Origin of the sequence: Clostridium manihotivorum (assembly GCF_004015185.1) — a bacterium.
In the GTDB taxonomy this organism is placed as follows: domain Bacteria; phylum Bacillota; class Clostridia; order Clostridiales; family Clostridiaceae; genus Clostridium_AR; species Clostridium_AR manihotivorum.
In genome coordinates this window covers 57,672-115,342 of the sequence record NZ_CP025746.1, presented here as the reverse complement: position 1 = coordinate 115,342, position 57,671 = coordinate 57,672, and the positions used below count along the sequence as shown (strand labels likewise).

53 protein-coding genes, 1 tRNA gene and 1 other RNA gene (2 of these 55 cut by a window edge) are annotated in these 57,671 nt (G+C 31.5%); 43 read left to right on the top strand and 12 right to left on the bottom strand.

All coding sequences use genetic code 11. The features are described from left to right. Window positions 1-1,832, bottom strand: partial view of a M4 family metallopeptidase gene (locus C1I91_RS00520; RefSeq protein ID WP_164880396.1) — the 5' portion only. 208 nt of this gene lie to the left of the window's left edge; 1,832 of the gene's 2,040 nt are visible here — the first part of the coding sequence; its start codon is at window positions 1,830-1,832; its stop codon lies beyond the left edge, outside the window. A gap of 547 nt (window positions 1,833-2,379) precedes the next feature. Between C1I91_RS00520 and C1I91_RS00515 the strand changes: the two genes are divergently transcribed. From C1I91_RS00515 to ffs, 8 genes are all read left to right on the top strand, one after another. Further along, the gene (locus C1I91_RS00515; RefSeq protein ID WP_164880395.1) at window positions 2,380-3,354 is read left to right on the top strand and encodes a GTP-binding protein; all 975 of its coding nucleotides are present in this window, start codon (window positions 2,380-2,382) and stop codon (window positions 3,352-3,354) included. Window positions 3,355-3,379: 25 nt separating this feature from the next. Further along, complete coding sequence (locus C1I91_RS00510) at window positions 3,380-3,979, top strand: GTP-binding protein (protein WP_128210741.1); 600 nt, start codon at window positions 3,380-3,382, stop codon at window positions 3,977-3,979. Window positions 3,980-3,990: 11 nt separating this feature from the next. Further along, entirely contained in the window at window positions 3,991-4,893 is a 903-nt protein-coding gene (locus tag C1I91_RS00505; RefSeq protein WP_238475901.1) for a permease, read from the top strand. A 12-nt stretch (window positions 4,894-4,905) separates the two neighbouring features. Continuing rightward, entirely contained in the window at window positions 4,906-5,649 is a 744-nt protein-coding gene (locus tag C1I91_RS00500; protein ID WP_128210740.1) for a TIGR03943 family putative permease subunit, read from the top strand. Between the two features lie 223 nt (window positions 5,650-5,872). After that, entirely contained in the window at window positions 5,873-6,346 is a 474-nt protein-coding gene (locus tag C1I91_RS00495) for a hypothetical protein (protein WP_128210739.1), read from the top strand. Between the two features lie 150 nt (window positions 6,347-6,496). Continuing rightward, window positions 6,497-7,276 (top strand): prolipoprotein diacylglyceryl transferase, encoded by a 780-nt coding sequence (lgt, locus tag C1I91_RS00490; RefSeq protein ID WP_128210738.1) that lies wholly within the window; start codon window positions 6,497-6,499, stop codon window positions 7,274-7,276. Window positions 7,277-7,439: 163 nt separating this feature from the next. Next, window positions 7,440-7,529: transfer RNA gene (locus C1I91_RS00485), tRNA-Ser, on the top strand. 3 nt (window positions 7,530-7,532) lie between these two features. After that, an RNA gene (gene ffs, locus C1I91_RS00480) (signal recognition particle sRNA large type) lies at window positions 7,533-7,796 on the top strand. A 50-nt stretch (window positions 7,797-7,846) separates the two neighbouring features. On the opposite strand, the gene C1I91_RS00475 is transcribed toward ffs, so the two are convergent. The 4 genes from C1I91_RS00475 to C1I91_RS00460 are packed head-to-tail and all read right to left on the bottom strand — an operon-like array spanning window position 7,847 to window position 11,132. Beyond that, on the bottom strand, window positions 7,847-8,956 hold the full coding sequence (locus C1I91_RS00475) for an ABC transporter permease (RefSeq protein WP_338032590.1): 1,110 nt from the start codon (window positions 8,954-8,956) through the stop codon (window positions 7,847-7,849). Between the two features lie 20 nt (window positions 8,957-8,976). Further along, window positions 8,977-9,762: an ABC transporter ATP-binding protein gene (locus C1I91_RS00470; RefSeq protein WP_128210736.1), complete on the bottom strand. Its 786-nt coding sequence runs from the start codon at window positions 9,760-9,762 to the stop codon at window positions 8,977-8,979. An 11-nt stretch (window positions 9,763-9,773) separates the two neighbouring features. Beyond that, window positions 9,774-10,514 (bottom strand): HlyD family secretion protein, encoded by a 741-nt coding sequence (locus C1I91_RS00465; RefSeq protein ID WP_128210735.1) that lies wholly within the window; start codon window positions 10,512-10,514, stop codon window positions 9,774-9,776. 12 nt (window positions 10,515-10,526) lie between these two features. Further along, a complete protein-coding gene (locus C1I91_RS00460; RefSeq protein WP_128210734.1) occupies window positions 10,527-11,132 on the bottom strand; it encodes a TetR/AcrR family transcriptional regulator in 606 nt (201 codons plus the stop codon). Window positions 11,133-11,344: 212 nt separating this feature from the next. Here C1I91_RS00460 and C1I91_RS00455 point away from each other — a divergent pair, with 212 nt between their 5' ends. The 3 genes from C1I91_RS00455 to C1I91_RS00445 all read left to right on the top strand — a co-directional run bounded on the left by C1I91_RS00455 (window position 11,345) and on the right by C1I91_RS00445 (window position 14,056). After that, the gene (locus C1I91_RS00455; protein WP_128210733.1) at window positions 11,345-11,968 is read left to right on the top strand and encodes a DedA family protein; all 624 of its coding nucleotides are present in this window, start codon (window positions 11,345-11,347) and stop codon (window positions 11,966-11,968) included. 43 nt (window positions 11,969-12,011) lie between these two features. After that, window positions 12,012-13,286, top strand: a complete 1,275-nt coding sequence (locus tag C1I91_RS00450; protein ID WP_128210732.1) for a helix-turn-helix domain-containing protein — start codon at window positions 12,012-12,014, stop codon at window positions 13,284-13,286. A gap of 83 nt (window positions 13,287-13,369) precedes the next feature. After that, window positions 13,370-14,056: a superoxide dismutase gene (locus C1I91_RS00445; protein WP_128210731.1), complete on the top strand. Its 687-nt coding sequence runs from the start codon at window positions 13,370-13,372 to the stop codon at window positions 14,054-14,056. Between the two features lie 114 nt (window positions 14,057-14,170). Here C1I91_RS00445 and C1I91_RS00440 read toward each other — a convergent pair whose 3' ends face one another. Both C1I91_RS00440 and C1I91_RS00435 read right to left on the bottom strand, forming a co-directional pair. Beyond that, window positions 14,171-14,662, bottom strand: a complete 492-nt coding sequence (locus C1I91_RS00440) for a dihydrofolate reductase (protein WP_128210730.1) — start codon at window positions 14,660-14,662, stop codon at window positions 14,171-14,173. After that, a complete protein-coding gene (locus C1I91_RS00435; protein ID WP_128210729.1) occupies window positions 14,662-15,453 on the bottom strand; it encodes a thymidylate synthase in 792 nt (263 codons plus the stop codon). Before C1I91_RS00435 ends, C1I91_RS00440 begins: the two co-directional genes overlap by 1 nt. Before the next feature lie 394 nt (window positions 15,454-15,847). On the opposite strand from C1I91_RS00435, the gene C1I91_RS00430 reads away from it, so the two are divergent. The 25 genes from C1I91_RS00430 to C1I91_RS00310 all read left to right on the top strand — a co-directional run bounded on the left by C1I91_RS00430 (window position 15,848) and on the right by C1I91_RS00310 (window position 44,430). Further along, window positions 15,848-16,798 carry a helix-turn-helix transcriptional regulator gene (locus C1I91_RS00430; RefSeq protein WP_128210728.1) on the top strand — a complete coding sequence of 317 codons (951 nt, stop codon included), beginning with the start codon at window positions 15,848-15,850 and terminating at the stop codon, window positions 16,796-16,798. Between the two features lie 171 nt (window positions 16,799-16,969). Further along, a complete protein-coding gene (locus C1I91_RS00425) occupies window positions 16,970-17,221 on the top strand; it encodes a zinc ribbon domain-containing protein (protein ID WP_128210727.1) in 252 nt (83 codons plus the stop codon). 317 nt (window positions 17,222-17,538) lie between these two features. Next, the gene (gene dnaX / locus C1I91_RS00420) at window positions 17,539-19,179 is read left to right on the top strand and encodes a DNA polymerase III subunit gamma/tau (RefSeq protein ID WP_128210726.1); all 1,641 of its coding nucleotides are present in this window, start codon (window positions 17,539-17,541) and stop codon (window positions 19,177-19,179) included. Between the two features lie 106 nt (window positions 19,180-19,285). Beyond that, window positions 19,286-19,630, top strand: coding sequence for a YbaB/EbfC family nucleoid-associated protein (locus C1I91_RS00415; protein ID WP_128210725.1), 345 nt, complete (start codon window positions 19,286-19,288; stop codon window positions 19,628-19,630). Between the two features lie 95 nt (window positions 19,631-19,725). Beyond that, a complete protein-coding gene (recR, locus tag C1I91_RS00410; RefSeq protein ID WP_128210724.1) occupies window positions 19,726-20,322 on the top strand; it encodes a recombination mediator RecR in 597 nt (198 codons plus the stop codon). A 108-nt stretch (window positions 20,323-20,430) separates the two neighbouring features. Continuing rightward, complete coding sequence (locus C1I91_RS00405; protein WP_128210723.1) at window positions 20,431-20,697, top strand: DUF2508 family protein; 267 nt, start codon at window positions 20,431-20,433, stop codon at window positions 20,695-20,697. A 58-nt stretch (window positions 20,698-20,755) separates the two neighbouring features. Beyond that, window positions 20,756-21,013 (top strand): pro-sigmaK processing inhibitor BofA family protein, encoded by a 258-nt coding sequence (locus tag C1I91_RS00400; RefSeq protein WP_128210722.1) that lies wholly within the window; start codon window positions 20,756-20,758, stop codon window positions 21,011-21,013. 575 nt (window positions 21,014-21,588) lie between these two features. Then, window positions 21,589-22,464 carry a hypothetical protein gene (locus C1I91_RS00395; RefSeq protein WP_128210721.1) on the top strand — a complete coding sequence of 292 codons (876 nt, stop codon included), beginning with the start codon at window positions 21,589-21,591 and terminating at the stop codon, window positions 22,462-22,464. Between the two features lie 381 nt (window positions 22,465-22,845). Further along, window positions 22,846-23,757: an ABC transporter ATP-binding protein gene (locus C1I91_RS00390; RefSeq protein ID WP_128210720.1), complete on the top strand. Its 912-nt coding sequence runs from the start codon at window positions 22,846-22,848 to the stop codon at window positions 23,755-23,757. Window position 23,758: 1 nt separating this feature from the next. Next, window positions 23,759-24,988, top strand: coding sequence for an ABC transporter permease subunit (locus tag C1I91_RS00385; RefSeq protein WP_128210719.1), 1,230 nt, complete (start codon window positions 23,759-23,761; stop codon window positions 24,986-24,988). 296 nt (window positions 24,989-25,284) lie between these two features. Beyond that, the gene (locus C1I91_RS00380; RefSeq protein ID WP_128210718.1) at window positions 25,285-25,503 is read left to right on the top strand and encodes a hypothetical protein; all 219 of its coding nucleotides are present in this window, start codon (window positions 25,285-25,287) and stop codon (window positions 25,501-25,503) included. Window positions 25,504-25,534: 31 nt separating this feature from the next. Further along, entirely contained in the window at window positions 25,535-27,040 is a 1,506-nt protein-coding gene (locus C1I91_RS00375) for a carboxypeptidase M32 (RefSeq protein WP_128210717.1), read from the top strand. Between the two features lie 277 nt (window positions 27,041-27,317). Beyond that, window positions 27,318-28,526, top strand: coding sequence for a response regulator (locus C1I91_RS00370; RefSeq protein WP_128210716.1), 1,209 nt, complete (start codon window positions 27,318-27,320; stop codon window positions 28,524-28,526). Continuing rightward, window positions 28,523-30,379 (top strand): substrate-binding domain-containing protein, encoded by a 1,857-nt coding sequence (locus tag C1I91_RS00365; RefSeq protein ID WP_128210715.1) that lies wholly within the window; start codon window positions 28,523-28,525, stop codon window positions 30,377-30,379. The genes C1I91_RS00370 and C1I91_RS00365 overlap by 4 nt, the downstream gene beginning before the upstream one ends. A 324-nt stretch (window positions 30,380-30,703) precedes the next feature. After that, window positions 30,704-31,702, top strand: a complete 999-nt coding sequence (locus C1I91_RS00360; protein ID WP_128210714.1) for an ABC transporter substrate-binding protein — start codon at window positions 30,704-30,706, stop codon at window positions 31,700-31,702. Window positions 31,703-32,632: 930 nt separating this feature from the next. Further along, window positions 32,633-34,132, top strand: coding sequence for a sugar ABC transporter ATP-binding protein (locus C1I91_RS00355; protein ID WP_420808459.1), 1,500 nt, complete (start codon window positions 32,633-32,635; stop codon window positions 34,130-34,132). Continuing rightward, a complete protein-coding gene (locus C1I91_RS00350; protein WP_128210712.1) occupies window positions 34,129-35,169 on the top strand; it encodes an ABC transporter permease in 1,041 nt (346 codons plus the stop codon). Before C1I91_RS00355 ends, C1I91_RS00350 begins: the two co-directional genes overlap by 4 nt. Next, a complete protein-coding gene (gene yjfF / locus C1I91_RS00345; RefSeq protein WP_128210711.1) occupies window positions 35,166-36,170 on the top strand; it encodes a galactofuranose ABC transporter, permease protein YjfF in 1,005 nt (334 codons plus the stop codon). Before C1I91_RS00350 ends, yjfF begins: the two co-directional genes overlap by 4 nt. A 136-nt stretch (window positions 36,171-36,306) precedes the next feature. Next, window positions 36,307-38,082: a sensor histidine kinase gene (locus C1I91_RS00340; RefSeq protein ID WP_128210710.1), complete on the top strand. Its 1,776-nt coding sequence runs from the start codon at window positions 36,307-36,309 to the stop codon at window positions 38,080-38,082. A gap of 224 nt (window positions 38,083-38,306) precedes the next feature. After that, window positions 38,307-39,125, top strand: coding sequence for a CsxC family protein (locus tag C1I91_RS00335; protein ID WP_128210709.1), 819 nt, complete (start codon window positions 38,307-38,309; stop codon window positions 39,123-39,125). A 185-nt stretch (window positions 39,126-39,310) separates the two neighbouring features. After that, the gene (locus C1I91_RS00330) at window positions 39,311-40,270 is read left to right on the top strand and encodes a hypothetical protein (protein WP_128210708.1); all 960 of its coding nucleotides are present in this window, start codon (window positions 39,311-39,313) and stop codon (window positions 40,268-40,270) included. Window positions 40,271-40,438: 168 nt separating this feature from the next. Continuing rightward, window positions 40,439-40,624 (top strand): hypothetical protein, encoded by a 186-nt coding sequence (locus C1I91_RS00325; protein WP_128210707.1) that lies wholly within the window; start codon window positions 40,439-40,441, stop codon window positions 40,622-40,624. Between the two features lie 277 nt (window positions 40,625-40,901). After that, window positions 40,902-41,978, top strand: a complete 1,077-nt coding sequence (locus C1I91_RS00320; protein ID WP_128210706.1) for a pyridoxal-phosphate-dependent aminotransferase family protein — start codon at window positions 40,902-40,904, stop codon at window positions 41,976-41,978. A gap of 48 nt (window positions 41,979-42,026) precedes the next feature. Continuing rightward, window positions 42,027-42,941, top strand: coding sequence for a D-2-hydroxyacid dehydrogenase (locus C1I91_RS00315; RefSeq protein ID WP_128210705.1), 915 nt, complete (start codon window positions 42,027-42,029; stop codon window positions 42,939-42,941). A gap of 244 nt (window positions 42,942-43,185) precedes the next feature. Next, window positions 43,186-44,430 carry a DUF1015 domain-containing protein gene (locus tag C1I91_RS00310; protein ID WP_128210704.1) on the top strand — a complete coding sequence of 415 codons (1,245 nt, stop codon included), beginning with the start codon at window positions 43,186-43,188 and terminating at the stop codon, window positions 44,428-44,430. Window positions 44,431-44,596: 166 nt separating this feature from the next. Here the strand turns inward: C1I91_RS00310 and C1I91_RS00305 are convergent, their stop codons facing one another. Further along, window positions 44,597-45,088 carry a DUF6803 family protein gene (locus tag C1I91_RS00305; RefSeq protein ID WP_128210703.1) on the bottom strand — a complete coding sequence of 164 codons (492 nt, stop codon included), beginning with the start codon at window positions 45,086-45,088 and terminating at the stop codon, window positions 44,597-44,599. A gap of 214 nt (window positions 45,089-45,302) precedes the next feature. Here C1I91_RS00305 and C1I91_RS00300 point away from each other — a divergent pair, with 214 nt between their 5' ends. Further along, the gene (locus C1I91_RS00300) at window positions 45,303-45,875 is read left to right on the top strand and encodes an RNA polymerase sigma factor (RefSeq protein WP_128210702.1); all 573 of its coding nucleotides are present in this window, start codon (window positions 45,303-45,305) and stop codon (window positions 45,873-45,875) included. After that, entirely contained in the window at window positions 45,856-47,412 is a 1,557-nt protein-coding gene (locus C1I91_RS00295) for an anti-sigma factor (protein WP_128210701.1), read from the top strand. Before C1I91_RS00300 ends, C1I91_RS00295 begins: the two co-directional genes overlap by 20 nt. Before the next feature lie 57 nt (window positions 47,413-47,469). Here the strand turns inward: C1I91_RS00295 and C1I91_RS00290 are convergent, their stop codons facing one another. Both C1I91_RS00290 and C1I91_RS00285 read right to left on the bottom strand, forming a co-directional pair. Next, on the bottom strand, window positions 47,470-48,162 hold the full coding sequence (locus C1I91_RS00290; RefSeq protein ID WP_128210700.1) for a 5'-methylthioadenosine/adenosylhomocysteine nucleosidase: 693 nt from the start codon (window positions 48,160-48,162) through the stop codon (window positions 47,470-47,472). Window positions 48,163-48,269: 107 nt separating this feature from the next. Next, window positions 48,270-49,196 (bottom strand): CPBP family intramembrane glutamic endopeptidase, encoded by a 927-nt coding sequence (locus C1I91_RS00285; RefSeq protein WP_128210699.1) that lies wholly within the window; start codon window positions 49,194-49,196, stop codon window positions 48,270-48,272. Window positions 49,197-49,439: 243 nt separating this feature from the next. Between C1I91_RS00285 and C1I91_RS00280 the strand changes: the two genes are divergently transcribed. Further along, a complete protein-coding gene (locus C1I91_RS00280) occupies window positions 49,440-50,201 on the top strand; it encodes a tRNA threonylcarbamoyladenosine dehydratase (RefSeq protein ID WP_128210698.1) in 762 nt (253 codons plus the stop codon). 18 nt (window positions 50,202-50,219) lie between these two features. On the opposite strand, the gene C1I91_RS00275 is transcribed toward C1I91_RS00280, so the two are convergent. Further along, window positions 50,220-50,879, bottom strand: coding sequence for a DUF4230 domain-containing protein (locus C1I91_RS00275; RefSeq protein WP_128210697.1), 660 nt, complete (start codon window positions 50,877-50,879; stop codon window positions 50,220-50,222). A gap of 391 nt (window positions 50,880-51,270) precedes the next feature. Here C1I91_RS00275 and C1I91_RS00270 point away from each other — a divergent pair, with 391 nt between their 5' ends. Continuing rightward, a complete protein-coding gene (locus C1I91_RS00270; protein ID WP_128210696.1) occupies window positions 51,271-52,881 on the top strand; it encodes an IS1182 family transposase in 1,611 nt (536 codons plus the stop codon). 182 nt (window positions 52,882-53,063) lie between these two features. Here C1I91_RS00270 and C1I91_RS00265 read toward each other — a convergent pair whose 3' ends face one another. Further along, window positions 53,064-54,263: a class I SAM-dependent methyltransferase gene (locus tag C1I91_RS00265; protein ID WP_128210695.1), complete on the bottom strand. Its 1,200-nt coding sequence runs from the start codon at window positions 54,261-54,263 to the stop codon at window positions 53,064-53,066. A gap of 389 nt (window positions 54,264-54,652) precedes the next feature. Here C1I91_RS00265 and C1I91_RS00260 point away from each other — a divergent pair, with 389 nt between their 5' ends. From C1I91_RS00260 to C1I91_RS00250, 3 genes are all read left to right on the top strand, one after another. Next, window positions 54,653-55,588 carry a GNAT family N-acetyltransferase gene (locus C1I91_RS00260; protein WP_128210694.1) on the top strand — a complete coding sequence of 312 codons (936 nt, stop codon included), beginning with the start codon at window positions 54,653-54,655 and terminating at the stop codon, window positions 55,586-55,588. Between the two features lie 113 nt (window positions 55,589-55,701). Beyond that, a complete protein-coding gene (locus C1I91_RS00255; protein WP_128215869.1) occupies window positions 55,702-56,316 on the top strand; it encodes a deoxynucleoside kinase in 615 nt (204 codons plus the stop codon). A gap of 208 nt (window positions 56,317-56,524) precedes the next feature. Then, on the top strand, window positions 56,525-57,671 hold the 5' portion of the coding sequence (locus C1I91_RS00250; protein WP_128210693.1) for a hypothetical protein. Its footprint extends 119 nt past the window's final position; only the first 1,147 of its 1,266 coding nucleotides appear in the window; its start codon is at window positions 56,525-56,527; its stop codon lies beyond the right edge, outside the window.

Here is a 57,671-nt window from a genome sequence, read left to right as displayed (position 1 = left end):
CTTATGGTTTTCCCGCTTGTTGCACTTAATTTGTAATAATCTTTATCAGTAGAAGTAGCTATATATGAGCTGTAAGCTGTTCCTGAAGTTATTGCATAAGCTTGAGCTGTAGTATCGTTAGGTTCATATGGATCAGTAGTTGGTGTAGTTGATGAACCTATTCCTACCCCGCTAAATGCATTGTTAACTGCAGTCACTTCAGCACTTGAAGCGCCATATAAATCTGTAGCAGCTTTTACTATAGCATTTCTAGCAGCTAAGAAGTCTGTAGAAGAACTCATATAAGTTGTAAGAGCTCTATAGTATATCTTTGCGGTTTTTTCACAGCCTAAGGATTGAGCAACTAAGTAAGCTGCTTTGTTAGGGATACCACTGTTTGTATGAACCCCTCCATTATCATCACTAGTACTAACATAGTTGCTGTAATTGTCAGGTTGATCATATAGAGTCGGATTAGCCAGACTTCTTAATGCGTCACCAGGAGTTCCAGGAGTGTATATCTTATCACCAACAACCCAGTCAGTAGAACTAAACTGCCAAGTGCCACCACCTCTAACATTATACTTATCATAGCTATCTATCAATACGCCCATTACATCTGACATTGATTCATTTAGAGCACCTGGCTCATCTTGATAGTCTAGGTTAGCAGTGTATTGAGTTACACCATGGGTAAGCTCATGTCCTACTACATCTAGATCACCACTGAAATAAGTGAAGGTGGTTCCGTCTCCATCACCATAAACCATTTGGTTACCATCCCAGTAAGCATTATTATAAGCACTACCATAGTGAGCAGTTGAGATTATTGACATTCCATTGTTATCTATACTGTTTCTTCCAAGAAGATTCTTATAGAAATCATAAACTACTCCTGCATAGTAGTGGGCGCTTACTGGTGCCTTGAAGCTTGTTGTATTAAAGGTTGAAGATGAATTGGCAACTAAGGTTCCTGGTTCTGTTTCTCTGTTAGCAGCAGTATAAGTTTTTATTTGACCAGTCATCGCCTTAGTCTTGTCTAGCATTTGATATGAAGAACCTGATTGATATAGATTTAAGGACTTAGTAGTTCCATCTACTAAGGTACCACTTCCTGTAACATTTCCATCAAATCTTATCTTGCTCTTCTTATCAATAACATTTCCTGAGTTAGTGTCTATAAATACGTCCCAGTTAGCTATCTCTGGATCTTGATAGTAGATATTAACTTTATAAGTGTCATAAGCTTTACCATCTAAAACAATTATCTGTTTTTCAACAGTAGGATCTTTTGCTAATGAATTGAACTTAAATTGCTTTTTTGCTGTATCTATAGCTTGTTTTTCAGTTACAGTGTTAGCAATTATTGATTTTGGAGAATCAACGCCACTAGCTAGTGATCCGGATACATTAGATACAACCCCTGTCTTATCAAATTGAACTATGATTTCAGCTCCTCTTACCGGTGTTCCATTTATAAGCTGAGCAGCCTTTACATTAGTAAAGCCTAACTCGTCCTTATTTATAGATAGGATTTTAAAGTTATTTGATGGTTCCTTTACACCAAACAAGTCCTTGTTGTCTTCAAGGAAAGTTAGTGCTGACTTTTCATCTATAGCTTGCTTGTCTGAAAGTTTACCAGAGATGAAGACTTGCAGTTTACCATCCTTTTCTTTACTCTTGTGAAGATCAGATTTTAACTTTCCTTCACTTAGCTTGGTTAACTTTTCAACAATCTGAGCCTTTTTCTCCTCAGCATTGTTAGTTGATGCTGAGGCTGATGACTTAGCTTGCACTACGCAAGTAGTTACAACAGATACAGCAATCAAGGATGAAATAATTTTCTTGTTCATTTTGTTGCCCCCTTTTATTTAATTAGATTATTAACTCTATAAACTTATCCCTTAAACCAGAATTATTGCCCCAAAATTCTTGGTAAAAGAATATATAAACCAAAGTATTCTCTGGTTTAAGTTAAAAAATTAAAGAGTTTAATTTATATTATATGGGTTTTGATACATATATAAAGTCTTAAAAAAGTTACAAAATGGTTAAATTTTCAAAATATCTTCGGTAAAGTCCTTAAATCTCCTTATTACATTAATTTACATAAAATAAATTAATTTGTTAAGAAGTTTTAAAATTGAAAAAATGTAAATGCACAAAAGAAACTGTTGGGTTACATAATATTATTATGTGAACACTTTATATAGATGGCTTTGTGTATTTACCTTTACAAAATCGTAAAATTTATAATCTATTAAATTAGTATAAATATTTGTGTAGTATGAATATAATTACTAAGGCAACAAATTAAAAGTAATGCATAACATATAAATTGGTGTAAATATGAATTGTAGTGTTCTATTTCCTAAGAAATATTTAAGGGGGATATCATATATGAAGATTGACATAATTTCAGGCTTCTTGGGAGCAGGTAAAACTACTTTGATTAAAAAATTAATAAAAGAGCAATTGTATAGAGAAAGAATAGTAATTATTGAAAATGAATATGGTGAAGTTGGTATAGATGGTGAGTTGCTAGGTGGAAGTAATATATGTATTAAAGAGATAGTTTCAGGATGCATATGTTGCTCAATAAGTGAGGATTTTGTTAAGGCTGTTGATGTAATGGCAAGAGAATATAATCCAGACAGATTAATTATTGAACCTTCTGGAGTAGCCAAGTTATCAAGAGTGGTGTCTTTTATAAAAGCCTTAGACTCGTTGGGTAATATTAAGATAAATATACAAGCTGTAGTGGTTGATATAAACAACTTTGATCTGTATATAACTAATTTTGGAGAATTTTATACGAATCAAATTGTAAATGCTAGAACCGTAATATTAAGCAGAACTCAAAGTTCCAATGATCAAGAAATTACTCATGTGGTGATGGCCATAAGGAAAATAAACCCCAGATGTTCTATAATAACAACTCCTTGGGATAGGTTGCCTTCCCAGAGAATAATAAGTGTTTGTGAACAAAGGATTGATGATTTAATGAGGGACTCTAATCAAGCGAGAAAGTCCCTAAATATTACTCATGTTATAAGAAATTCTAAGACAGTAACTAATAGTTTAGCTAAAGATGTTTTTGATGTTTGGGCTAAAGAGATTTATTCTAGATTTAGTATTGATGAAGTTAACTTGATACTAGAAAGTCTCAAAGATGATAAAAGGGTAGGATTTGTCATAAGGGCTAAAGGAATAATTGAATTATTAGATGGAAAGTGGATTAAGTTTGATTATATTCCGAACTATATAGAGATTAAGGAGATTAACTCTAGAAGTCATAGGAGAGTTTCTGTTATAGGAAGTAAATTGGATAAGGTTGCAATAGAAGAACTTTTTTTTAAAAAGCATATCGGATAATAGAACTATAAATAGGAGGTTATAAATGTTAGGGAAAACTGACATAGAATTAGTGACAGGTTTCTTGGGGGCGGGAAAGACATCATTCCTTCAGGCGTTCATAGATATATCAGGGAAAGCTGATGAAGGGCTGCTTGTACTACAATGTGAAAACGGTAGAACCCAGCTATCTGATGAATTAATAAAAAGAAAGAACGTAACACTAAGAAAGTACAAAAAGAATGAACAATTAGATATAAAAAACTTTATGAGGATTATCAATTTTTATGCACCTAAAAGAATAATAATAGAGTGTAATGGAGTAAGCAATTTAGATGACTTCTTGACATTCTTAAATTTAAAAGAGTTAAAAAGAAAAGTTAAGGTTACTGGAATTGTTACAGTGGTGGACAGTTTAACTTTAAATATGTTTATTAAGAATATGGGGTCATTAATTATTCCTAACTTAAGATCAGCAGATCTTATAGTTATGAATAGTTGTGATTCCATTAGTGAAGAGAAGAAGCGGCAATTGGAAGATATGTTGAAGGCTATAAATCTTCACGCCCATATTTTACAATGCAGGAGCTCTACAAGTCTATATGAAGATGTAAAAAACTGTAGCATAATTAAAAAGTTTGTTTAAAGAGGATTGATATGAATAATATTATTGGAATAGTTCAGTATTTTTCAATTATTTTTGCTAGTATCTTCTTAGAAGCGCTGCCCTTTATAATAATAGGCGCTTTAGTATCAGCGTTTATACAAACATTCTTGGATGAGAAGCTTATTAAGAGGATAATTCCTAAAAACAAGATTTTAGGTGGACTAATGGCATCTCTCATTGGGATGATTTTCCCTGTGTGTGAATGCGCTACGGTACCAATAGGAAGAGGGCTCTTAAAAAAGGGGGTCCCACTAAATGTAGCGGTAACCTATATGCTTGCAACGCCTATAATAAATCCTGTTGTACTAATGTCTACCTACTATGCTTTTAATGGTAGTATTAAGGTACTGTTATATAGAGCTGTTTTTGGTTTATCAATATCAATAATAGTAGGATATATAGTTGATGTATTAAATGGTAGATTTGATGTTCTTTCCGAGAGAGGTTTTTATATAGAAGATAAATGTACATGCGGTTGTAGTGGGTATCAAAACAGTAAGTCAAGGTTTTTAACCATTTTGGATCATTCATCTAAAGAACTTTATGATATAGGAAAGTATTTTATAATCGGTGCTGCTTTAGCGGCCTTATGTCAGGTACTTATACCGAGGGACAAGCTGGCTTTATTAGGTCACAATGTACCTTTTTCAATATTAATAATGATGGGCTTTGCGTTTTTGTCATCGCTATGTTCTGAGGCAGATGCTTTTGTTGCAAGCACATTCTTGGATAGTTTTGGATTAGGAGCTGTTATGTCATTTTTGCTTCTTGGGCCAATGATAGATTTGAAAAATACGGTTATGCTATTTTCTTCATTTAAGAAAAGTTTCGTGTTAAAACTGCTATTTTGCATTTTTTCATTATGCTTTATAGCTGGTTGTATAATATATTAGGAGGAAGAAACTATGAAAAAATTTAACTTCAATGAACTTTTATGGTTTTTGACTCTGGTTTTAAGTTCTATACTATTAATTTATCTGTTAAAAACCTCAAGTATTTCAAATTTTGTTCACCCAAAGATGGATAAATATTTAGTATTTGCTATAGTGGCTCTTTTAGTGATAGCTGTTATACAATTTTTTAAGATATTTACTGTGCCTGATAGAGGCGGAGTGAAAAAGGATTACCTAATATTTTTAGTGGCAATCTTCATAATTGTACTAGCTACTAATAAGGATATTGGCACTGAAGGAATAAGTCTTAAAGGAATAAAACTTTCAACAAGAAGTTATTGGGATGCTACTGGAGACCATCATCATCATTATGATAGGATACCTGGTGGAACCATAGAGTTATTAGGGGAGAATTACTACTGTTATCTAGAAGATATAGAAAAGAACATAGATCAATATAAGGGAAGGCAAGTTATTACTGAAGGTATGGTCTATAAAAATCAAGATATGGATAAAAGTGACTTTATAATTGCTAGAACTGTCATGAGCTGTTGTGCAGCAGATTCTCAAATAATAGGTATAAAAGTTATTGATAAGGCTGCTTACCCTAAAAGTGGACAATGGGTAGAGATACGAGGCACTCTTGGAAGTGCTAAAGTCTATGAGGGAAACAAACTTGTTGAAGTACCTACTATTATTTCAGACAATTTAACTGTTAAGCCTAAGCCTTTCAATCAGTATATTTATCAAAACTGATATCATGTAAGTTGTATAATTATATAAAATTTAGGATTTTAACTAAATTAAGGTGAAGTTTATACGATATTAGATTTATGAATTTATTAGTTGATACTGAAATAAATATAAAGCACTGGAATTATAAATCTATTTGAAGTAACTTTTGCATTATTAACACAATCCCTAAAGATGTAGATTGCATAATGGAGTGATTTATGTGTTAAGTTTTCTTGAGGTGAAGATGAGAAAGATAAAGCGCATATGGGCAATTTTATGCCTGTTTATAATAATATTAATAGTGATAAGCATTTATCCTCCAATACCAAGACCAGATATTATAATAGTGCATAATGGGAATATTTCTATAACAATATCAAAAGAAAATAAAGAATATGAAAACATAGTTAACTTAACTAGCAAGAGATTTACACTAAGAAGTGTGCAGACAAGAATAGACCATACAGAAAAAGAAAATATGATAAGAGACAATACTAAATCAATAGAATTCATATATGATAAAGAGCAATCCTTTAGATCTAAAAAGAATTTTTTAGATTCAGTACTTTATCGTAGATTGCTATTTCCTATAGAATCTTCTGATAAAGGTAAAGATGGATTCATGATTTTTGGATCTGAAAAAGAATATTATGATCTATCTGTAAAGAATCTGATACAATCAAGCAAGCTTGATAAAGCCTTAAGGGATTTAAATTAGATTAAAAAACATTAAACTTGGACTTATTGACTAATTTTGTTTGTGGATTTTTGTGGGAGATAAAATATATGGATAATATCTAACAGTTTTTATACTTTTATGGTACAATAAAATATAAACTTTTGCTGTTTAGAAAGGGAGGAGTCATTAATGAATCCAGTTGCATTTAGTGTATTTGGACTTGATATCAGATGGTATGGTCTTTTAATCTCATTTGGAGTACTTGCTGCTCTAGCATTGGCATACTTTACATGTAAGCTGAAAGGTACTAGTTTTGACAAGCTTATGGATATTTTTATTTTAGCGTTCCCGATGGCTATAATAGGAGCTAGGCTTTATTATGTTGTATTTGAATTTGATTATTATAAGAATAATCTTGGCCAAATTATAAACATAAGACAAGGTGGTCTTGCTATTCATGGAGGCGTAATTTTTGCTCTAGTTACAGCTTTGATATATACAAAAATTAAAAAACTTAATTTTTTTGAGTTTGCAGATATTGCAGCACCTTCAATAATACTGGCTCAAGCCATAGGAAGGTGGGGCAATTTCTTTAACGGTGAAGCTCATGGGGGAGTTGTTAGTCAAGAGTTTATAAGCAAGTTCCCTAAGTTTATACAAAGTGGAATGCTTATTGATGGTGTTTATTACAATCCTACATTTTTATATGAATCGCTATGGAATATACTTGTTTGCATAATATTATTAGTGATTCTTTATAGGAGAAAAAGCGAACATAAAGGTATAGTTCTTGGAAGCTATATGATTCTATATTCTATTGGTAGATTCTTTATAGAAGGATTGAGAACAGACAGTCTTTATATGGCCTTTGGGTTAAGAACTGCTCAGGTTGTCAGCGGAGCATTAATTATTTTCGGTATAATACTTATAACTGCAATATTAAGAAGAAAAAAGGGAATATTTTATTAGTATATAACGGGGCATTATAAGTATGCCCCACTTTTTCAAATACACTACTAATATAGGATAAAATTTGTCTGTTGACGAATGTTATATAAACATATATAATAAAAATCGTGACAGCAAGATAGTATGATGTTTATATATATCTTTAACTCACACTATAATATATGGAGAGATGTCCGAGTGGTTGAAGGAGCACGCCTGGAAAGCGTGTGTAGGGGAAACTCTACCGGGGGTTCGAATCCCCCTCTCTCCGCCATAGTCGTGCTAGACGGGGAGTTAGCGGTGCCCTGTACCTGCAATCCGCTATAGCAGGGTTTAATTCCTCATCGAGGCCTTAATCTGTGAGGCCTGCCCCATGTAAGTGGTGTTGATGGCTGGGTCCCACGCAACGGCAGCCCGTGAACCTCGTCAGGTCCGGAAGGAAGCAGCGATAAGCGGTTCCTGTCGTGTGCCGTGGAGCAGCCTGGCCTGAGCTAACTGCATGGGTAACGCTCATAGATTATTGTCGACATGAGGTGCACGACTTTTAAGTTGAATTATAAAGCCTTTCAGTTATACTGAAAGGCTTTTTTGTTAGTCTAATTTTTTCCTGAAGCGGAATATACTAAGAATTAATAATACTAAACCAAGTATAAACAATAAGCTTACATCTTGTATTAGATACCCTATATCTAGCCCTTTTAGCGCTATTCCTCGTATTATATTTAAGAAGTAGGTTAGGGGGATGATATTGCCTAGATACTGTATTATCTTTGGCATAGCTTCTCTTGGAAATACAAAACCTGATAGTAAAACACTTGGCAGTAATGCAACAAAGGCCATTTGCATTGCTTGAAGTTGAGTTTTAGCTATTGTAGATATTAATATACCTATAGCTAATGCGCAAACTACGAAGCCAGAGCCTAAAAATATTAACAGAGGTATACTTCCTGATATAGGTATGTTGAACCAGTATATACCTAGGACTAAGGAGTATATAAAGTCTGCGAAGCCAATGACAATATAAGGTACAAGCTTTCCGAGTATTATCTCAGGTGACTTTAGAGGAGATACTATAAGTTGTTCTAAGGTGCCACGTTCCTTCTCTCTGACTAAAGCGAAAGCCGTCAATATTATGGTTATATTTTGCATAATAAGCCCTATAAGGCCTGGAATTGTATAGTTTTGATTTCTTAGAGTTGGGTTATAAAGTACTTTTGTTCTTATATCTATTGCTAAATTGTTACTTACATTTATCTTAGAATTAAATTTGCTAAGTATCTTTGTGTTTTGGTTCTGGGCAGCCAATATACCACTACTAAAAGCCGTTCTAGCTGTAGTTGGATCTGAGCCATCTACGATGAATTGAATAGTAGGCTTAGCATTTTGTGCAATTTTTTCAGAATAATCTGGTGGGATGATAAGGGCAGAGTGGGCTGTTCCTTTATCTAAAGAATTTTCAATGGCTTCGATGCTGTGCACTTTTCCAACTACTTTAAAATATGAGGTATTCTCGAAGCCTTTTATTAATTCACGGCTTTCTGCCGTATTACTTTGATCCAATACAAGCAATGAGATATTTTCTAGTTCTGTAACTACTGCATATCCAAAGAGTAATATCATAATTAGAGGCATCATTATTGCTATTGCAAAGCTAGCCTTATCTCTCTTTATCTGAATAAATTCTTTTTTTACTATTGACATAAACCTCTGCATATTCATAGTTAGGTCATCTCCTCACCGGTTAGAAATTTTAAATCTTCAAAGGATGACTGAATCTTTTGGTTGGTGGATTTTTCTACATATCTTATAAAAACATCTTCTAGATTGGATACGTGTTCTCTTTCGATAAGTTCCGTAGGAGTTCCCAATGCTATCAATTTGCTATTGAATATAAAAGCTATATTATCACAACTTTGGGCTTCATCCATGTAATGTGTTGTTACAAGTATGGTGATTCCTTGCTTTGCTAATGTAAAGATCATCTGCCAAAATACTCTTCGAGATACGGGATCAACTCCAGCGGTAGGTTCATCTAAAATCAATATTTTAGGTTTATGAATCAAAGCGCAGCCTAAAGCAAGTCGTTGCTTCCAACCTCCAGAAAGATTTTTTGTTAAAACATTCTCTCTCCCTACTAAGCCCGCCATAGCTATAATGCCACTTTTTCGCTCCTTCCTTTGCTTTGTTGTAAGCCCATAAATGCCTGCATAAAAATCTAAGTTCTCACTAACCGTTAGGTCTTCATAGAGACTAAACTTTTGAGACATATATCCGATGTTTTGCTTGATTTTAGAAACATTTTTGGTCACATCATAGCCTAGGATTTTAGCAGATCCATCAGTAGGGGTTATAACACCGCACAACATTCTTATGGTTGTAGACTTACCAGAACCATTTGGTCCCAAGAATCCAAAGATCTTTCCTTTGGGTACATTAAAGCTTATATTATCAACAGCAGTATAACTTCCAAATTTCTTTGTTAAACCTTGAACTTCTATAGCATCCATTAGTATCACCTCTATTCTAAGCTTACGTCAGCCATAAGACCTGGAACAGCCACACTATTTTCTTGAAGTTTTAACTTTACTTCAAATAATGTCTTTTCCTTATCGTTCTTGGTCTCTACGTTTTTTGGAGTAAATTCTGATTGAGTTGATATATATACAACTTGAGCCTTTTCTGTTGAGTTATTAATCTTAATAGTTAGAGATTGGTTTAGTTTAACTTTTGCTCTCTTAGATTCTTCAATATATATTTTTAAATATTTATTTTTTAAATCACTGACTTTTAGAATATTAGTTCCAGTAGATATTAGATCGCCTTTATGAACTAGTACATCTGTTACAATTCCATCTATAGATGAGGTTATGCTAGACTTTGCAACTTGTAGTTTAGCTAAATCTACTGAAGCTTTAGCTTGATCTACGGAGCCTTGAGCCTCATCTTTTATTGATGCTTTAGCATTACTAGGTATATCAGATTGCTTAGCTTCAGCTATCTTTAATGCACCTTCTGCTTGAAGTTGCTGTATCTCATATACCTTAGAGTCTACTTTGGCAACTTTGTCACCATCTTTAATTGTAGAACCTTCAGATACATTAAATTCTGATAACTTTCCAGAAACTTCTGAAGAAATAGTGTAACTTTCACATTCTACTGTTCCTGTATATATATTTTCAGTGGAATTCTTGCTTGAGTTACAGCTTACTAGACTTAATGATATTAATAATAATAGAAATGAGGTAGTTCTTTTTAGCATGATATAGACCTCCTATTTTTTATTTAGACCATTTAAAAATAAATCAATTATTATATCAACTTGTTCATCATCGCTAATAGGTACTATGGTTGGAAGGAGTTGTCTTTGAATTATATAGATTCCTAAGGTGCCTACCATCCCTCTAGCAGCTATTGTAGGGTTTATATCCCTAAAGATTCCCTTGGATATGCCTGACTTTACGAAGTCCTCCAATAGGGCCTTCCCTCTTAATGCCATACTTTCTATAAAAAGATTTCTTAAATCCTCATGATACTGAAGTTCAGTAAAAACAATTTTAATTAAGTTCCAATTTTCATCTATCACGTTTAGTCTATCTCTAGCAATTGCTTTTAATGTATCCTTCGGATCTTTACTGTCGTAATCTTTTAATATTTTTTTTATCCTGGAGGTAATAAAGGCTTCACCTAAAATCTCAATGAGTTTTGCCATAACACCTCTAAGTAAATCTTTTTTTGTTTTGAAATATCTAAATATAGTTCCTTCAGCAACGCCTGCATCTTTGGCTATTTCGCTAGTAGTAGCAGCACTGAAACCTTTCTCTGAAAATATTTTTATTGCAGATTCAAGTATTAGTTCTTCTTTATTTTCTCTAACCATATGGAAGCTCCTTTAATGTTTTTTACATAAGTTTATTATTTATAAAAAAAATGAGTGAGTACTCACTTATATAATAGAACTGTTAGCTATATTTGTAAATACCCAAAAGAATAAATTTTACACACAATCATCCCATATTCTTTGATTAAAGTTAAACTTTGTGGCATAATATTTTTAGAATATTTGTTAAATGTAGTAGAAGGAGATAATAAATGATAGAATTCATAGTAAATTGGGCTATATACGTTTTAAGTAAGCTCGGTTATTTTGGAGTGTTTTCTTTGATGGCAATAGAGAGTGCCTGTATTCCAATACCTAGTGAGGCTATATTACCATTTGGTGGCTTTTTAGCATCAAGTGCAAATCCGGCAAATAAATTGAACCTTATACTTGTTATTTTGATTGGAACATTGGGGGGAACCTTTGGTTCAGTATGTATGTACTATATCGGAGCAAAAGGTGGAAGACCATTAGTTGAAAAGTATGCAGAGAAGCTTAGACTTTCAAAGTCTCATTTAGAGATGAGTGATAATTATTTTAATAAATATGGTGAAAAGATAGCGTTTTTCTCAAGATTATTACCTATAATAAGAACTTTTATATCACTTCCAGCTGGAATAAGTAAAATGGATGTTAAGAAGTTTACTTTTTATACCTTCGTTGGATCCTTAATATGGAGTGTGCTTTTAGGATATGCAGGATATGTTATGGGAGAAAACTGGACTAAGATCCGCCAATGGTTACACATAGCTGATTATTTTGTTGTGGCTGCAGTTTTAGGTTTAATAGTATATTGGTATGTAAGAAGAAAAAAGAAAAAAGCCGTTACAGAATAAAAAATATATAATACAAATTACTTATTTGACAGAGGTGATTATTTTGAATTTCTACGATCCTGGTGCAAAGATAAGGCTTATGAGAAAAAGATTCAACATGAATCAATTAGAGTTAGAAGATAGTAATATGACAAGAGCTTTTATAAGTATGATGGAAAGCGGTAAAAGAAGAGTAAGTAAAGTAAGCTCGAAAATATTAGCAGAAAAGTTTAATAATAAGGGCAAGGAATCTGGACTGGAATTAAACTTAGATGATGAGTATTTTTCTAGAGAACCTGAAGAAGATGCTAGATTTTATTGTGAAAATGAATTGAAGAGAAATAATAAGCATAGTCAGCTTGAAGAGTTAATCAAGATAGCTATAGAGTTTCAACTTGATGATGTAGCTGCAAAGGTATATAGAAAAAGGGCAGATAAATATTTTGATGAGTTGGACTATGCTAGTGCATTTATTAATTATTCAAATTCTTTAGGTAAATATAAGGAGCTAAAGTCATATGAGGATCAACCTTATATATACACGCAAATGGGACTTTGTAAGTCCAAAAGAAATGAGTACGATGATGCAATATTCTATTTTAATCAAGCTATGTACTATGCTAAGGATAAAGGGGAGAAGTCCCATTTCCTTAAGGCTAGTTACAGCTTAGCATCTACTTATTTTGATATGCAGAGGTACAACGAGAGTATAGAAATTTTAGACAAGTACATATTAGGACAAGACTTAGAACAGGATTTATTAGTTAATGGAAAGGTTTTAAAGGCAAATAGCTATTATAAGCTTGGGAAGAAGAAGGAAGCTGTAAGAGATTACTTTTCGGTAATAGATGAACTTAACGAAGATAGTGAGGTGCTACTAGCATCACTGTATGGAAGCTTGGGTGAATATTACTATGAGATTGAAGAGTTCTATGAAGCTATAAAATATATAAATCTTTCGCAAAAGATAAAGAATAAGGTTGATAAGAAATCACTTCCATATACTCTTAATACTAAAGGAAAGATATTTTACAGACAAGGCTTAGTAGATGAGAGCATAATGATTATGGAACTTGCTATGAATATGGCAGAAGAATTCAATAATTTTTCTGTGCTTTTTGAAATCTATAAAGAAGTTATTCACATATATGAGGATATAGATGACTTAGATAAGATTAAAGAGACTTCCTTAAATTTATTGAGTGTTTTTAAGACAAACAATATTGAGGAAGGTAAAAAGTATATACTCACTAAGCTTGTTCAAGTAGCGCTGAAGAAAAATGATAAGGAAGAAGCTATAAGTCTCTTATCACAACTAGGTGATGCGCTAAGTGTTTAAACATGCAGTAATATAAATTTATTAATAGAGATAATAAAACGCCTTCTCTAGGAGAATACTATTCTACTAAAGGAGGCGTTTTTATGAAGAAAATTATAGCCCTTGCTATATGTTTAATGGCCTTGATAACTTCAAGCGCTAGTGCTCTAGAAACCAATGATAAAAAGTTTGTAGTTCCACCTCTAAAATATAGTTATAATGCTCTTGAGCCATATATTGATGAGCAAACAATGAGAATACATCACGATAAGCATCATGAAGCATATGTAGGTAACCTTAATAAAGCCTTAGATAAGTATCCGGAATTACAAGGAAAAACAGTGGAGCAACTATTATTAAATATTAATAAAGTTCCTAGTGACATTAGAGAAACTGTTAGAAATAATGCAGGTGGCCATTATAATCATACTTTTTTTTGGAATATAATGTCCCCTAATAAAGGGGCAAACCCTAAGGGAAATGTGATGAAAGCTATTGAACGTGATTTTGGTTCTATGGATAACTTCAAAAAACTATTTAAACAAGCAGCTTTGGATAGGTTTGGTTCAGGTTGGGCGTGGCTTTTAAAAGACAATTCAGGAAAGTTATCTATAGTGTCTACTGCTAATCAGGACACTCCAATTCAATTAGGACTTAAGCCTATTATAGCTATAGATGTATGGGAGCATGCATACTACTTAAAGTATCAAAATAAAAGAGCTGACTATATTGATGCATGGTGGAATGTAGTAAATTGGGATAGGGCAGAAGAATTATACAATGAAAGATAGATACCTGTTACTTGGAAATATATTATCATAGTATTACTAAGTTTTTTGTAACGGTATCATAAAATAAGGGCTGAGTAATGTACTTACTCAGCCCTTAAATATTTGCATTAATAATTATTTTTTCATTAGAGAAATAAACTCGTATGGAATTGTATTTCTTTCATCTTCAACGCCACTTTCTTGTTCTATGACATTCCACTCTGAGTAATTAATCTCAGGAAAGTAGGTATCACCATCAAAGTGTTTTTTGACCTTTGTTATATAAAGTTTGTTTACGTAGGGAAGGAGCTGCTTATATATTTCTCCACCGCCTATAATAAATACCTCTTCTTCTGTCTTTGAAAACCTATCAACAATTTTTTCTATTGAGTTAATAACCTCTACATTAGGATCATCTACAAAGAAGTGGTCATCCTTTGTAATTATGACATGATGTCTATTAGGTAGTACTCCAGGTAATGATTGAAAGGTTTTTCGTCCAAGTACTACTGTGTGTCCTGAGGTTATCTTCTTAAATCTTTTAAGATCTGCAGGAAGATGCCAGATAAGATCGTTATTATTACCTATTACTCCATTTTCAGCTATAGCTGCTATTATAGAAAGCATTATATTGCTACCTCCATATCTATTTTTGAATGGTGTTTATAGTCTATAAGTTTTATATCATCAGCTGTAAAGTCATAGAAGTCTTTTATATCAGGATTTATCCAAAGTTTAGGGGCCTCAAAAGCAGAAGATTTTCTTGCAATCTGTTCTTTTAATCCATTAACATGATTTTCATAAATATGAGCATTATTTATAACATGAGTAAATAATCCTGGCTTTAATCCTGTAGCTTGAGCTATAAGATGCACTAATACTGCATATTGACTAGAATTAAATGGGACGCCAAGCCCCATATCTCCACTTCTTTGAACTAGCATACAATTAAGCCTACCATCAGTTACGTCCCACATAGTCAAAAAGCAGCAAGGGTGTAAAGGACCACCATTGAGATAAGGAATCTGCCACAGGTTTATCATCATTCTTCTATCTTGAGGGTTTGTTTTTAAAGTCTCAATAAGGTTGTCAATCTGATCAAACTTTTTTACTACCCATCCATAAGAAGTACCTATTGTACCGTCTTCCATCATCCACTCATCCCATATATGAACATTGTCTTCTTGAAGCTTTTTTACATCATTTGAGCCATCTTTAAATATCCACAATAGTTCTTTAACTGCAGTTTTAAATGCTACAAATTTTGTGGTTAAGATAGGAAACTCCTTTTCTAGATTAAATTGCATTATTTGATGAGGAAGTTTATAGGTTCTTATTCCTGTTCTATTATTATCAAAATAACCATTTTCTAAAATATCCTCCACTATAGAGAGATATTTTTTATCATAAATACTCATCTTTTCCTCCTAGGGTTTACAATTTACTTATCAATTTATGTAAAAATTTTAAGATAGATTATAGAATCTATAGGTGTACTACTTCGTATATAAAAATTATATTTTCAAATCGAAGTGATACATCTCTATATATCATTTTACTATTTTAATATTGAATTTTAAAATGGTAAAAGTCTTTATAAGATTCAATTATTAACAGTGTATAGGTTTTTACCTCTAATTAGTAAGATATATTAACATAATTCATAAATAGGCAGCATAAGTAGGGTTAACCTTTTCCTTTTATAAATTGAAGTTTGCTTAAAGCTAAAGAATTTAAAAATATAACATCTTATAAAGATAACAATATAAATTTATAAGAATTTATTGGAAAAATCAGCGGTTCAAAGATAAAATGGTAATAAAGATAGGTTATGAAAAGGGGAGAGTTTCATTGAAGCTTGAGAGATTAATTACAATAATAATGATGCTTATAAATAAAAGAAGAATAACATCGAGGGAATTAGCTGAATTTTTTGAGGTGTCAGTAAGAACTATCCAAAGAGATATAGATGCTATAAATATGGCTGGAATACCAATAGTAGCTTATAAGGGATATGAAGGAGGCTATGAGATATTAGAAGGATATAAGATAGACAATAATTTTGTTACTGAAAAAGAGTATGATTTGCTACTAAAGTTGCTTAAGGGAGTAGAAAATGTCTATGACGATCCAACTATAAAAAATATGTCTGAGAAGTTTAAGGCCGTTAAGGCTAATGATAATGTGAGAATAGATAAAAGTATTGTAATGGATTTTTCTCACTGGGGTAACTCTTCAAGGATAAAGAAAAAGGTTGCTATAGTAAAAGAGGCAATTGATGATAAAGTTACTATAGTTTTTAACTATATTGATTTAAATGGTAAAGTCAGTAGCAGGGAAGTAGAACCTTATACATTAATATTAAAAGTTAATACTTGGTACCTTTATGCCTTTTGTAGATTAAGAAATGACTTTAGGCTTTTTAAGCTAACAAGACTTGATAAATTAGAGAAGACAAAAACCTATTTCGAAGCTGTTGATATAGAAGAGCATAAATTAATGACAGATAAGGTTGATAATTATATAGACTTAAAGTTGAGGTTCCATCCATCCTGCATGAATAGGATAGATGATTATTTCGAAGTTGAGGAAATGAACTTTCAAGAAGATGGATATATATTAATAAATACAAGTTATCCTGAAGATGAATGGGTTTATAGTATGTTATTAAGCTTTGGAGATAAAGTTGAGATATTAGAGCCTAATCATATAAAAGATATAATTGTAAAACGGGTACAAAATATTCTTAAACTATATTCTTAATATGACAAACACCTGTCATATTACATCTCCTATAATTTAACTAAAGATGTATCATTTCAATCTGAAAGCTGTTTGCAAGTTCTTCATCTAGTTTCTGAGAAGAGGATTTGAAAATATAAGTTTTAGTATGAAATGGTATGGCTATATAAGTTAATTTAGGAGGTAATTCATATGGAGATGAATATTTGTCAAAGTTGCGCGATGCCGTTAGAAAAAGAAACCTTATTAGGTACTAATAAGGATGGAAGCAAAAATGAAGAGTACTGTATCTATTGCTATGAGAATGGTGAGTTTAAACAAGATATGGAGATGAATGATATGGCAGATTTATGTGTTAAGTTTATGAAAGAGGAAGGTATGGAGGAAAGTAAGGCTAGAGATATAATGAATAGTACTTTACCTACATTGAAAAGATGGAGATAGAAATATAACTTAATTTAAAGAAATGTTTTAAAGACACCAGGTTGATATTAAGTATCTGGTCATTCAACCTTTAACTAGCTTACGTAAAACATCCACTAAAGCAACCTTCTTTAGTGGATGTTTTTGCTATATAATAGATTAAATAAAGTTACGTATCTACATTCATAGAAGGTTTAAATACCAATTTAGATTTTAGACAGAGTATATATTTCTAGTTGTTCATTTAATTATTCCTAAATAGGAAGTAAACTATGGTTGGTTAAATCAATATCATTGATGTATAATAATTATTAGGAATGATAGTGAGGTGAATTACCTTGGCATATACAGCTTTATACAGAGAATGGAGACCTAAGAAATTCGAAGATGTTGTAGGTCAGGAACATGTGACAGTAACTTTAAGAAATCAAATAATAAATAATAGAATAGCTCATGCATATCTTTTTTGTGGAACCAGAGGTACGGGGAAGACTTCAAGTGCAAAGGTTTTTGCGAAGGCTTTAAATTGCCTTAACTTACATGATGGAGAACCTTGTAATGAATGTGAGATGTGCAATAAAATAAATAGTGGTCTTGCTATAGATATAACAGAGTTAGATGCTGCATCTAACAATGGTGTAGATAAGATAAGAGACATAATAGATGATGTTCAGTATCCTCCTCAGGAAGCTAGATTTAAAGTTTATATAATGGATGAGGTGCATATGCTATCTCAGGGGGCTGTAAACGCATTTCTTAAAACCCTTGAGGAACCGCCTAAAAATGTAATCTTTATTTTGGCTACAACAGACCCTCAAAAGCTTCCTATAACAATACTATCAAGGTGTCAGAGATTTGATTTTAAAAGAATAAGTAAAGAAGATATATCAGGGCAACTTAGAAAGATAGTAAAGGAACAAGGAGTTTACGCTGATGATAAGAGCTTGGAGCTTATATCAAGAGTATCTGATGGAGCACTTAGAGACTCTCTAAGTATACTAGATCAAGCAATTTCTATGGGAAATGGTAAGATAGAGTATGACGGCCTTGTGTCTATGCTAGGATTGGTTACAAATGAGTACCTATTTAATATAACAGATGCTATTATTGAGAGAAATATTGAGAAGACTATGAACATAATAGAGGAAATAGTTTTTTTAGGTAAGGATATACATCTATTCATAAAGGATCTTATAGCTCATTATAGAAACTTACTTATGGTTAAAGTTACCAATACCCCAGAAGAAGTCTTAGACATGTCTGTGGAAAATATAAACTTCTTAAAGCAGCAGGCTACAAGGCTTAGAGTGGAAGAGGTTATGAGGGCTATAAGAATACTTCAGGAAGCAGAAGAAAGTTCAAAGTTAAGTAAGCAGGCAAGAATATATTTAGAACTTGCTTCAATAAAGCTTTGCAAGATAGAGTATGATACTTCAAAAGAAGTCCTTTTAAATAGAATAAATAAACTAGAGGAACTTATAAAGAGTGGGAAAATAAAAGTTTCTGCTGCTAGCTCTACTAGTGAAAGCACCAAATCCAATGCAGCTTCAGTAAGTGGGAAGGCATCTCAAACAAAAGTTGTAGCAGAAAGTTCAAACTTAGATTTATCAGATTCTAATCATAATACTCATTCGACTATCACTATAGATGATGTTAAGAGAGCCTGGAAGGATATAATGGAAGGCTTTAAAGCAAGAAGAGCTATGGTGGTATACGCTTCATTAATAACAGGAAAGCCTTCTAGCGTAGAAGAGGGAGTTGTAACTATAGAGTATGAAGAACAGTACTCTTTTAATAAGATAAGGTTAGAAAAGATAGAAGTAAGTAAAACTGTAGATGAGGTATTCTCAGAGATTCTAAGAGATAAGGTAAAGGTTAGATATAAGATAAATAAAGGTGATGAAGAAGAATCTAAAGCCACAGAGGAACTTCTTGTTGATATTATAGGTGATGATATTTTACAAGTTTTAGATGAGTAAAGTAAACAAATAGAGAGTTTACACATAATATTAATTATGAGGATATAGTATTGAATAAAAAAATACTATATAATATATACAGACTAAATGTAAGGAGGAATATCAAATGGCAAAGGGTGGATTTCCAGGAGGCTTCGGCGGAGGAAATATGAATAATCTTATGAAGCAAGCTCAAAAGCTTCAAAAAGATATGGAAGATATGCAAAAGGACCTTGAGAACAAAGAATTCGAAGCTTCAGTAGGCGGCGGAGCAGTTGTTGTAAAGGTTAATGGAAAGAAAGAAGTTAAGAGCATAAATATAAAACCAGAAGTTGTTGATCCAGATGATGTTGAAATGCTTGAAGATTTGATATTATCAGCAGTAAATGAAGCTATGAGAAAAGCAGAAGAAGAAACTGCTAGTAAGATGGGTAAACTAACTGGTGGATTGAATATGCCAGGAATGTTTTAATTTATAGGTTTACTGAAAATATAATCATAAAGCTTATTTAGGCATACAAGAACCTCAGTTCTTTGTATGCCTAAAATATTAGAGGAGGAATAAAGATGGATTTTTATCCAGTTGCCATAGAGAAACTCATAGAAGAATTTGCAAAGTTGCCAAGTATAGGACATAAAACTGCGCAAAGGTTAACACTACATATACTTAATCTACCTAAGGATGAAGTTGAAGAATTTGCTAAGGCGCTTGTAAAAGCAAGAGGAACTATAAAGTACTGTTCTGTTTGTGGAAACTATACAGATAAAGATCCTTGCGCAATATGTTCAAATCCTAATAGAGAGAAAAATACTATTTGTGTAGTTGAACAACCAAAGGACATAATGACTATGGAAAAAGTTAAGGAGTTTAATGGAGTATATCATGTTCTTCATGGGAATATATCTCCTATGCAAGGAAGAGGGCCTCAAGATATCAAGATAAGAGAACTAGTATCTAGGATGACTGGTGAGATAAAGGAAGTTATAGTTGCAACCAATCCTACTATAGAAGGTGAGGCTACAGCTATGTATATATCCAAAATACTTAAACCATTAGATGTTAAGGTTACAAGAATAGCAGCAGGAATTCCAGTGGGTGGAGATCTTGAATATGCTGATGAAGTAACTCTTTCTAAAGCTTTGGAAGGTAGAAAAGAAATTTAATATTTTTTAACTTTATTAATATAAAAAAGAATAACAATATGAATATATAATCCATAATATGTAAATAATAGAAGTATTAGAAATTAATAAGCATATTTGGAGGAGTATATGAATAAAAATTTTATATTAGAATATGTTAGAAATAAGATCGACTCTTCAAAAGAAAAAAACGAGCTACTGCGTCAAATAGAGAATGCTAGGTTAGAATTAGAGTGGGCTTGGGAAGTTTTTGACTATGTAAATGATCCTAAACTTATAGAGGTTGCTATTTTTTCAGAGCAGGCAGCTAGAACAAAGTATGAATTTCTCATAAGTGAAGCTAAAAGAATCGGTATAAAAGCAGACAATACTTTAAATTTAAGAATATGTAAATAAAGATAGAATACAGGCTATTTAGTTTGTAGATATCTACATAGATTAAGGGGTTGGGTTAATGGATGCATTAATATTTGGTGCTCTAGGATTAATTTTATTAGTTATTCTAGTAAAGTTTTTTTCATGGCCATTAAAAGTTTTAGCAAAGTTGCTTATTAATGGAGTGTTAGGAGTTATACTTCTCTTAATAACAAATTATATAGGGCAACAATTTTTTCATTTTACCATAGGTATAAATATTATAACCGCACTTATTGCAGGTTTTTTTGGAATACCAGGAGTTATATTTTTGATTGTATTTAAATTGTTTCTTTAGAAAAAAGACAGGTTCACTGGATGTGACCTGTCTTTTTACTTATATTAAGCTGAAGATTCATGAAAAAACCACTAACGAAACTAGCATTAGTGGTTTTTCCATATTATTTATTAATAGATGGGAGCGGTAATTTCAATATTATAATTATGAGAATGTGAATGTATTAAAATCTATTCCAATTCATAAAATATGATATATAGCATTTGAAACAATCTTCTTTATAGAATCATTGTATGTACTAATGATAAAAGTGTTACAGAAATAAATAATAATTTTGTAAATATTTTTTATGTAAAAGTATGGTATAAATGTAATTATATAAAAATAAGTTTTATAATTACTAAAAATATAGTAGCAATATCTATTGCCTTAAGGAGGGAGTTATAACGTCTACTTTAAAGAAGTTATTCAAAGAAGAATGGAAAAGAATAAGTATTGTATCAGGCCTCATTTTTGTATCTTTATTCTTTTTAACTAATACACTTGAGATGATATCCTATGTTAGAAAGCCACCACAACCGATAGACTGGTATACAGGTGACCAATTAATAAATAAGTTTCTATCACTAGGAGTATTGAAAACTTTAATTTTTTATTTAATAAGTGGTACTGTTGTATGTGTATATATAAGAAATAAAGAAACTTATTTCTCTATAAAAGAAAAAAAAGAAAAGAAGCTTATGTATATTAAAATTTATATGTATTTAACAACAACAAGTCTGTTAGCAAATTTATTGCTTTTTATAATAAAAGCATCATTATTCATAAAAGGTAGTAAGCTATTTTCATTCTATGGAAAATTATCAATAGGACAAGTTGTTTTATTCTTCTTTACTTGTTTTTTTATCACTTTAATGATTAATGCACTTGTATTGCTTAATAGTATGTTATTTAAGGAAGGGGTGCTAGCTCTTTTAAGTCCACTCTTTACTGTGGAAATAATAATAGCGGTTTTTGGAATAACTACAATGTTTGTAAGTGAACAAACAGGCTGGTTTGGAAATATATTAGCACTAATAAACTCAGGTAATATTGATAATATTATATATAGTTATATTTATGGATATAGATTTGAGAACTCAGATATAAGGACTCAGGTAATCTATATACTAGTTATAACGTTTATGACTGTTTTATTTACAGCATTATCATATTTATCATACATGCACATAGATGGAAAGAAGAGTAAGAAGTTATACTATTATGAGGGGATAAGAGTGGTGTGGTATATAGTTATGGGAACTATAATCTGCTACTTAGTAACCTTTACTTCCTCGGGGATAGTGGCGCTATTTAAGAAGGATGTAACAATAGAACAAGGTAAGTATATGTTTAACATTGCTTTTTTAATATCTACACCAATATTCATATTGTTGGAGTATATCTTATATAGAGTTACTGGTAGAGAAAGAAAAGTAGTTATAGAAGATAATGAGGATGTTACGGTATAAAATGAACTCATTAGATTAGAGTTAAGCCATATACTAGCTATTTAGTAAGGTTAAGTCTTTGAGGTGTTGGACCTAGTAAAGATATAAATTAATAATTGTAATAGTAGAAAGTTAGTTAGAGACTTATTTTGGCTCTAGCTAACTTTTGTTTTTTACTTTCTATATCAGTATAAATCTTTTTGTTAGATAGTTATAGCAATATTAAAGTGTTAGAACAGCTTGTTAGGTTAAGCAGTAAGAAAATGAAACTTATTGGTCGGCCAGGTGTTTCTCGTGTAGATTCGTAACTAATATATAGGAATCTTAAGAAAAAATTAAGATAATATTAATTTAATAGTTAGAAGTTTCTGGTAGCATTGAAATAGTAAGGGAGGTTGTTCTATGAATGTATTAGAAGTAAAAGGTGTAAAAAAGAAATTAGGAAAGAAACAAATAATAAAAGGTGTTTCCTTTGAAGTTGAAGAAGGAGAGATATTTGGATTTCTAGGTCCTAATGGAGCAGGTAAAACTACAACCATAAGAATGTTAGTTGGGCTTATAAAGCCTGATGAGGGAATTATAAAAATTGCTGGACATGATATACAAAAAGATAGAGAAAATGCATTGGCCAATCTAGGAGCAGTTGTTGAAAATCCAGAGTTATACGGTTATCTTTCTGGAAGAGAGAATTTGATGCAGATAGCTAGAGTAAGAAAACTTAAAAAGCAAAATGTTGATGAAGTAATTGAGCTTATAGGTTTACATGATAGGATTGATGATAAAGTTAAAAAGTATTCCTTAGGTATGAAGCAAAGGCTGGGGCTTGGGGCAGCACTTTTGGGAGAACCTAAATTAATGATACTAGATGAACCTACAAATGGGCTTGATCCATCAGGAATATTAGATTTTAGAGAAATAGTAAAAAAAGCAGCAAAAGAGAGAGGAATGTCGGTGTTTGTATCTTCTCATATACTTAGTGAAGTACAGCATTTGTGTGATAGAGTTGCCTTTATTAATGGTGGAGAAATCAAATCTGTTGAAAGTGTAAGCGAAGACGGAATGGCTACAGAGAAAGAGACTATGGTAGTGGCTACAACAGAGGACAACAAAGCCTTAGATGTTGTTAAAAGCTTTGATTTTGTTCATACTGCCAATATTAATGATGGACAAATTATAGTTTCTATAAAGAGTGGCTATTCTCCAAAGCTTGTAGAAGAACTTGTAAAAAGCAATGTAGGTATTGTGGAAGTTTACAAACGTCATAAAGGCCTTGAGCAGAGATATATGGAGCTTGTTGAAGGAGGAGTAAGATAAGATGATATTTACCTTAACAAAAAATGAATTGAAGAAAATATTTAAGAGGCCAAAGACATATGTGGTTTCAATACTATTTGTTGCTCTTGTAGTATTGCTTTATGTAGGCGTTTATATGGATGAGAGAAGTCTTAGTAAGATCAACTCTCCTCAAGGAAAACTAGAGCAGTTTAAAAGCGAATTAAAGTCTAAGGATCAAGATATAAAGGTAATGGAGAGTAGTAGCAAGAGCTCAGAGGAGTCAGTACAGGCTTCAATTAAAGCTACAAAGGAACAAAGAGACAATATTCAAAAGTCTATAGATAAGCTTGAGGAACAAATAAAGTCAGGCAAAACAGAAGATGATTGGAAGACACAAGTAGATGATGAGATTGCAGAATTAAAAAGTAGAAAGGCTGATGAAACTATTCCTGAAAGGTATAAAGCTGGAATAGACAATGAAATAGCTCAAAAAAGTTACTATAAGGATAATAATTTAAAGCCAATCGATGATTGGAAGGTTACTGGGTTCAACTATCTAAGTAGGGTATTACAAATACTAGGTACAATATTTTTAGGTGTTGGAATATCTGTATTTATGAGTGATATAGTTTCAGGAGAATGTACTCCTGCAACATTAAAGTTCTTACTTATTCAACCTGTTTCTAGAGGAAAGGTATTATTATCTAAGTTTATAGCTATAGTGATAAGTTGTTCAGCTTTGATACTATCAATAGAGGCTGTTGCCTTTGTGTTAGTTGGATTGTTTAAAGGCTTTGGATATGCATCAGTTCCAACTATTATTGGAACAAGGTATCAGTTTGATATGAGTAAGGTGCAGGATGGTGCTCACCAACTTATACCGATTGCAGGTACGGGCAAAGTTATACCACTTTGGGACTTTACTTTAAGAACTATTCTTTTACAGGTATTATTTATATTGGTATGTTGTAGTTTTGTATTCCTTATATCTTCTTTGGTAAAGAGTAGTATGATATCTATGGCTATAACAGCTATATTAACAATACTTATACCAATATTGAGCGAAGCTATCAATCCAATCAAAAAGATTTCACACTTTTTATTCTTAACTTATGGTAATACTGGAAGTGTATTAAGTGGAAATATAGCTGTTCAATATTCTAATCCTAATCTCAATATTACCTGGGCAATTGCTGTAATGCTTATATCATCAGTTGTATTTTATGTTATTTCTCACTTGGTGTTTACTAAGAGAGATATACTAATATAATTAATAACTTATGATTAGATAAGTTTATTTGATATAGTGACTATTAATATAGATGTAGCTTTTAGTAATAAAAGTATGTTTAGATATAGGAACACTTTATAGGGTTGCAACTTCAACTATTAAGTTTTCGTAAAGGATGCCTATAGTTAAATTACTGAATAATCAAAGATATATAAACTGCTTCTTTATACTATAGAAGCAGTTTATTTTAACATTAAATATATTTTATTTATATATGACTAATAAATTTTAAAGTGGTATAATATGCTATATAAAAATTAGTATGGAGGGTTATTATGCCGATAGGAACAAAGTTTAATTGTAGTTATTGTCCTGATTTTAAGAATAATAGCTGCGATGGAGAAGAAAAAAATTGCTTATGTAGAGAATGTCCTAGGAATTTAGGGCAATGCATATGCGTAAAATATTGCAGAGAGACAGAATCCATATTGATTTTTGAAGAGGATGTTACGCAAATAAAAGCTGAGGATCCAAGACGGATGTATGAGGATTAAAATTTAAATATATAAAAGGGGGCATATTATTGTGAGTTTACAAGAAAAGCTTAAAGAAGTGAGAGAGTATATAAAAACTATGGAACTTTTACAGCAAGCTACAGGCATAGTTTACTGGGACATGAGGGTTGGAATGCCTAAAAAGGCTGTAGAGCAAAGAGCCGAGGTTGTAGGCTATCTTTCTGGAGAAGGTTATAAGTTCACAACATCAGAAAAAGTTAAGGGGTTTATAGAATTTTTTGAACCTCATCTAGATGAGTTAAGTGTAATTGATAAAGCGATGATAGAAGAACTTAAGAGAGGCTATGAAGAGATAAAGAAGATTCCTGAAGACAGATATAAGGAGTATGTTATATTAAGTTCAAAATCAGAGGCAGCTTGGGAAGAGGCTAAAGAAAAAAATGACTTTTCTATATTTAAACCATATCTTGAAAAGGTTATTGAGTTTCAGAAGGAGTTTTTAGAGTATACAGGATATACAGGAACTAAATACGACAGCTTACTTGATAAGTATGAAAGAGGAATAACTGTAGCCAAACTAGATGAGGTTTTCGGTGAATTAAGAGATGCAATTGTTGAACTACTAAATAAGATAAAAAGCAGCAAAACAAAAATTGATGATTCTTTCTTTAAAAAGAGCTTTACTAAGGAAGAGCAAGAAGAGTTTAGCATATTTGTCTTAAAGAAGATGGGCTATGACTTTGAAGCTGGAAAAGTTGATGAGAGTGTACATCCTTTTACTATAAACTTTGGAAATAAGGATGTAAGAATAACAACTCATTATTATGAAAATGAGTTTAGAAGTGCATTATTTAGCTGTATTCATGAAGGTGGTCACGCTATATATGAGCAAGATATTCCTGATGACCTTATAGGTACTGGCTTAGGAACAGGGGTTTCAATGGGCATACATGAATCCCAGTCAAGATTTTATGAAAACATATTAGGAAGAAGCAAAGCTTTTTGGAAGTATTTCTTTCCTGAAGCAAAGAGTAGATTTTCTCAATTAAAGGATGTAACTTTCGAGGAGTTTTATAAAGCTATAAATATAGTAGAACCATCACTTATAAGAACAGAAGCGGACGAATTAACATACAGCCTTCACGTTATTATAAGATATGAAATTGAAAAGCTAATATTTAATGGTGAAGTAGAAGTAGCAGACTTACCAAGGATATGGAATGAAAAATATAAGGAATACTTAGGTGTTGAACCTTCAAATGACTCAGAAGGAATACTGCAAGATATGCATTGGTCAGATGGGTCCTTTGGATACTTCCCAAGCTATGCTTTAGGAAATCTTTATGGGGCTCAAATGTTAGAAAAAATGATTAAAGACAATCCGAAGGTTTTTGATGAAGTAGAAAATGGAGATCTTGATACTGTACATCAATGGCTTAAGGAAAATGTTCATAAGCATGGAGCTGTTTATAAACCTGCAGATCTTATAAAGCTAATAACAGGTGAAGAGTTAAATGCTAAGTATTTTATAAAATATCTAAATGACAAATATGAAGAGATTTATGATCTGAAGTAGTAAAGCTTTAGTGGCAGCCTTAAAAATAAGGCTGCTTTTTTACTTTTAGGATTAATATAAAACTCACTGAAGAAGCTTTAGTGGATTTTTATTATTTAATAAAATAGTTTAATACTATTTAAACAATAGAGACTTTGATATATATAGTAAAATAGTACAAAAGAAAGCATAAAATAGATGATTCCTAATATTGACAGATTTTATGTTGAAATTGTATATTCAATAATAGGACGCAATAGATCATACATATTAATTCAATATCTAAAGGGGGATTTATATGTGGAAATTACTAGTTGCTGATGATGAGCCTAAGATTAGAAGAGGAATAGTAGGTTTATTTGATTGGAGTAGTCTGAATATACAAGTTATAGGTCAGGCAGAAGATGGAGAAGTAGCGCTGAAGATAATTGAGGAAGAAAGGCCGGATATAATCTTACTGGATATATGTATGCCCTTTCTAAGCGGATTAGATCTTGTAGAAAAGATTCGTTCCAGATTAAGTACATCAATAATTATAATTATAAGTGGATACGATGAGTTTGCTTATGCGCAAAAGGCTCTCAAGCTGAAGGTTTTTGACTATATTCTCAAACCTATAGATAGTGATATGTTAGGGAATGTTATTGATAAAGCTATAAAGGAGCTTAATAAAATTAAGGAAGAAAGAAGTTATTTAGATTGGTCAAATAAACAGATAGAAGATAACTCAGAGGCACTAAAGCAATCTTTCTTAAGTAATTGGGTGAATGGAAGACTTAATTATGAACAGCTATTAGATGAGTTGAACTTTTTTGATATAAAATTTAATAATAACTTAGGTATAATGGTGTTAACTGTAGTTGAAAGACTTAGTTTAGTTGTTTCAGGTAATAACTGGCAGAAGAAAACTTTAAATTTTGCAATAACTAATATAGTCTCAGAAGTATTAAGTAATTGGACTACCGTACTTGCTTTCGTTGATGATGAAGATAATATAGTAATAATAATGGATACAGAAAATAACTTGGAGTGGTTTGGATTATGCTCATTAATAGAAGAAAAGATATATAATTATCTGCATTATACAGTGATAGTAGAGCAAAAGAGAGTTAATAACATACTAAGTATTACAGAATCCTATAAGGCTATAATAGAGGGCATAGCTAGAAAGGTAAAATATAAACCAGTAGTGCTTTTAGCAATAAGATATATAAATAAAAATTACTTTGTAAACGATTTGAATCTTGAAAAGGTTGCAGAGGAGTTTGAGGTTAACCCGTCATACCTTAGTAAATTGCTTAAGCAGCAGACTGGTATGTCATTCATTGATTATGTAACTAATATAAGAATAAACAAAGCTATGTGTATAATGGAAGATCCTTCGGTGAAAATTTATGAAGTTGCAGAGCTAGTAGGATATAGTAACCAACATTATTTTTGTAAGGCTTTTAAGAAGGTTACAGGATTTTCACCAAGTGAGTACAGAGGTGGTGTAATTAGTAGTTGATTAGAAAGACCAGGTATATAATTTTTATTTTTTTAGCGCTTATAGCAATTATAGTAATACTCTGTTTTGTAAGATTAAGCCCTAATAAGGATCCCAACGAAGTTCAATATGTTATAGGTATGTCTCAGGCAAATTTAACTGAGCCTTGGAGAATATCAATGAATCAAGATATAGTAAACGAAGCTAAAAAGCATAAGAATATCAATGTAGTATATAGGGATGCAGGAGGAGACACTGAAAAGCAAAAGAAAGATATAGATGAACTTTTAGCAAGTGGAGTTGACCTGCTTATAGTCTCTATGAACGATTCAGAAAAACTTACTCCAGAGGTCAGTAAAGCATATAAATCTATTCCTGTAATAGTTTTGGACAGAGCTGTTCAGGGGTATGACTACAGTCTTTATATAGGTCCTGATAACGAGTCTATAGGTAGACAAGTTGGAAAGTACATTGCAGATCTTATTGGTAATGGAAAAGGAAAGATCTTGGAGGTGCAAGGATTATTAAATTCTCATCCTGTAGTAGAGAGAAGCAAAGGACTTCGAGATGTAATTAGTAATTATAGCAACATAGAAATATCCAGGACAATAATAGGAGAGTGGCAGAGGGATGAGTCGGAAGATAAGGTGAAAGAGATCCTTCAGCAGGATAAAGATATTAATATAATTTTTGCACACAATGATTATATGGCCTATGGAGCGTATAAGGCAGTTCATGATTTGGGACTTAATAATATTAAGATAATTGGAATAGATGGTCTTGTAGGAGAAAACGGAGGCTTAGACTTAGTGTCAAAGGGAATGATGCAAGGTACATTTACTTGTCCCACGGGCGGAAAAGAAGCCATTGATTATGCTTTAGACATACTAAATAAGAAGACTGATATACCTAAAAAAATAATACTTAGGAGTGACAAGATAACAGCAAGTAATGTAAATGGATATTTAAATAATAAATTGAAAAAGACTGAAGAACATAAAAAGATTGTTTTAGGTTATGCACAGTTAAAGTCTGAGAGTAAGTGGAGAGAAGTAAATGCAAAATCTATCAAGGATGCAGCAGAGAAGGCTGGGGTTGATTTAGTATTTTTAGAAGAAGGATCAACTCAGGAGGATGAAAAACGTATGATAAGAGAACTTATCAAAAGGAAGGTTGATGTTATTTCTTTTTCTCCTTATGTAAAGTCTGGATGGGATGATGTGCTTAAAGAAGCTAAGGCCGCCAACATACCAGTAATTATAAGTGATAGAAATGTTGATTCAGATGATTCTCTTTGGATTAATAATATAGGTTCAGACTTCTATGAGGAAGGAAGAAGGGCTGCTAGATTATTAGTAGATTTATTTAAGGACAAAAAAAAGGTTAACATCCTTGAGCTTAAAGGAAATGAAGGGGCAGCACCTACTATTGATAGAACAGATGGTTTTGTAGAGATAATAAAAGATTATAACAATTATAATATAATAGATTCTTATTACGGAAATTTTGAATATAATGATGGTAAAAATATAGTGAAAAACTATATTAAGAAAAACCCTAATAAAGTGAATGTGATATATGCTCAAAATGATGATATGGCCCTTGGAGCCATAGATGCAATAAAAGAATTAGGATTGATTCCAGGCAAGGATATAATAGTTGTTGGTACCGATGGAACAAAAGAAGCCCTTGTCGCTATAAAAAATGGTGAGATGTATGGCACTGTTGAATGTAATCCGCTATTAGGAGTTCAGCTAATCAGAACAGCCATACAGGTGGTAGATGGATATGAGGTGCCTTTAAGAATTGTAAACTCAGAGGATATATTCACAAAGGGAGTTACTAATAAGCAGATATTTGAGAGAGAATATTAATATTGTACATTTTTAGATAGAGCTGTTGAAAAATGTACAAAGCTCTTTATAAAAATAGGAGTCATGCATAAAAGGTAGATAAGTATTCTTTTATGCATGACTTTTATTTATGGCTGGGTTAAAAAGTTATATTGAAGTTGAGAGATTAGAAATAAGAGGATTTAGTGATAATACCAAAGGATTAAGGTAGACTATATATTTTATTCAAGGCGTAAGATTTGTTTGAAAAGTGTAAATAATTACTGAATAGTATAAATACAATTATTTACAGAAAATATATAATTATAAATGTAAACGGTATAAAAATGTTAGGGGGAAGTAAATATGAAGATAAAAAAATTGTTTGGTGTCTTGGTAGCTGCAACTTTGGTTGCTGGCATGTTTGTTGGGTGTGGAAGCCAAGGAGGAGACTCAAAAACTACATCTTCAAATTCATCTAGTAAAAAGAAAGTAATAGGATTTGCTCAAGTTGGAGCAGAAAGTGGTTGGAGAACTGCTGAAACTGAATCAATTAAGGAGATACCTAAGCTAGATACGAATTTCGATTTGAAGTTCTCTGATGGACAACAAAAACAGGAAAATCAAATAAAGGCTATAAGATCATTTATAGCTCAAAAGGTAGATATAATAGCGCTTGACCCAGTTGTTGAAACAGGATGGGATACAGTACTTAAGGAAGCTAAGGATGCTAAGATTCCAGTGGTTATAGTAGATAGAAATGCAAAGGTATCAGATGAGTCTCTTATAACAGCGTTCTTAGGATCAGATATGGAAGAGGAAGGTAAGAAGGCAGCTCAGCTTGTAATAGATAAGTTTGGTAAGGATGCATCTCTTAATATAGCAGAACTTCAAGGTACAGTAGGTTCAACAGCTATGATAGGACGTCAAAAAGGTTTTAATGAAACAATAAAGGATTGCCCAAATTATAAGATTATAAAGACACAAACTGGAGATTTTACTCGTGCTAAAGGAAAGGAAGTTATGGAAGCTTTCTTAAAGTCTGATGGAGATAAGATAAATGTTCTTTGGTCACACAATGATGATATGGCTGTAGGTGCTATACAAGCTATAGAAGAATACGGTAAAAAACCAGGACAAGATATATTTATAGTTTCTGTTGATGGTATAAAAGATATGTTCCAGCTTATGGCAGATGGAAAATCAAATGGAATAGTTGAATGTAATCCACTTTTAGGGCCACAGCTTCTAGAAGTTTCAAAGCAGATATTAGACGGAAAGTTAACAGACAAAAACATTAAATCAAAAGAAGGTGTATTCAAGCAAGATCAAGCTAAGGCTGAATTACCTAATAGAAAGTATTAGAATAAGCCTCTGTTAAAGTACTGTGTTGAAATTAAGTGGTCAGTCATCCGATGTCTAGATGATAGATGTATCACTTCGTAATAAAATTTATATTTTTAAATTCTCTCACCAAAACAAGTGAGAGCTTTAAAAATGGTTTAAGGATCGAAGTGATACATCTGTTCAGATGAATAGATAAACTACTTCAATCCTTGAACTCAAAATAAAGCTTTCGATGAATCTGCGAAGTTTTATTTTGACAAATTTCAATATGAAGTAGTTTATCTCTAGCTTGTGCAAAGAATTAATATGATTTTTTCATATTCCATGGCTAAAACTGTAAACTCACTACGTTCGAACATACAGTTTTACTCTTTAATGATCATAACTTTTATAAAATTCTTATATTTTGATTTAAATGAAAATAATATAAAATGTCTTGATTAAAAAGAGTAAAGAGTAAAAAATTATGTCGCCTGCCAGAATTTCTTCACATACGTTCAGAAAAGGCAGATGCGCAAAAAATCACTAATGAAGAACGTATTAGTGATTTTTAAATCCATTCCATCTGAAAAAATCATTTAATTCTAACTGCTCGCTCATATAGCATCTCCTTCATGACCACTTAATTTCAACAATATTATTAAACATAGCCTAGAATAAAGATCTATAAAGTAGGCTGTTAAAGTTAAAGGATTATCTATCTAATACTTTAATGAGCTTATGAAAAGAATAATATGGTTTTCTCTTTAGGTGATTGTAAGGTCAGTATATGATCTTGCAGTCACCTAAAGGATTTCATTTGATAATTGTGGAGTTACGTTTAAATGAATTGGTCATATGTGTAAAAGATAATTGTTATTTTTGAATTAGTACTCTAATTGAAATATTAAAAAGATTGTTGTTGAAAAGGAGGGAATATTAGTGCCCGATAATAATATAGTTTTAGAAATGAAAGGTATTAGTAAGTCATTCCCTGGAGTAAAGGCGCTTTCGAATGTTGATTTTCAACTAAGAAAAGGTGAAATACATACTCTTATGGGACAGAATGGTGCAGGAAAGTCTACTTTAATTAAAGTTCTTACAGGAGTTTATGAAATAGATGAAGGAACCATACTTTTAAGTGGAAAAGAAGTAAAAATTACATCAACACATGATGCTCAAGAAAATGGTATAAGTACTGTCTATCAGGAAGTAAATTTGTGTCCTAATCTAACTGTAGCTGAAAATATATATATTGGCCGTGAGCCTATGAAAAGAGGCCATATTGATTGGAATGTTATGAATAAAAATGCCGAAAAGCTACTAGAGGAGAGGCTTAATCTAAAAATAGACGTAAAAAGATTATTATCAGGGTATTCTGTGGCAATTCAGCAAATGGTAGCAATAGCAAGAGCTGTTGACATATCTAATGGAATACTTATATTGGACGAACCAACTTCTAGCTTGGATAGCAATGAAGTTAAACAATTATTTAAGGTAATGAGAAAGCTTAAAGCTGAAGGAATGTCTATGGTGTTTGTAACTCACTTTATGGATCAAGTTTATGAGATTTCAGATAGAATAACAGTTCTAAGAAATGGAAACTTTATTGGTACTTATGAAGCAGAGAAATTACCACAGATGGACCTCATATCAAAGATGATTGGTAAGAATTATGAAGAAATGCAAAAGGCTAATGATGTTACAAGAAAATATAATATAAAGGACAAAGCAGAAGCTTTGGCCAAGGCTAAAGGCTTTGGAAGAAAAGGAACCATAGAGCCTTTCGATATAGATGTGAGAAAAGGGGAGGTTCTAGGACTTGCAGGACTTCTTGGCTCTGGAAGAACTGAATGCGCAAGACTTTTATTTGGAATTGATAGATCTGATCACGGAACTGTTACCATAAATGGAAAGGAATATTCATATATTTATCCTCAAAAAGCTATAAAAGAGGGCTTAGGCTTTTGTCCTGAGGATAGAAAGATTGAAGGTATAGTGGGACAGTTGACCATAAGAGAAAATATTGTTTTAGCACTTCAATCTAATAAGGGAATTTTTAAGTACATCCCTATGAAAAAGCAACAAGAAATTGCTCAAAAATATATAGAATTATTGAATATAAAAACACCAAGTACAGAGCAAAGAATAGATAACTTGAGTGGTGGAAATCAGCAGAAGGTTATCTTAGGAAGATGGCTTGCCACAAATCCACAGTTGCTGATTTTAGATGAGCCAACAAGAGGTATAGATATTGGAGCTAAGGATGAGATAAAGAGATTAGTGAGAGAGCTTGCAAAGGATGGGATGACTATAATATTTATATCATCAGAGCTTCAGGAGATGGTTAGCTGTTGTGACAGGGTACTTGTTCTCAGAGATAGAAAAATAATAGGTGAGCTAGTAGGAGAAGAGATACAGGAATCAACCATATTACAAACTATAGCAGAAGGAGGGATGTTAGCATGAAAAACAGTGGAACAAAAGGTATACTAAAAAGCTTTTACAGTATGCAGATATTCTGGCCCCTGATATCTTTAATAGCATTGATATTATTAAATTTTATTATAAGACCTGGGTTTGTAAGTGTAACAATTAAAGATGGTCACTTATTTGGAAATCTAATAGATATATTAAACCATGCGGCCCCACTTATATTAATTTCCTTAGGAATGACTATAGTTATTGCAACTCAAGGAATTGATATTTCGGTAGGATCAATAATAGCCATAAGTGCTGCTGTATCTGCTACTGTTATAGTTAGTGGCGGTTCAGTACCGGTAGCCATACTTTCAGGTATGATAGTAGGAATATTATGTGGAGCATGGAATGGGTTGTTAGTTGCTTATATAGGTGTTCAACCTATGGTAGGAACCTTAATTTTATATATTGTTGGAAGAGGTATTGCTCAGCTTATAACTAATGGACAGATTTTAACCTTTACTAACAAGTCTTTCATATTTATAGGTACAGGGTATTGGTTTTTACCAGTAGCTATATTTATAGCTGGAGCCATTACTTTGTTGATGTATTTACTTATAAGAAAGACAGCTTTAGGTTTGTTTATAGAATCTATAGGAGTTAACAGTACCTCCAGTAGATACTCAGGAATAAACTCTAAGAAGGTTATATTTTCTTTATATGTAATATGTGGGTTACTGGCAGGTATAGCAGGTATTATAATATGTTCTAATATAAAAAGTGCAGATGCTAATAATGCTGGATTGTGGCTAGAGTTAGATGCTATATTGGCTACTGTAATAGGTGGTACTTCAATGGCCGGAGGTAGATTTTATCTAGGTGGAACAGTTATAGGAGCACTGTTCATACAAACACTTACCACAACTATATATAGCATGGGAGTGCCTCCAGAAATAACTTTGGTAGTTAAAGCTTTAGTGGTTATCGCGGTATGCATAATACAATCTCCAGAGTTTAGAAAAATGTTGAAGTCCAAGTCTTCTACTGGCAAGAAATACGAAACAAAGGAGGTGGCTAGAGTATGAGTAATACTGTAGTAAAAAAGAAGAAGTTTAAGGTTAATTCCTCATATATATCTATTTATGCAACAGTAGCATTGTTTATATTATTATTTGTAATTGGATCTGTGCTATATAATGGATTCTTCTCTGCCCAGGTAATCTCAAACCTGTTTATAGATAATGCATATCTTATTGTGGTAGCCATAGGAGAAACTCTGGTTATACTAACTGGAGGAATAGATCTTTCTGTAGGAGCTATGATAGCTTTTGTAAGTATGATTACTGCCAGTATGTTAAAACATGGAGTAAATGCTTTTGTAGTAATGGCTTTTGTTTTAATAGTTGGTATAATTTTTGGAACTGTCCAAGGAATACTAGTACAAAAGTTTAAGCTTCATCCATGGATAGTAACCCTGGCAGGTATGTTTTTTGCAAGAGGCGCTAGCTATATAATCAGCATAGACACAATAACTATAGATAATCCAACTTTTACAGCAATATCAGGATTTAGAATACCTATTTTTCCGGGGGCGTTTGTATCTATTAATGTTATAGTAAGCCTTGTAGTAGTAGCTATATCGGTATACTTGTTAAAATACACAAAGTTTGGTAGAAGGGTGTATGCTATTGGAGGTAATGAGAATTCGGCAATGCTTATGGGTTTGAATGCTGGAAGAACTAAGATTTTGGTTTATACACTGTCTGGTTTTTGTTCAGCCTTAGGAGGACTATTATTTACAATATACACTTTATCAGGTTATGGACTTCATTGTAATGGTATGGAAATGGATGCTATAGCTGCTTGTGTAATAGGAGGAATACTATTAACCGGTGGTGTTGGATACCCAATAGGACCTGTATTCGGAGTTTTGACAACAGGTATTATTCAAAGTCTTATAATGTTTGATGGAACTCTAAATTCTTGGTGGACTAAGATTGCAGTCGGTATGTTGCTATTTATATTTATTGTGCTTCAGAGAGTTATAGTGATAAGAGAAGAAAAGAAAAAGACTGTAGTAACTTAGTATAATAACATAAATTTTAAATATTAAAACAAAAGGTGATCATTTAACTTGGTCACCTTTTTAATCCATATTGACAAAAATAAGGTAAGAAATTAAACTGTAGTCAAGATTGTCTAGCTAATTGGAGGAAGTAATTTTGAAGAAGGTTATATCTAGTTTTTTAAATAGCAGCATGAGAAGAAAATTAATATTATATTTCTTTTTAGTAATATTAGTACCTACAGTAACCATAACTATTTTAGGAAATTTGATATACAAAAACTCTATGAGTGATGAGCAGCAGGCAAATACTAAACAGATGATAAAACAGATAAGTGATAATATTGATTTTTATATTAAAGATACTGAAAATATAGCCAATTATTTATCTCAAGATCCAAGTGTATTAGCTTTTTTAAACAGTAATAGTATTGATGAAAATAATTATAAAGATGATATATCTAGTAATGCAATGAAGATAATAAGCCGATTTGTCAATTTACATCCTGAAATAGCGGGAATAATGATAGTTAATAAGAATGATTCATATGTAAGTGATGTAATGTATAGGATTTCAAGGGATCCTCTTACCAACGAAAGATGGTATAAGAAGGCTATGGAGAATAAAGATAATATAAATCTTTTCAGCAAGCCTGTTGGCCGGAACATCAACAATATATTCAACTATTCTGCAGATAACGTAGTATCAATGTCTAAGGCTGTGTATGATAATTCAGACGAAAGCTGTGTAGGTGTAATACTTATAGACATGAAGCTTGATATAATAAAACAAGTTATAGAGAATGTAAAGCCTGGAAGAACAGGCTTTGTATATATAATGGATTCTGATAATGAGATAGTGTACTCTCCTGTTAATAAAGTAGTATATAGAATTAACAAAAATATATTTGATAATAACAGAAACAACTTTATTATTAAAAGAATAAAAAACAAAGACTATCAAATGATGAGTACAAGCTCTCGGTATACGAAATGGAGAACCGTGGGAGTATTTCCACTTGATGAAACTCTAAAGGTAATAAATTATATGAAATATTACTCCTTTTTTATAGCTTTAATAACACTTATTTTAGCAGGAATACTAGCTATATTTTTCACTAAATCTATAGTAAATCCAATAACAAAACTTAGAATGCTAATGAGAAGAACTCAGGATGGAGATTTAAATGTTCATTTTAATAGTAAATACAACGATGAGATAGGGGAGCTAGGCAACTCTTTTAATAAAATGATAAAAGAAATTAAGAACCTAGTAGAGTTAGTACAAATTGAGGAGAAAAATAAGAGGAAAGCAGAAATAAGTGTTCTGCAAGCTCAGATAAAACCTCATTTTCTGTACAACACCTTGGATACTATTCAGTGGATGGCAAAAGAACATGGAGCTGATAATATAGTAAAAATAATAACTAGCTTAACCAACCTTCTTAGAATTGGGCTGAACAATGGCAATGAGATTATAAAGTTAAGGGATGAAGTTAGGCATGTTGAGAGTTATCTTTCTATACAAAAGGTAAGATATGAGGATAAACTAAATTATAAGATAGATATAGATGAAGATATATTAGAATACTCTGTAATAAAGCTGATACTTCAGCCACTTGTAGAAAATGCCATCTATCATGGCATAAAAGAAAAGCGGGGAAATGGAAGTATTGTAATTGAGGGAGAGGAAAAAGACAATAAGATTCACATAAGAGTAATAGATAATGGAGTTGGAATTGATGAGGATAGGCTTAGAGAAATAAATCAGATATTAAAGAAAAGTTCTCTAGCCAGGAGTAGAATCGGCGTTGGAATATTCAATGTTAATGAAAGGATAAGGCTCAACTATGGTGATGAATATGGTCTAATATACAGTAGCGTATATGGTGAAGGAACTGTAGTTGATATATGGCATCCAATTTTAAAATGACTATTTGAATAGATATTGTAGGAATATGATAATTTTATGATAAAAATGTACATTCATAGTATATGCCTCCAGATCATATTAAGTTACTAGCTACATTAAAGTTACTGTATTTACAAATTAATAAACTTAGCCTAAATAAAAGCAAATTTTTTCTAAATGCAGTCACATATTTTCGACAGGATTAGTATTATATATTAAGTTCATACTCAAATGGAGGTATTAATATGGCAGATAATTTTAAATATAATTGTGGATGTGCAAAATCTGAAACTTTAGTTCAAGCTCATGGTGTTAATAGTTGTGTAAAGGGAATAAAGCCACCATTCTTTAGTAAACTTCCTGTAGTTATAGCTGCAAAAGAAGTAGAAGTAGGTATTGAATCTTGCATAGAATTACCTTGCGATGAAAAATACTATGAAATTAAGAGAACAAAGAAGAACTTATTCTTAACTCAAGCTAGAGTTGTAAGCTTAAACGAAAAATGCGGAAAGTTATTCTTACAAGGCTATATCGAAAAGAATATAGAATATGCTACAGCTGATTGTGTAAGCAAGGATAAGAGCGTAATCAATGGTGATATAAAACATCATACAGTAAAAGTTCCATTCCATGTTATAACTGATATCGACTTCTTATTAAAGCCAATAAATAAGGATAGAACAAGTTTAACTGAGTCTGATCTTTATTGTGATGCATCAGAGTATGATAGCTGCTCATGTTCATATGATGGAGTAAAAGGAAAAGCTTATTGTGAATCTGATTTTAAGGAAGCAACAGTTTACAATACTAGACCTTTTATAAAACTTGATGGTTTCAAGATAATCGAGTTAGATATGTATAAGGATGCTACTCCACTAGGCGGCTGTTATGACGGATGGGAAGATGGAAAAGGCGGAGAAAAGAAACCTGGACCAGAACATGAAGAAAGATGTAACTGTACTCCTGAATATGAAGGTAACTTATATTCTAAGATAGTTGAAAAGATGGTTCTTTTCTTAGATATTAAGGTTCTTCAAGAACAATATGTATTAGTAGAATGCTAATATAATTAGTATACTTTGAGGAAATTCTATTTAAGGAATATTACAATATTTAGCTAATTATTTAAGTAGCATTTATCACTAGGCTATATATGAATAAGACTTAATGATTTGAGTGCAAAACTGTATCAGTTTTGCACTCTTAGCTTATAATATCATATAAAACAATTAAACTAGGATGAATTTATGTGGATGAGGATTTATTAGCTAAGATATTACTCTCTATATTACTTGTAGGTTACTACGAAGAAATTGATGATGAAGATGTTTTAAATGAAAATGTACATAAAGATAAATATAAACTAGATTCTCTTGAGGATATAGTAGCATCTTATGAAAAGCCTTCTAGTGGAGGGAATTATGAAGAGATTGGTGTAATTGATTCAGGCAGTAGAGTTGATAATTATAGTAAAACTAATGATGTTGATAAAATAGAGGAACTAGGTGTAAAAGAAATAACATCTATGAAACCTTCTTTTAGTAATGCGATCACATTGTCAAGTGAAGTTATCGGTACAAAAGAGGTTGATAATAGCTTAGACATATCTTATGGAGATAGTTATAGTAAACAGGAATACTCAGACTATAATGACAATGAAGATTCAGTTAATGATGATGGATTTGAAGGCGGAAAGATTAGTAACGTGAATGTTTTATTAGCGGCTATAAAAGTTCCAATATCCATTGAAGAGTGTTTTTATATAAAGAGAGAAAAGATATATAGAGTTGAAGATATATCTTGTGATATAAAAGAAATAAGTGGTAACCTCTTATTACTTAGGCAGCTTAAGGAAAAGAGTAAGGTGAAGTTGTTCTATAGAGGCATATTAAGAATAAAGGTTAAATACTTAAGTATAGATCGTATTGAGAATAAAAGCTTGCTCTGTAACACTAAAGATTTAATTTTTTATTCTAATTTTAGTGGTACAATAAATACCTATATAGAAACTAGAATGATAGAAGATTCAAGTAGTGTTAATATACCTACCGATATAGACTTACTTGGTAATAAGTTTAATGGAAGATGTATACTGGAGGAACCGACTACCCTATATGACATTAAGGAACAGTATTATAGAGGTGTAACCATTATTGGAGATATGAGCTTAAATATAGCTCTTTTAAAAGAGTTATATGCGACAATTTAATTATAATATATGAAAAGCATCCTTAATGAAAGCTTTGTTAAGGATGTTTATTTATTATCTTGAAACCAAAAATGAAGTATAAAGACATCACACAAGATTATAATGAAAAAGTATATATTAAAACTCCTAAGTAAATAATAACTATATTATCTACTTAGGAGTTTTAATATGATGTATGATGAGCTCAGATGTATTATCGGTGAAAACTGCGATGATTATGATCCAAAGGATAAGATATTGATGCTTAGTATGGGTTTGTCATCTGTCAGCTGCGATAACTGCATTAATTATAATAATGAAACTTGCCATATTGGTAAGTTTGACCACCTAAAAAATAAGATAACAAACAACTAAATATGTGAGGCTAAATCAGTGCTATATTATTAAAACTCCTCTGAATTATTAGAGGAGTTTTAATAATATAGCTTTAATAAAAAAGCCATATGTTTATATAATAAAAAAATAATAAAAAAGCTAGTTTTGTAGACATTTTCATTAACACTATAGGAAAAAATTAATACATTATTATATAAACAGTTGTTTTTTTAAAAGATTATTGTATAAATATTTTGAAAATGGTAGAATTTATAATAACACATGGGAGTATTTAATTTATTTTGGGGGTGTCATTATGCACAAAAAATTATTTATTCCCGGACCAGTAGAGGTTAGACCAGAAGTATTGGAACAGATGGCAAGACCGCTAATAGGTCATAGAGGAAAAGAAGCATCAGAGCTTCAAAGAAGAATTAGTAACAATCTTAAAAAACTATTTTATACAGAAAGTGAGATATTACTTTCTACAAGTTCAGGCAGTGGACTTATGGAGGGCGCCATAAGATCATGTACGTTAAAGAAGGCAGCTGTCTTCTCCAGTGGGGCTTTTGGAGATAGATGGTATGAAATGGCTTTAAACAATAACGTGCCTGCTGATAAGTTTGAAGTTGAATGGGGAAAAGGAATAAAGGCTGAGGATGTAGAGAAAGCACTTTCTACAGGTAACTACGACCTTATAACCATAACTCATAATGAAACTTCAACAGGACTTATGAACAATCTAGAAGATATATCAAAGGTAGTAAAAAGATATCCAGAGGTAGTTTTCTGTGTTGATACAGTAAGCTCAGCTGGTGGAACAAAGATAGAGGTTGATAAATTAGGAATAGATATTTGTATAACTTCTAGCCAAAAGGCATTGGGCTTGCCTCCAGGACTAGCAGTGTGTACTTTTTCTAATAAAGCTAAAGAAAGAGCTGAAAAAGTTCCTTTCAGAGGCACTTATCTAGATTTATTAGCACTTTATAAATATATTAAAAAGAAGGATTATCAATATCCATCTACTCCATCTATATCTCATATGTTTGCTTTAGACTATGAACTAAATTATATAGTCAATGAAGAAGGAATAGAAAATAGATTCGAGAGACATATTGAGATGGCTAATATAGTTAGGGCTTGGGCAAAGAAATACTTCGATATTTTCCCTGAAGAAGGTTATTGGTCTAATACAGTAACCAATATAACCAACACTAGAGGCATTGATATTAGTGCATTAAATAAGGAGTTAGGAACCAGAGGCTTCCAGATATCCAATGGGTATGGAAAGTTAAAAGATAAAACTTTTAGAATAGCTCATATGGCTGATTGCACTGTGGATGAAATAAATGAATTATTAACAAATATCAATGATATTTTAGGATTTGAATAAGATTGCTTCAGCAACTTTTTTATTAAATTAAAGGGAGAGTAAGTATTTATGTATAGAGTATTAGTGACTGATGGATTAGAAAAAGACGCTGTTTTAAAGCTTAAGGATTTAGGTTTTGAAGTAGCTGAAGAGCATTACGCTCCAGAAGAGCTTGGACTAATATTGAGAGAGTATGATGTAGTTGTGGTAAGATCAGCTACAAAGATAAATAAAGCTATAATTGATAAGGCAAGTAAGACAGGAAGATTGAAACTCATAATAAGAGGTGGAGTAGGAGTAGATAATATTGATGTATCCTATGCCTTAGAAAATGGGATTCAAGTTATGAATACACCCAACGCGAGTTCTGCATCAGTGGCTGAGCTTACAATTGCTCACATGTTTGCACTTGCAAGGTTTATAAATATATCAAATGTTACCATGAGAAATATGGAATGGAACAAAAAGAAATATGAAGGTATAGAGTTAAGCGGAAAAACCTTAGGTATAGTTGGCATGGGAAGGATAGGAAGAGAAGTGGCTAAAAGAGCTTGCTGCCTTGGAATGAAGATCATATATTTTGATGGACTAGGTGAGATTAGTGATCTTGATAAATGTGACTATGAGTATAAGGAGCTTGATGAACTTTTGAAAGAGTCAAATTTTATAACTCTTCATGTACCTTTTGATGCTTCAAAAGGACCATTGATAAGTAAAAGAGAATTTGAGCTTATGAAGGATGGAACTTATTTAATTAATTGTGCTAGAGGAAAAGTTGTGGACGAAGCAGCATTACTTGAAGCCTTAAATAAGGGAAAGATAGCTGGTGCTGGTATAGATGTGTTTGAAGAAGAACCTGCTAAGAATAAGGCTCTGATTAATCATCCAGGAGTAAGTGCTACCCCTCATATTGGTGCAGCAACTAAAGAGGCTCAAACTAGAATAGGTAATGAAATAGTTGATATAATAAAGGATTTCTTCTAATATTTTTATCTTTGTACCCAATTTCTATATTTAAAATATACCATCATATATATGGGATGTTTTAAGTATGCTTTGAAAGAGGGTACATTTTTTTCTTAACATAATTTGCGTAAGCTTTATACCTTATGTATTAGTGAATTGGAACAGGGTGAAAGTCTATGAAGTTGGCATTATTACTATATATTTATATAATTATTTAAATATATAAGACTATAAATTTTTGTTTATATAAAGGGGGATAATGATGGCTGTAATAAGACCTTTTAAAGCAGTTAGGCCTGTAAGAGCTTTTGCTGATAGAGTTGCAGCACTTCCTTATGATGTTATGAATTCTGAGGAAGCAAGGATAATGGTAAGAGATAATGAGTATTCATTCCTTCATGTGGATAAGGCTGAAGTGAACTTAGACCCTTCTGTGGATATATATGATGAGTCTGTGTATAAAAAAGCTAAAGAAGTATTAGACAGCATGGAGAAGAAAAGCATTCTTATACAGGATGAGGAACCATATCTATATATCTATAGACAAACTATGAATGGACGAAGTCAGACAGGACTTGTTTCTTGTGTATCTATTGATGATTATTTAAATAATGTTATAAAAAAACATGAGTTCACAAGACCTGACAAGGAGCAAGATAGAATAAAACATGTGGATGTTTGTGATGCAAATACTGGTCCTATATTTTTAACTTATAGAGATAATGACAATATTTCAACTTTGATTGATGGCTGGACTGAGAAAAAACCTGAGTATGATTTTATATCTGAAGATGGAATAGGACATATGGTTTGGAAGATAGATGATAGTATAAGTATACAATCTTTAAAAGATCATTTTAGTAAGGTTGATTATTTATATATAGCAGATGGTCATCATAGAGCAGCTTCTGCTGTAAAAGTTGGACTTAGAAGAAGAGAAGAATATAAGAATTTTAATGGGCAAGAGGAATTTAACTTTTTCTTAGCGGTTTTATTTCCAGAATCTAATCTTAATATTATGGATTATAATAGGGTAGTAAAAGACCTCAATGGTTTAAGTAATGAAGATTTTTTAAGTAAGATTAAGGAGAAGTTTTCTGTTACTACTATAGAAGGTGGTAAACAGTATAAGCCTCAGTCAAAGCGTAGTTTTGGGATGTTTTTAGATGGGACTTGGTATAAGCTAGAAGCGAAGAGTGGTAGCTTTGATGCTGAAGATCCTGTTAAGAGTCTAGACGTCTCAATACTTCAAGATAATTTATTATCTCCTATACTAGATATAAAAGACCCAAGAAGTGATAAAAGAATTGATTTTGTAGGGGGAATAAGAGGTTTGGATGAGCTTGAAAAAAGAGCTTCAAGTGATATGAAGGTAGCATTTTCTATGTATCCTACATCTATGAAGGAGATAATGGATATAGCAGATAGTGGAGATGTAATGCCTCCTAAATCTACATGGTTTGAGCCAAAGCTTAGAAGTGGACTATTTATTCACAAACTAAGTTAGTAAGTTAGTTTTATTTTTAAAACTATCATTGTTATAAGGTGAAAAAATAAAATTATGTCGTCTGCCAGAATTTCTTCACATATGTTCAGAAAAGGCAGATGATCAAAAAAGCTCACTGAAGAAGTCTCTTCAGTGAGCTTTTTTATTTCCTAGGAAATAATGAATTTTAGTGCATATCTTGCATGCTAGGCATACTATTTATTATTTCAGGGTTTACCATACCGAAGATCATGGCAATATGAGCAACTACCAAGAACCCGCCTACAAGCATAAAGTGAAGCTTTAGTTTTTCTTCTTCAGATTTACTTCTAAAAATCAATCCAAGTTCCATTAACGATATTGGAAGTAGGAATAAAACACCGCTAAGATAGAAGCCAACAGCAACTACATCAACCCAGGTATGCCATCCGCCAGAAGTGGTTAGTGGTATTACTGCATTGACAAATAAATAAATAAAGATTCCTGTAAAGTATAGACCAGCAAAGATTCCAACTAACTTATTTATAGTTTTAACAGTGCCTTGTTTTACTCTGTTAAAAATTATAAAGAATTCAGTGATTGTAAGCGTTTCAGCACAAATAACTGGTATAGCCATGAATATAATAAGATTCCAAGGCTGATTATCTGATAAAAGTGACATATAATGTGTCATGTTCATAATATTGAATCCCCCTAACATATGGTTGTGACTATAAATTACTAAAATGTTGTGAAGATTGTATGAAGAAAAAGTATGTGATTAAACAAATTTAACATATATTCAGAAAACGAGAGTAATTAAAAATATTACCAATATAGGGCATTAAAAGCATTTTTATGGTAGTATAATATTGGAATATATGTAACTTGTAGCTTCGTGGGGGTGAAGTAGTTTGGACGATATAGAGTTAGTTGAAAGAATTTTAAAAGGTGAAGCAAAATATTTTGAGTATATTATTGATAAATATGAACTCCCTATATTAAAGTACATATATAGTTTTATTGGTGACAGAGCTATGGCTGAGGATTTATGTCAAGATACATTTATATCTGTTTATAATAAGTTATATACATATAATAAAGAAAATAAGTTTTCCACTTGGATATATTCTATCGCACATAATAAGGCTATTGACTACTTAAGAAAGGCTTCTAAAAATAAAGAAATAGCAATTGATAATATTAAAGATTCAATTTCAGGGGAGAGATCTCCCCAAGAGATAGTAGAATATAAAGAAATCCTAGCGTCCATAGAAAATTTTATAAATACTTTAAGTTTGATAGACAAGCAAATATTATATTTTAAATACGCTCATCCTGAAATGTCATTTAAGGAAATATCAAATCTTATGGGCATGAATGAGTCTACGGTGAAGAAACGGTATTACCGGTTATATACTAAGTATGAAAAGTATACTAATAATAAGATTAAAGGAGGTGACAGTTATGGAGTGTCTAGAGTTTAAAGAAAAGGTTATAGAGTTTATAGAACGTCAGCTATCTGGTGATTATAACAATCAGATGGAACAACATATAGACGAGTGTGAAACCTGTAGAAAATACTATGAAGATAAGACTTTTATTAGAGATAGTATGTTTAATGATATGGCTAGAGAAGATTTTACTTATAGCAGTAGAAAATCTAACATAATGGGTTCTATAGACTTAGACAGGTACAATAAGAATTCTGTAAAGGCCATTAGTATAGTTAGAAGGAATAACAAAAAACTCATACACTTTGGTTTAGCTGTTGCCTCATTATTTATTTTCATGGTTATACTTCCGGTGATGGAGCTGGATTCAAAAAATAAGAACTCACCAATTAGTTATGGTTCTAGCTATACTGAGAAAGAAATAAAAGATGCAAAGAAAGATATTAAAGATGAAAACAAACTTTCAATATCAATAACTGAAGATGGAGATATGACTAAAAGGTATATAGGAACGTCTTCAGAGGCTAGTAAAGATTTAGTTAATGGAAAAGATAAAGAGATCACTCTTGTAGCATCAAACAGCATCTACCTCATATTAGATAATGAGAGTGTTTTTTATTATTCATTAAATAATAAAACTAATTTTTATTTAAAAGAGGGGATTTTTAATAGTGATGGGAATAACTATGACAGCGATAAGAGAGTATATAGCCCTACCAAAAGGTTTATTTTGCTAGTTGATAAATCCATATCTTCTAATTGCTATATAGTAGATACAAAACTGAGTGAGATTTTAAGAGTTAACAGTACTGAACCTATAGATGAAGGGAATATAACCTGGTCAACTAATGATAGATATCTTTGTATTCAAGTTCAAGAAGATATTTATCTATATAATCTAGATAGTAAAAAAATTAGTTATGTATCTAATGAAAATAAAGATACTGTTAAGTATGTTACTGATGAAGGGATAATAATAACTTCAAAAAATACCTTATTACCCTCCAATAAGCCTATAGAAGGAATAAATCCTTATGAATTGTTTGCATATAATAATTATATATATGCGTTATGTTATGATGATAAAAAAAACACTGAGCTTTATCAATATGATTACAGTAATAATAGGCTTAGTAAAATTTTTGATCTTGGATACAGAAGATATACCTATGACAAAAAGTCCGATAGTCCATTTCTGATATCAGTGAATACAGATGTTAATGGCAATGATGAAGGACGTATATTCAATATAAACACTATGAAAGTGCATTACTATAGTAGTACTATAGATATACAGAATGACTTTAAAAATTATATTTCACCAAGTGGAAATAGATATATAAGTAAGACTACTAATAGTGATGGAAAACCAATTTTTAACTTATATACTGAAGGAAAGAGTGATATCATCACCATACCAAATGTAAATCTAATAGAAACCTTTGTGAATGATGATACTATTATATATGGAGAGAGAAAGATTAAAGGTAGTGGGGCTGTTTTCCAGGCTGTGAGGCTTAATCTTAATAGCGGAGAGAAAAAGGGTATATTTACTGTGCCAGAAAAATAAATCTAATTAAATAAATAGCGCCAGACTTATCTGTTAGGTAAGTCTGGCGCTATTTGCTTAGATCAGCTCAACCATAGCTTTTAAGATTGAGGTTGAGTTCTTTACTCCTATTGGTATAAACTTTTCATAGTCCATATGAGCACCGTTATTAGCGTTATCAGATATAGATCTTATAACTACAAAAGGCACATGATTTAGGTAGGCAACATGAGCAATGCTACCACCTTCCATCTCACAAGCAGAAGCATCAAATTCTTTAGCTAACCATTGAATTTTTTCTAAGCTTGCTATAAACTGGTCCCCAGACACAATTCTTCCTACAAAAGTATTAATCTCAGGAAGTGACTTACAAGCCTCTTTAGCTATTTCAACAAGCTTTTCATCGCACTTGAAGTCAAAGGTATCCAATCTTGGAATCTGCCCTGGCTTATCTCCAAATACAGTTGTATCTATGTCGTGTTGAACTAAGGAATTTCCTATTACAACATCTCCTGGATAAATGTCCTTACCTATACCTCCAGCAACGCCAACATTTATCACCATGTTAACCTTGTATTCACTGATAAGTACTTGAGTACAAACTGCAGCATTAACCTTTCCAATACCGCAAACAACAGCAACTACATCCTTACCCCACAACTGACCACGGTGAAAAGTCATATTTGCCTTTTTTTCAGTATCTTCCAAGTTCATATCTTTTAGAAGAATCTCTAATTCTTCATTCATTGCACCAATGATTCCTATAGTCATCACAAACCTCCATAAAAGTTAATAATTCTAATTATACTTAATATGCTGGGATTTCTCAAATAAACAGCATAATTTAAATAAGGATTTGTTAGGTGGATATATTTAAATTATATGTTAAAGTCTAATTCCTTATCAAAGTTTGTACTGTTCCTTATAGAATCATAATGAATTCTACGATTTTTTAAGTCTAACCTCTTTAGCCCAAAGCGCATTAGTAAGATTCCTACAACTACTACTGCTATTGAAGTAGCTACTAATAGATAGATATTGTGTATGTTTTTTAGCTCAGGAATAATAGCACATATGTTATTAGTAGCATGACATAATATTGATAAGAATATTGATTTAGTACTTAAATAGACATATCCTAGTATTAATCCAAGTAAAAAAGCATTTATTCCTTGAGGAAGATTCATATGCATAGCAGCGAAGATTAATGCAGAGATCACTAATGCAACCTTTGGAGAATACTTTTTAGATAGACCATTTAGTATTATTCCTCTATTAACGAACTCTTCTTGTATAGGTGCTATTATTACTGCAGTTATTATTCCTATGGCAGGGTTTATAAACATTTGATCAAAGGCCTTTTCTATAAAATCAGGTACAGGTATTAAGTCTACAAGGTAACTTAAAGATCCAGAGAATAACAATCGAAAACCTAAGATTAAAGCAATAACTCCTAAAATATCTGAAGTTTTAAATTTTCTTTCTGGGAAGTAATTGTGGGTTTTCTTAGTGAAGCCTTTCCACATTATAATTATTGTTAATAAAAATGATATCAAAGTAGATATCAGTAAAAAGCTTTGGGATTTTTCAATACCTTTAATAGCTCCATCAACGCTTAAAGGTGATACAGAGTATGCCTTTATTGCAGAACCGATCATTAATACTATATCCACAGCAAAAGGTATTATAAGAGCAAATAGCACCGCAATCATAATTGCAACAAATATACCAAATTTCTCAGGAGAAACCTTTTCCTCTTCTAAATCGATAAAAGGATTAAATATAATTAGTTTTCTAAGATTCATTTTTTCACCTCATTATGTAGTCAATTATAATCATTATATTAACACGAAATACAATTAATGTAAAACGGTAAAAGGTTGTATAACATATTTGATGATAATCATTATTTACCTATTGATGCGATAAGATTTATAGTATATTATATAAGTTGTTTTATAGATAAAGATGTATAGTTCAATAATTAGTAGCTAGGTTTAACAATGAACGAACACATCTAGAGGTTAGGTGAAAAGGAGAGTAATACAATGCTACAGCATTCATTATCAAGAACAGAGCTCCTTATAGGAAAAGAAGCATTACATAAATTAAAGGGTAGTAAAGTGGTTGTATTTGGAATAGGCGGTGTTGGAAGTTTTACTGTAGAAGCCTTGGCTAGAGCTGGAGTAGGAACTCTAGTGCTTATCGATGATGATACGGTATGCTTGACTAACTTAAATAGACAAGTACATGCTACGTATAAGACCATAAGTAAAAATAAAGTTGATGTTATGAAAGAAAGAATTGGAGAAATAAATAGGCAGTGTGAGATTGTAACACACCAAGTATTTGTTACGGAAGACAATATATCAGAGATAATTACTGATGATGTTGATTATGTAGTTGATGCTATAGATACGGTATCAGCTAAGATAGCCTTAGCTGTGTATTGTGAAAATAAGAATATAAAGCTTATGAGTTGTATGGGCACAGGCAATAAGTTAGATCCAACTCAATTCAAGGTTACTGACATATATAAAACCAAGGTATGTCCTTTGGCTAAAGTAATGAGATATGAGTTAAGAAAAAGAGGAGTAAAGAAGTTAAAAGTAGTTTACTCTGAAGAAGTACCAAGAAAGCCAAAAATGGATGAAGTTGTTACTTGCAAGGAAGGTTGCGTATGCACAGGCGGTAGTAAGAAGTGTGCTGTTAAGAGACAGATACCTGGCAGTGTATCCTTCGTTCCCCCAGTAGCAGGTATGATAATAGCTTCCGAAGTTGTTAGAGATATTATAGAAGAATATATATAAAGAAAATAAATGTACTTTTTATTCAAAAAGTACATTTATTTTTACATTGTCATCAACTATAGGTTTGATTAACTTTTTTACGGTATCTTCACTATTTTTTACAGCTTCATCATAGATGCTTGTATCTTTTAATTTACTGCCCATCCTAGAAATTACCTCTTTATCTATTACTGCACTCTCATCCTTGGTCAATTTTATATCGCCAAACCTGAGAAGTCCTTTCTCTGTAGATTCAAAAGTGGTTTTATCATAATCTATTGTAGGCGTACTAGCAATTGGTTTTGGTAAATGCACAGTTATTTCCTTGTTGAGCTTGTCTATCTTAACCTTAGAATTGTCTATTGAAGATAAGTCTAAAGAGTAAGAGCCTTTTCCGTAATAATCTACTCTCTGGATCTTTTTAAAAACATCCCATTCCCCCCAGCTATTATCAATAACCATTTTTTCATTAAGGTCAACTTCAACTACCACCAACTTTTCAACCTTCTGTATTTTGTCTACTATACTTTCCTCGGTAACGAAGGATAACTTAGTATTAGATTTAGATGGAAGCATTTTTGTTATTTTTGGCTTGTCTTTATCTTCTATAACTCTATAGCTTATGTAGCAGCCTAAAGAGGTGAATACTAAGAAGGCTAGTATAATATTGAAAGTCTTTTTTCTAATATTTCTGAACATGTCACACCTCCTAAATTTATAAATATCCTTAAATAATTATTATAATTTTCCTCATAATAGTACAACTTGTCAAGTACTATAACTTGGAAGGAATACATTGATTTATTCGAGGCTTTATCATATTACATAATAATTTGATATATAAATAGTATTTTACTCCGCGCAATAAGTTTTTTTGCAAAATATAGTAATAATTTAATACTGGCATATAAAAGTTTTATTGAAAAAAATAAAATACACGTTATGGTAATTATTTAGTGACTTTAGATCATACTGATATATAAAGGGGCTGTTGCAAAACTAACATAGTTAGTTTGGTAGCAGCCAATTTTTTTGCCGAAATAAAAAAATGTGAATTCCGAAGAACTCACATTAATTGTATAATTAAATTATGCTACTAACTAAATCATACAATAAAAATTATACCGAGTTTAATGATGATTTTCAACTTGTATTACCATTAAACTTAGAAAACTTGATACCTGAAGATGATTCAGTCCGCTTGCTAAGCCATGTATTGGAGGGATTAAATTATAGAAAGTTGTATAAGGCGTACTCTTCCTTCGGAAGAAAACCGGCAGTGGAACCAAAAATCATGTTCAAAATAATATCTTATGCTTATTCTCAAAATATATATTCAAGCAGAAAAATAGAGAAATCATGTAAAAGAGATATAAATTTCAGGTGGCTATTAAAAGGATGCAAAGCACCTGATCATACTACAATTAGTAGATTTCGTAAAGAGTATCTATCAGACGAAGTGATTGAAGATTTATTTTATCAGCAAGTTAATTATTTAGCTAATCATAATGAAATATTATTTGAAAATGTATTTATTGATGGTACTAAGATCGAAGCGAATGCCAATAGATATACTTTTGTTTGGAAGAAAGCTATTTACAAGAATGAAGAGAAAATGTTTGATAAAATTCTTACTCTTGTTAAAAATATCAACCTTGAGGAACTGAAAGAATTTAGTATCGAAAAAGAAACATTGATAGTTGATATTGATAAAATACTTCAATGGCTTTTACATGAAAAAGAGAATAGAAACATAGAATTTGTTTACGGGATAGGTAAAAGAAAAACTAAAATTCAGAAATGGACAGAACAACTATCGGAATATAAAGAGAGACAAGAAAAATATAATTTCAGCAAAACTATATTTTCAAATAGAAATAGTTATTCTAAAACTGATCCAGACGCAACTTTCATGCAAATGAAAGACGATCATATGAGAAATGGACAATTAAAACCGGCATATAATGTACAAATCGGAGTCGAAAGTGAATACGTAACCGGCGTCGGAATATTTGATGATAGAAATGACATATCAACATTAATACCTATGCTTAATAATATGGAAGAGAAAACTGGTCATAAATATCATAATGTAATTGCAGATTCTGGTTATGAAAGCGAAGAGAATTATTTGTTTTTAGAATCCAATAATCAGATTCCATACATAAAGCCTCAAACTTATGAGAAATGGAAAAAAAGAAGTTTTAAAAATGATATAAGCAAGAGAGAAAATATGAAATATGATGCCGAATCAGATTTTTATGTCTGCAATAACAATAGAAAGTTACTCCCTACTTCGATTACTCATAGAAGATCCGCCAGTGGATACAAATCAGAAGTTACTATTTATGAGTGTGAAAGCTGTGAAAACTGCGTTCATAAATCGAAGTGCACGAAAGCAAAAGGAAATAGAAAGATGCAAGTGTCAAAAACTTTTGTTGAAAAGCGTGAAGTATCTTATAGAAATATTACAACTGAATTTGGAACTAAATTAAGAATGAATAGATCTATTCAGGTCGAAGGAGCATTTGGCGTTCTTAAAAGTGATTATGAATTCAATAGATTTTTAACACGTGGAAAAATTAGTGTTAAAACTGAATTTATTTTACTTTGTATTGGCTATAACATTAATAAATTACATTCAAAAATACAAAATGGAAGAACTCAAAAACATCTTCATGAACTAAAACCTACTGCCTAATTATGGAACCTGGTCGCTAGGTTTGTTTAAGTGCGTTTAAAATTCAAAAATATCCACAAAATTGATTTGATATTTCAATTTTGTGGATATTTCTTTCTTTAAGCCGAAAAGGAGCATCGCTCCTGATTAAAAATTAATCATTTCGCGACACTCCCTTCTTGTTGTTTATATCTAGATTTTTACTAAGCCTCCCAGCCTTCATTTAAGAATTTATAGAGCACAGGATATGCATTTAATGATGCCATTAAAGAGATGTAATCATCCATAAGCTCTGGTTTTTCTTTTCCGGTCTTAACTGCTCTAATCATTAAGTTTTTAGGGGTTTCTAATGGAGAGATGTATTCCACAACTGAAACGTTATAACCTTTGCTTTCTAGCATCATACTTCTCATTCCATCGGTTAAAGCATCAGCAATTCTAGCTTTTAATATTCCGTGTTTTAGTATACCCTTCAGTGGTTCGTAGCTGTATTGATTTAGCAATTCTCTATGACAACAAGGAACAGCTATAATTGAGTCACTTTCTACCTTTATTCCAAGAGCAATAGCCATATCTGTTGCAGTATCACAAGCATGAAGAGATATAACCATATGTATCTTTCTTTTAGGACTAAATTTCTTTATATCTATAGCATGGAACTCCATGTTTCTATAGCCTAAGTTTTCGGCCATTTTCTTAGAGCTATTAATAACGCCTTCAGATATATCTAATCCTATGAAGTGGCACTTTCTCTTCTTTACTTCTGTGAGATAATAATTAAGAACAAAGGTTAGATAAGACTTTCCACAACCACAATCTAATATGGTCAGAACCTCATTTTTAGGTAAAGCTTCTAGAGTCCCGTCTAAGATCTCTACATAATGATCTATCTGATTATACTTTCTTATTTTGTCATTCTTAATTTTTCCTGATTGAGACATTATTCCTATTTCTTTAAGTAGGGCATCTGCTTTTCCTACTTTAATAAAATAATCTCTATTAAGTAGAGTAGAAGTCTCGTTAAAAGTATGCTCCGATGCATCCTCTTTCTTTATAGCGAGAGGTGAACTTTCCTTTACTTCTGTATTGTTCATTTTTACATTTTTATTGTCACCAGTTATTACTATATCAGTACCTCCTTCTCTATATAGTATGGTAACTGTATCGTAATTATCGCATTCAGAACTTATTCTCTCAAACAAATCTATTATGCTTAACGATTCGGTTTTTCCATTAAAGTTGTATTTTATGTTGCCATCCTCAAAACTACCATTCCCTTTAAATTCTTTGAGCCCTGCGGTATAGGTTACGTATATATTTTTAAATGTGCTTGAGTCCTCTAAAAATCTGTTGCTAATTCCCATTAAAAACAACTTTATCTTAGTAATACTTTGTTTATTCATTACATCACCAAAAGCCTTTCTTAAAACTAAAAATACATAAAATAATATAAACACAACATAAAGTAAATATCAATAGTAGTATTACCATTTTTACGAATTAGTAAATTATAATTTTTGCCGTTAATTTACTTAAAGTTTTCTATAAACAAAATACATATTTATGATATAATTAATGAGATTATTGATAGAGGTACTACTTCAGTATAGATTGTTGTTTTTAAATGCTATTGCAGATTAGATAGTTATTTTTACATTTCTTTTGCATTTGTTGTATTATCTTTAGGTGAAGCTTTTGACATACAATTTGAAGAACTAAAAATAAAGTTAGTTAGAAATAGATAATAAGTAATTAATACTTGATAAATTTCATTGATCAGGGGATGGACTTTATGGCTGAAAAGAAGACTATATCTATAGAGTTAATAAGAGGCACTGATAAGGATTATATTATAAAGGATTATAGTGGAATAACCATTGGAAGGTTTAATGTAATCGAGTTTGAGCCAGAGAATCAAAGAGCTACAATAAGATTTAAGTTCTATAGGAATGATAACTATCAAATGATGAAAAAAGCATTAGAGAAGTGCTTAGAGAATATATTTAAGGGAAATAAAATATATAAGGTTAATGTCTTAGCAAACGAAAGCTCCAATGTTTCTGCATTTTTTGACTTAGGTTTTATTCTAGAGGGAATATTATCAAATAATTTGGTGCAAAATGATTGTCATAAAAGCGAATTATTATTTGGTATAAACCTTAATGATTTTAGGAACTTTCAAAACATAACTATATTAAAGCTTAAAGGCAGAAGGATAGAATTAAGGAATTTGACTCCAGAACATACTTCTCAATTGTTAGAGTTTTACATAAGAAATGAAAAGCATCTAAAAACTTTCGAACCTGCTAGAGATAAAAGCTTTTATACCTATGACACTCAGTTATCTATATTGTTAGAGAGCTATAAACAATTTATGAATGGATCGAGTATTGATTTTGGAATATTTTTAAATAGCGAGTTAATAGGTAAAATAAAATTATCTAATATTGTTTTAGGGGTTTTTAAAAGCGGTATATTAGGTTATTCAATGGATGAAAAACATTGTGGTTTAGGATATATGAAAGAAGCTGTTAACTTACTTATAGACTATTGCTTCAATGATATGGGGCTTCATAGGTTAGAAGCATCTACATTGGTTGACAACCTAAAATCACAGAATGTATTACTTAAATGTGGCTTTAAAAAAATTGGTTTAAATGAGAAGTATCTTTTTATAAATGGTGAATGGAGAGATCACATAACCTTCTGTAAAATTAATGATATATAATTTTTATTTAATTCAGTTGAATTTGCTTTAAGGGGGATTTACACTTGCCTTACCAAAGTGATAATTTGTATGAAGTAATTCTTAGAAGAATAGATAGAAAAGGAGTTTGGGACATGATAGTTGTTGATGGAGTAGTTGGAGTTGGAAAGAGTACATTGATGGGACTTATAGCAGAGAGAGGTTATGTATCTTTCGAAGAACCTGTTGTAGACAACCCTATTTTAGAAAAGTTTTATTATGATAGAGAGAGATATTCTTTCCCACTACAAGTTTTCTTTTTAAATAAGAGATTTAAGCATATAAAAGAGGCCTCAGCAATAGCTAATTCTGTTATGGATAGAAGCATATATGGAGATGTTATATTTGCAAAGATGCTTTGTGATAAGGGAGAAATGTCTGTAGAAGAATTTGATTTATATAGAGAACTGCTAGAAAATATGCTTGAGCACGTACAACCTCCTAAACTTATGATATATCTTGAAGTTTCAGTAGATGAAGCTATGTCAAGAATAAAGAAAAGAGGAAGGGATTACGAACAAGTAGTTGAGAGAGCATATTGGGAGAAGCTTAATGAAGAGTATAGAAAATATTTTTATAGTTATGATGTTTCACCTATACTTAAGATAAATGTAGACGGACTAGACTTTGAGAATAATGATAAAGATAGAGAATATGTTATGGGATTAATCGAGCAGAGACTAAGAGAAATAGAAGAAAAACAAGCTTAATACATAGGTTATAAAAAAGAAGTTATCATAATAATTTAGTTATGATAACTTCTTTTTCCGTATAGATAATACATATTTAGATAATAGAAATTAATTGGTTGAATAAAATAGAACGTATTACAAATTAAGGATGAAAATGTGTTGCTACTTTATGGAGCTAAACATATAATTTTTTATGGATAGAGTTTTATAATTGGGAGTGAGAGAATTGAGTATCAATAATTTGTTTAAAGGTTATAAGAAGATAATAGTTGTGATTTTAATACCAATATTAATAACAATTGTAGCAATGGCCGTAACAAGAGTCTTCTTTAAGAGTGATTCTAGGGAGAAGATAGGAGTTGCTGCAAATACTAGTGAATCAAGTGAAATTAAGTTAGACGAAATCAATAGTACGGACTCAAAGTTTCATCCTTTAAATGAATTGAATTACAGATTTATAATTGAAGTCCCTAAAATATATAGTGCTAAGGACATATATAAAAATGGAAATGACAGATATATTATAGCTAAAAAGAATGGAGACAAAGGATTGGTTTTGTATGACGTAAATAGGAAAAATGAGACAAGTCTTATATCACCAACAGCAGAAGGGTATGAAATAATTGATGCAAAGTATGATGGAAAGTGGATTGTTTGGAGTGAAAGAGTGGAAAACCCAAAATCTATAAGTTCCACTAAAAGATATAGTTGGAGAATATTGTGTAAAGAATTAGATTTGAAAAATTTAAACGATAAAAGAACTCCTAAAACACTTTCTGAAGGTTCATATCTTAAAAAATGGTCTCAAGATATATCATTACCTGCTATTAATTTAAATAACGGAGTAGCTACGGCATTAAGTGTAAACTTAAAAGATGAAAATACAAATATAAGTCAAATCTTAATGTTAAACTTGGAAGCTGGCAGTTTAAAAGAGCTTAAAAGTGAGGAAATATGGGGAAACAACTATCCTAAGGTTAGCGTCCCAAATATATATGAAGATAATATAATTTGGAGCGAAAATAAGACAGAAAAGAAGTTAGTGAGAGAAGAGTATATATATGCCTATAATGTTAAGAGTAATGAATTAAGGTTAATCACAGATAAATCCATAAACGGGGCTTTTGGCGGATATAAACAATATCTTGTTTTTACAGAAGCAAATAAAGTATCTATATATAATCTGAATAATGAGAAGTCTAAGGATATATTAAATAAGAATTTAAGTGTACTTACTGAAAAATATAAAACTAACATAGCTGCCTTTAATATTTCTTCTATATATGTGAGCAAAAGTTTTGTTTTCTTCAAACCAGATTCAAAACATATAACTGCTTATGGATTGAAGGATAACAAACTTTTTGATTTAACAG

What these genes read in the sequence shown, in the direction of transcription:
- C1I91_RS00515 (WP_164880395.1), top strand. Translation starts at nt 2,380, where the DNA reads ATGAAGATTGACATAATTTCAGGCTTCTTGGGAGCAGGTAAAACTACT.
- C1I91_RS00510 (WP_128210741.1), top strand. Translation starts at nt 3,380, where the DNA reads ATGTTAGGGAAAACTGACATAGAATTAGTGACAGGTTTCTTGGGGGCG.
- C1I91_RS00505 (WP_238475901.1), top strand. Translation starts at nt 3,991, where the DNA reads ATGAATAATATTATTGGAATAGTTCAGTATTTTTCAATTATTTTTGCT.
- C1I91_RS00500 (WP_128210740.1), top strand. Translation starts at nt 4,906, where the DNA reads ATGAAAAAATTTAACTTCAATGAACTTTTATGGTTTTTGACTCTGGTT.
- C1I91_RS00495 (WP_128210739.1), top strand. Translation starts at nt 5,873, where the DNA reads ATGAGAAAGATAAAGCGCATATGGGCAATTTTATGCCTGTTTATAATA.
- lgt (WP_128210738.1), top strand. Translation starts at nt 6,497, where the DNA reads ATGAATCCAGTTGCATTTAGTGTATTTGGACTTGATATCAGATGGTAT.
- C1I91_RS00475 (WP_338032590.1), bottom strand. Translation starts at nt 8,956, where the DNA reads ATGTCAATAGTAAAAAAAGAATTTATTCAGATAAAGAGAGATAAGGCT.
- C1I91_RS00470 (WP_128210736.1), bottom strand. Translation starts at nt 9,762, where the DNA reads ATGGATGCTATAGAAGTTCAAGGTTTAACAAAGAAATTTGGAAGTTAT.
- C1I91_RS00465 (WP_128210735.1), bottom strand. Translation starts at nt 10,514, where the DNA reads ATGCTAAAAAGAACTACCTCATTTCTATTATTATTAATATCATTAAGT.
- C1I91_RS00460 (WP_128210734.1), bottom strand. Translation starts at nt 11,132, where the DNA reads ATGGTTAGAGAAAATAAAGAAGAACTAATACTTGAATCTGCAATAAAA.
- C1I91_RS00455 (WP_128210733.1), top strand. Translation starts at nt 11,345, where the DNA reads ATGATAGAATTCATAGTAAATTGGGCTATATACGTTTTAAGTAAGCTC.
- C1I91_RS00445 (WP_128210731.1), top strand. Translation starts at nt 13,370, where the DNA reads ATGAAGAAAATTATAGCCCTTGCTATATGTTTAATGGCCTTGATAACT.
- C1I91_RS00440 (WP_128210730.1), bottom strand. Translation starts at nt 14,662, where the DNA reads ATGCTTTCTATAATAGCAGCTATAGCTGAAAATGGAGTAATAGGTAAT.
- C1I91_RS00435 (WP_128210729.1), bottom strand. Translation starts at nt 15,453, where the DNA reads ATGAGTATTTATGATAAAAAATATCTCTCTATAGTGGAGGATATTTTA.
- C1I91_RS00430 (WP_128210728.1), top strand. Translation starts at nt 15,848, where the DNA reads ATGGTAATAAAGATAGGTTATGAAAAGGGGAGAGTTTCATTGAAGCTT.
- C1I91_RS00425 (WP_128210727.1), top strand. Translation starts at nt 16,970, where the DNA reads ATGGAGATGAATATTTGTCAAAGTTGCGCGATGCCGTTAGAAAAAGAA.
- C1I91_RS00415 (WP_128210725.1), top strand. Translation starts at nt 19,286, where the DNA reads ATGGCAAAGGGTGGATTTCCAGGAGGCTTCGGCGGAGGAAATATGAAT.
- recR (WP_128210724.1), top strand. Translation starts at nt 19,726, where the DNA reads ATGGATTTTTATCCAGTTGCCATAGAGAAACTCATAGAAGAATTTGCA.
- C1I91_RS00405 (WP_128210723.1), top strand. Translation starts at nt 20,431, where the DNA reads ATGAATAAAAATTTTATATTAGAATATGTTAGAAATAAGATCGACTCT.
- C1I91_RS00400 (WP_128210722.1), top strand. Translation starts at nt 20,756, where the DNA reads ATGGATGCATTAATATTTGGTGCTCTAGGATTAATTTTATTAGTTATT.
- C1I91_RS00390 (WP_128210720.1), top strand. Translation starts at nt 22,846, where the DNA reads ATGAATGTATTAGAAGTAAAAGGTGTAAAAAAGAAATTAGGAAAGAAA.
- C1I91_RS00385 (WP_128210719.1), top strand. Translation starts at nt 23,759, where the DNA reads ATGATATTTACCTTAACAAAAAATGAATTGAAGAAAATATTTAAGAGG.
- C1I91_RS00380 (WP_128210718.1), top strand. Translation starts at nt 25,285, where the DNA reads ATGCCGATAGGAACAAAGTTTAATTGTAGTTATTGTCCTGATTTTAAG.
- C1I91_RS00370 (WP_128210716.1), top strand. Translation starts at nt 27,318, where the DNA reads ATGTGGAAATTACTAGTTGCTGATGATGAGCCTAAGATTAGAAGAGGA.
- C1I91_RS00360 (WP_128210714.1), top strand. Translation starts at nt 30,704, where the DNA reads ATGAAGATAAAAAAATTGTTTGGTGTCTTGGTAGCTGCAACTTTGGTT.
- C1I91_RS00355 (WP_420808459.1), top strand. Translation starts at nt 32,633, where the DNA reads ATGAAAGGTATTAGTAAGTCATTCCCTGGAGTAAAGGCGCTTTCGAAT.
- C1I91_RS00350 (WP_128210712.1), top strand. Translation starts at nt 34,129, where the DNA reads ATGAAAAACAGTGGAACAAAAGGTATACTAAAAAGCTTTTACAGTATG.
- yjfF (WP_128210711.1), top strand. Translation starts at nt 35,166, where the DNA reads ATGAGTAATACTGTAGTAAAAAAGAAGAAGTTTAAGGTTAATTCCTCA.
- C1I91_RS00335 (WP_128210709.1), top strand. Translation starts at nt 38,307, where the DNA reads ATGGCAGATAATTTTAAATATAATTGTGGATGTGCAAAATCTGAAACT.
- C1I91_RS00325 (WP_128210707.1), top strand. Translation starts at nt 40,439, where the DNA reads ATGATGTATGATGAGCTCAGATGTATTATCGGTGAAAACTGCGATGAT.
- C1I91_RS00320 (WP_128210706.1), top strand. Translation starts at nt 40,902, where the DNA reads ATGCACAAAAAATTATTTATTCCCGGACCAGTAGAGGTTAGACCAGAA.
- C1I91_RS00315 (WP_128210705.1), top strand. Translation starts at nt 42,027, where the DNA reads ATGTATAGAGTATTAGTGACTGATGGATTAGAAAAAGACGCTGTTTTA.
- C1I91_RS00310 (WP_128210704.1), top strand. Translation starts at nt 43,186, where the DNA reads ATGGCTGTAATAAGACCTTTTAAAGCAGTTAGGCCTGTAAGAGCTTTT.
- C1I91_RS00305 (WP_128210703.1), bottom strand. Translation starts at nt 45,088, where the DNA reads ATGAACATGACACATTATATGTCACTTTTATCAGATAATCAGCCTTGG.
- C1I91_RS00295 (WP_128210701.1), top strand. Translation starts at nt 45,856, where the DNA reads ATGGAGTGTCTAGAGTTTAAAGAAAAGGTTATAGAGTTTATAGAACGT.
- C1I91_RS00290 (WP_128210700.1), bottom strand. Translation starts at nt 48,162, where the DNA reads ATGACTATAGGAATCATTGGTGCAATGAATGAAGAATTAGAGATTCTT.
- C1I91_RS00285 (WP_128210699.1), bottom strand. Translation starts at nt 49,196, where the DNA reads ATGAATCTTAGAAAACTAATTATATTTAATCCTTTTATCGATTTAGAA.
- C1I91_RS00280 (WP_128210698.1), top strand. Translation starts at nt 49,440, where the DNA reads ATGCTACAGCATTCATTATCAAGAACAGAGCTCCTTATAGGAAAAGAA.
- C1I91_RS00275 (WP_128210697.1), bottom strand. Translation starts at nt 50,879, where the DNA reads ATGTTCAGAAATATTAGAAAAAAGACTTTCAATATTATACTAGCCTTC.
- C1I91_RS00270 (WP_128210696.1), top strand. Translation starts at nt 51,271, where the DNA reads ATGCTACTAACTAAATCATACAATAAAAATTATACCGAGTTTAATGAT.
- C1I91_RS00265 (WP_128210695.1), bottom strand. Translation starts at nt 54,263, where the DNA reads ATGAATAAACAAAGTATTACTAAGATAAAGTTGTTTTTAATGGGAATT.
- C1I91_RS00260 (WP_128210694.1), top strand. Translation starts at nt 54,653, where the DNA reads ATGGCTGAAAAGAAGACTATATCTATAGAGTTAATAAGAGGCACTGAT.
- C1I91_RS00255 (WP_128215869.1), top strand. Translation starts at nt 55,702, where the DNA reads ATGATAGTTGTTGATGGAGTAGTTGGAGTTGGAAAGAGTACATTGATG.